Source organism: Aeromonas ichthyocola, assembly GCF_046087985.1.
Taxonomy (GTDB): domain Bacteria; phylum Pseudomonadota; class Gammaproteobacteria; order Enterobacterales; family Aeromonadaceae; genus Aeromonas; species Aeromonas rivipollensis.
Genome location: NZ_JBJSWH010000012.1, coordinates 1 through 57,199, shown reverse-complemented (window position 1 = coordinate 57,199; position 57,199 = coordinate 1). Strand labels below are relative to the sequence as shown.

General features: G+C 61.3%; 34 protein-coding genes and 10 pseudogenes. 15 read left to right on the top strand and 29 right to left on the bottom strand.

What is annotated here, in order from left to right; translation table 11 throughout:
- The 9 genes and pseudogenes from ACF2JD_RS22370 to ACF2JD_RS22330 all read right to left on the bottom strand — a co-directional run.
- On the bottom strand, positions 1-1,407 hold a 1,407-nt coding region (locus tag ACF2JD_RS22370), incomplete at its 3' end, for a retention module-containing protein (protein ID WP_440988176.1).
- A gap of 269 nt (positions 1,408-1,676) precedes the next feature.
- Positions 1,677-3,602 (bottom strand): EAL domain-containing protein, encoded by a 1,926-nt coding sequence (locus ACF2JD_RS22365; protein WP_139745156.1) that lies wholly within the window; start codon positions 3,600-3,602, stop codon positions 1,677-1,679.
- A gap of 3 nt (positions 3,603-3,605) precedes the next feature.
- Positions 3,606-4,376 (bottom strand): transglutaminase-like cysteine peptidase, encoded by a 771-nt coding sequence (locus ACF2JD_RS22360; RefSeq protein ID WP_440988175.1) that lies wholly within the window; start codon positions 4,374-4,376, stop codon positions 3,606-3,608.
- Between the two features lie 99 nt (positions 4,377-4,475).
- A complete protein-coding gene (locus ACF2JD_RS22355; protein WP_139745157.1) occupies positions 4,476-5,807 on the bottom strand; it encodes a TolC family outer membrane protein in 1,332 nt (443 codons plus the stop codon).
- Positions 5,808-5,842: 35 nt separating this feature from the next.
- Positions 5,843-6,688, bottom strand: a complete 846-nt coding sequence (locus tag ACF2JD_RS22350; protein WP_440988174.1) for an HlyD family type I secretion periplasmic adaptor subunit — start codon at positions 6,686-6,688, stop codon at positions 5,843-5,845.
- A 5-nt stretch (positions 6,689-6,693) separates the two neighbouring features.
- Positions 6,694-6,885 (bottom strand): hypothetical protein, encoded by a 192-nt coding sequence (locus ACF2JD_RS22345; protein WP_440988173.1) that lies wholly within the window; start codon positions 6,883-6,885, stop codon positions 6,694-6,696.
- A complete protein-coding gene (locus ACF2JD_RS22340; protein WP_440988172.1) occupies positions 6,873-7,169 on the bottom strand; it encodes a hypothetical protein in 297 nt (98 codons plus the stop codon). The genes ACF2JD_RS22345 and ACF2JD_RS22340 overlap by 13 nt, the downstream gene beginning before the upstream one ends.
- An 84-nt stretch (positions 7,170-7,253) precedes the next feature.
- Positions 7,254-9,398 carry a type I secretion system permease/ATPase gene (locus tag ACF2JD_RS22335; protein ID WP_106886467.1) on the bottom strand — a complete coding sequence of 715 codons (2,145 nt, stop codon included), beginning with the start codon at positions 9,396-9,398 and terminating at the stop codon, positions 7,254-7,256.
- Between the two features lie 371 nt (positions 9,399-9,769).
- Positions 9,770-10,691 (bottom strand): annotated as a pseudogene (locus tag ACF2JD_RS22330) (TIGR01212 family radical SAM protein).
- 600 nt (positions 10,692-11,291) lie between these two features.
- Between ACF2JD_RS22330 and gltB the strand changes: the two are divergent.
- Both gltB and ACF2JD_RS22320 read left to right on the top strand, forming a co-directional pair.
- Positions 11,292-15,749, top strand: a complete 4,458-nt coding sequence (gene gltB, locus ACF2JD_RS22325) for a glutamate synthase large subunit (RefSeq protein WP_440988171.1) — start codon at positions 11,292-11,294, stop codon at positions 15,747-15,749.
- A 12-nt stretch (positions 15,750-15,761) separates the two neighbouring features.
- Positions 15,762-17,178: pseudogene (locus tag ACF2JD_RS22320) on the top strand (FAD-dependent oxidoreductase).
- A gap of 80 nt (positions 17,179-17,258) precedes the next feature.
- Here the strand turns inward: ACF2JD_RS22320 and ACF2JD_RS22315 are convergent.
- Positions 17,259-17,837: pseudogene (locus ACF2JD_RS22315) on the bottom strand (O-methyltransferase).
- 56 nt (positions 17,838-17,893) lie between these two features.
- Positions 17,894-18,358, bottom strand: a complete 465-nt coding sequence (soxR, locus tag ACF2JD_RS22310; protein ID WP_440988170.1) for a redox-sensitive transcriptional activator SoxR — start codon at positions 18,356-18,358, stop codon at positions 17,894-17,896.
- A gap of 66 nt (positions 18,359-18,424) precedes the next feature.
- Between soxR and ACF2JD_RS22305 the strand changes: the two genes are divergently transcribed.
- Entirely contained in the window at positions 18,425-19,411 is a 987-nt protein-coding gene (locus ACF2JD_RS22305; protein ID WP_440988169.1) for a questin oxidase family protein, read from the top strand.
- A gap of 141 nt (positions 19,412-19,552) precedes the next feature.
- On the opposite strand, the gene ACF2JD_RS22300 is transcribed toward ACF2JD_RS22305, so the two are convergent.
- The 4 genes and pseudogenes from ACF2JD_RS22300 to ACF2JD_RS22285 form a co-directional block, all read right to left on the bottom strand.
- Positions 19,553-20,206, bottom strand: a complete 654-nt coding sequence (locus ACF2JD_RS22300) for a DUF2913 family protein (protein WP_440988168.1) — start codon at positions 20,204-20,206, stop codon at positions 19,553-19,555.
- Between the two features lie 91 nt (positions 20,207-20,297).
- Positions 20,298-21,593, bottom strand: coding sequence for a DEAD/DEAH box helicase (locus ACF2JD_RS22295; protein WP_162520135.1), 1,296 nt, complete (start codon positions 21,591-21,593; stop codon positions 20,298-20,300).
- Positions 21,594-21,874: 281 nt separating this feature from the next.
- Positions 21,875-22,404, bottom strand: a pseudogene (speG, locus tag ACF2JD_RS22290) (spermidine N1-acetyltransferase).
- A gap of 114 nt (positions 22,405-22,518) precedes the next feature.
- Positions 22,519-23,169, bottom strand: a complete 651-nt coding sequence (locus tag ACF2JD_RS22285) for a DedA family protein (RefSeq protein WP_021141126.1) — start codon at positions 23,167-23,169, stop codon at positions 22,519-22,521.
- Between the two features lie 333 nt (positions 23,170-23,502).
- On the opposite strand from ACF2JD_RS22285, the pseudogene ACF2JD_RS22280 reads away from it, so the two are divergent.
- Positions 23,503-24,461 (top strand): annotated as a pseudogene (locus ACF2JD_RS22280) (hypothetical protein).
- Positions 24,462-24,572: 111 nt separating this feature from the next.
- Positions 24,573-25,571 carry a DUF1176 domain-containing protein gene (locus ACF2JD_RS22275; protein WP_368169431.1) on the top strand — a complete coding sequence of 333 codons (999 nt, stop codon included), beginning with the start codon at positions 24,573-24,575 and terminating at the stop codon, positions 25,569-25,571.
- Positions 25,572-25,611: 40 nt separating this feature from the next.
- Here the strand turns inward: ACF2JD_RS22275 and ACF2JD_RS22270 are convergent, their stop codons facing one another.
- The 6 genes and pseudogenes from ACF2JD_RS22270 to dapB form a co-directional block, all read right to left on the bottom strand.
- Positions 25,612-26,781, bottom strand: a complete 1,170-nt coding sequence (locus ACF2JD_RS22270) for a DUF1615 domain-containing protein (RefSeq protein ID WP_440988167.1) — start codon at positions 26,779-26,781, stop codon at positions 25,612-25,614.
- Between the two features lie 142 nt (positions 26,782-26,923).
- The gene (locus tag ACF2JD_RS22265) at positions 26,924-27,733 is read right to left on the bottom strand and encodes a diguanylate cyclase (RefSeq protein WP_440988166.1); all 810 of its coding nucleotides are present in this window, start codon (positions 27,731-27,733) and stop codon (positions 26,924-26,926) included.
- 364 nt (positions 27,734-28,097) lie between these two features.
- A pseudogene (leuA, locus tag ACF2JD_RS22260) lies at positions 28,098-29,754 on the bottom strand (2-isopropylmalate synthase).
- Between the two features lie 525 nt (positions 29,755-30,279).
- Positions 30,280-33,504, bottom strand: coding sequence for a carbamoyl-phosphate synthase large subunit (carB, locus tag ACF2JD_RS22255; protein ID WP_440988165.1), 3,225 nt, complete (start codon positions 33,502-33,504; stop codon positions 30,280-30,282).
- A gap of 16 nt (positions 33,505-33,520) precedes the next feature.
- On the bottom strand, positions 33,521-34,657 hold the full coding sequence (carA, locus tag ACF2JD_RS22250; protein ID WP_106886451.1) for a glutamine-hydrolyzing carbamoyl-phosphate synthase small subunit: 1,137 nt from the start codon (positions 34,655-34,657) through the stop codon (positions 33,521-33,523).
- 668 nt (positions 34,658-35,325) lie between these two features.
- The gene (dapB, locus tag ACF2JD_RS22245; protein WP_440988164.1) at positions 35,326-36,138 is read right to left on the bottom strand and encodes a 4-hydroxy-tetrahydrodipicolinate reductase; all 813 of its coding nucleotides are present in this window, start codon (positions 36,136-36,138) and stop codon (positions 35,326-35,328) included.
- Between the two features lie 321 nt (positions 36,139-36,459).
- On the opposite strand from dapB, the pseudogene ACF2JD_RS22240 reads away from it, so the two are divergent.
- The 4 genes and pseudogenes from ACF2JD_RS22240 to serA form a co-directional block, all read left to right on the top strand.
- Positions 36,460-37,786 (top strand): annotated as a pseudogene (locus ACF2JD_RS22240) (Na+/H+ antiporter NhaC family protein); the annotation flags it as partial.
- 139 nt (positions 37,787-37,925) lie between these two features.
- Positions 37,926-38,523 (top strand): annotated as a pseudogene (locus tag ACF2JD_RS22235) (5-formyltetrahydrofolate cyclo-ligase).
- A 160-nt stretch (positions 38,524-38,683) separates the two neighbouring features.
- The gene (gene rpiA, locus ACF2JD_RS22230) at positions 38,684-39,337 is read left to right on the top strand and encodes a ribose-5-phosphate isomerase RpiA (protein WP_163153787.1); all 654 of its coding nucleotides are present in this window, start codon (positions 38,684-38,686) and stop codon (positions 39,335-39,337) included.
- Between the two features lie 207 nt (positions 39,338-39,544).
- Positions 39,545-40,777 carry a phosphoglycerate dehydrogenase gene (gene serA / locus ACF2JD_RS22225; RefSeq protein ID WP_025327397.1) on the top strand — a complete coding sequence of 411 codons (1,233 nt, stop codon included), beginning with the start codon at positions 39,545-39,547 and terminating at the stop codon, positions 40,775-40,777.
- An 84-nt stretch (positions 40,778-40,861) separates the two neighbouring features.
- On the opposite strand, the gene ACF2JD_RS22220 is transcribed toward serA, so the two are convergent.
- Positions 40,862-41,242: a diacylglycerol kinase gene (locus ACF2JD_RS22220; RefSeq protein WP_106886448.1), complete on the bottom strand. Its 381-nt coding sequence runs from the start codon at positions 41,240-41,242 to the stop codon at positions 40,862-40,864.
- A 141-nt stretch (positions 41,243-41,383) separates the two neighbouring features.
- Between ACF2JD_RS22220 and ACF2JD_RS22215 the strand changes: the two genes are divergently transcribed.
- Both ACF2JD_RS22215 and aac(6') read left to right on the top strand, forming a co-directional pair.
- Positions 41,384-42,448, top strand: coding sequence for a 3-deoxy-7-phosphoheptulonate synthase (locus ACF2JD_RS22215; protein ID WP_408779300.1), 1,065 nt, complete (start codon positions 41,384-41,386; stop codon positions 42,446-42,448).
- A gap of 6 nt (positions 42,449-42,454) precedes the next feature.
- A complete protein-coding gene (aac(6'), locus tag ACF2JD_RS22210; RefSeq protein ID WP_440988163.1) occupies positions 42,455-42,913 on the top strand; it encodes an aminoglycoside 6'-N-acetyltransferase in 459 nt (152 codons plus the stop codon).
- 21 nt (positions 42,914-42,934) lie between these two features.
- On the opposite strand, the pseudogene ACF2JD_RS22205 reads toward aac(6'), so the two are convergent.
- The 3 genes and pseudogenes from ACF2JD_RS22205 to ACF2JD_RS22195 form a co-directional block, all read right to left on the bottom strand.
- Positions 42,935-43,683: pseudogene (locus ACF2JD_RS22205) on the bottom strand (ATP-binding cassette domain-containing protein).
- Between the two features lie 33 nt (positions 43,684-43,716).
- A complete protein-coding gene (gene btuC, locus ACF2JD_RS22200; RefSeq protein ID WP_440988162.1) occupies positions 43,717-44,754 on the bottom strand; it encodes a vitamin B12 ABC transporter permease BtuC in 1,038 nt (345 codons plus the stop codon).
- 100 nt (positions 44,755-44,854) lie between these two features.
- A pseudogene (locus tag ACF2JD_RS22195) lies at positions 44,855-45,593 on the bottom strand (substrate-binding periplasmic protein).
- A 105-nt stretch (positions 45,594-45,698) separates the two neighbouring features.
- Between ACF2JD_RS22195 and ACF2JD_RS22190 the strand changes: the two are divergent.
- The 3 genes from ACF2JD_RS22190 (at position 45,699) to glgC (ending at position 48,808) form a co-directional block, all read left to right on the top strand.
- Positions 45,699-46,055 (top strand): DMT family protein, encoded by a 357-nt coding sequence (locus ACF2JD_RS22190; protein WP_033137992.1) that lies wholly within the window; start codon positions 45,699-45,701, stop codon positions 46,053-46,055.
- Positions 46,056-46,113: 58 nt separating this feature from the next.
- A complete protein-coding gene (tapW, locus tag ACF2JD_RS22185; protein ID WP_440988161.1) occupies positions 46,114-47,253 on the top strand; it encodes a type IVa pilus ATPase TapW in 1,140 nt (379 codons plus the stop codon).
- Between the two features lie 283 nt (positions 47,254-47,536).
- Positions 47,537-48,808 carry a glucose-1-phosphate adenylyltransferase gene (gene glgC, locus ACF2JD_RS22180; RefSeq protein WP_111912664.1) on the top strand — a complete coding sequence of 424 codons (1,272 nt, stop codon included), beginning with the start codon at positions 47,537-47,539 and terminating at the stop codon, positions 48,806-48,808.
- Positions 48,809-48,912: 104 nt separating this feature from the next.
- Here the strand turns inward: glgC and ACF2JD_RS22175 are convergent, their stop codons facing one another.
- From ACF2JD_RS22175 to ACF2JD_RS22165, 3 genes are read right to left on the bottom strand one after another with little or no spacing between them, the layout of a single operon-like run.
- Complete coding sequence (locus ACF2JD_RS22175; protein ID WP_163149245.1) at positions 48,913-49,155, bottom strand: FeoC-like transcriptional regulator; 243 nt, start codon at positions 49,153-49,155, stop codon at positions 48,913-48,915.
- Between the two features lie 43 nt (positions 49,156-49,198).
- Positions 49,199-51,469, bottom strand: coding sequence for a Fe(2+) transporter permease subunit FeoB (feoB, locus tag ACF2JD_RS22170; protein WP_440988160.1), 2,271 nt, complete (start codon positions 51,467-51,469; stop codon positions 49,199-49,201).
- Positions 51,470-51,507: 38 nt separating this feature from the next.
- A complete protein-coding gene (locus ACF2JD_RS22165; protein WP_025327407.1) occupies positions 51,508-51,735 on the bottom strand; it encodes a FeoA family protein in 228 nt (75 codons plus the stop codon).
- A 119-nt stretch (positions 51,736-51,854) separates the two neighbouring features.
- Here ACF2JD_RS22165 and ACF2JD_RS22160 point away from each other — a divergent pair, with 119 nt between their 5' ends.
- Complete coding sequence (locus ACF2JD_RS22160) at positions 51,855-52,184, top strand: translation initiation factor (RefSeq protein ID WP_163149208.1); 330 nt, start codon at positions 51,855-51,857, stop codon at positions 52,182-52,184.
- A gap of 244 nt (positions 52,185-52,428) precedes the next feature.
- Here the strand turns inward: ACF2JD_RS22160 and ACF2JD_RS22155 are convergent, their stop codons facing one another.
- A complete protein-coding gene (locus ACF2JD_RS22155; protein ID WP_440988177.1) occupies positions 52,429-57,156 on the bottom strand; it encodes a beta strand repeat-containing protein in 4,728 nt (1,575 codons plus the stop codon).
- Between the last annotated feature and the right edge of the window lie 43 nt (positions 57,157-57,199).

The following is a 57,199-nucleotide window of genomic DNA, read 5'->3' as shown; positions in this document are numbered from 1 at the left end:
TTGCACCGTAGCGGCAGCCAGGGTCGCGCTAACTATGCCATCGCTGTCTGCACCATCCAAGGCAGGCAAGCTCTCGTCCACGCTGACCACACCCAGCTCACCGGCCCCAGGGAGCAGGCGCACGCTGGGTACATCATCCAGTATCACCACATCCAGACTGGCGCTGGTGCTGTCACCGTCGCTGTCCGTCAGCACAACATTGAAGCTTTCGGTCAGAGCAGTGTCATTGGCAGGCTGGGTGTGAGCCTCGTTATCGCTCAGGGTGTAGCTGTAAGTCACAGTGCCGGCGCCTGTCACCGGGTTGTAGCTGATGCCTGTCACCAACAGTTGATTGCCCAGAGGGCTCGGGATCGCCTGCGGGAAACTGCTGATGACCTGACCGTTACTGATGAGTACCACGCCACCCAGAGCCAGGCTCTGGATGCCATCTGCCGCATTGAAGGTGAAGGCGCCGCTCTTGGTCAGGCCGGCAGCATCCGGGCTGCTGCCATCGGCCAGTGCCGCTTCATTCAGAACAAGCTCGCCCCCTTCGACCTGCAGCCCGCCCAAGGAGACTGTCTCATCCGTGGGGGTAATGGTAATGGTCAGAGTGGAGTTATTGGTATCGTCGCCATCTGTCACTATGTAGTTGGCTGGCGGCACAGGGCCTGTGTAATTGAGTGCCGGAGTGAAGGTGTAGGAGCCGTCGGCATTGATGATGAGGGTGCCTATCCCGTCCAATGAGCTCTCGACACCGGCCAGAATGCCGATGTTGCTGCCCCAGCTATAGGAAACAATCGATGTGTCTTGAGGGCCATCCGAGTTGCTGCTGTTGAGCAACAGGTTGCCACTGATAGCTTGGTCTTCCTGGGTGACTTCAGATTCATCCAGATCATCGAGCTCATTTTCTGGCAGAAGATCGTCTTCCTGCAGCACATTCTGATCGAGCAAGGCGTCATAGCTGGTATCGAATCCGGCCTCGGCTATGGTCGCATCACCGACACGATCGATGACGACAAAGCCGCCGTTGCCACTGGCCCCCGCGACCCCGCCGATGCCGCCACCCCCACCTGCGGCAGGCGCCCCGCCGGCTGCGGCGGCTTCAAAGTCCTTGGTCGGGTCGACCCCTTGCAGGATGGATTCTTGCAAGGCCGCAATTTCTGGAGGGAGGTTGCTGTTCTCGGCCGATGATGAGGGTTGCCCTTCGGCCGGTATATCTGTCTCGGCGGGGGCGGCTGCGGCCTGCCCGGGGTTGTCATCGTAGGGTGCCAACATCAATTTCGCATCGTCGGCAATATTGAGCTTGGCGCCCGGTTGCAATATCTCACCAGGCTGGAGAGGACGGCTGCTGCCATCGGCAAGCAGGATCTGAACATTGCCTTCCACGGAAGAGACGACGACGGTTTTGTCGATGATTTGGGTGCGCATATCCATTGCTCCAGGGTGACAGATCTTGATGCCTACACTCTAGATGCGCGCCCATCGAGCTTCAGTTGCAAAAATGTACAACATTGAATCTGTTTGGCTTCATCCGATGCAGCGAATCGAATGAATGTTTTTTACACAGACAAATCAATACACTAACAACTCGCCTTTCAGCCCTTCTGCATGTTCATCGCAGCAAAGCACCTTCATATATTCTAAATGGATATAAAAAAGGGCCCTCATTGGGGCCCTTTTCAATATGATTGCGTGATTCACGGCAGTGGGAATGCCGGATGAACGAAGCCTTGATAACCGTCTATATGCAGACTGGCCAGCACCTCGACCTGCTGCTGATCCTCCACTCGGGTGGCGATGGTCGTGACACCCGCATTGTGGGCTGCTCGGCAGACCGCAGCCAGGAAGGAGGTATCGGCTCCCGGCTCCATGACCTGACTGGTATAGCCGTGATCCACCTTGACGTAGGCAGGGGCCAGCTCCTCCAGATATCCGAGGGACTGGAAGTGGCGACCATAGTGATCGACCCCCCACAGGAAGCCCTGCTCTCGCAGCACCTCGACCAGGTTGGTCACATGCTGCTTGTGTTTCATGATGGCGGCCTCAGGGATCTCGAACAGCAGTCTCTCCTTCAACTCGCCATTCACGGCCAGATAGCCGCTCAGCCAGGTCAGGAACTCATCCGAACAGAGCGACCCTGCGGTGATGTTGACCGCGAGCACCAGCTCGGATTGCTGCTTGAACAGAGGCACGCAGGCTTCCAGAACGGCCTTGTCAAACTCGGCCCCCATCTGGAACTGCTCTATGGCGGGCAAGAACTGGCCTGCGAAATAGTCGGTCCCATCCCGCGAGATGGCAGCGAACAGCTCGGCATGCAGGCGCGTACCATCATCGAAGCGACAGGCAGGCTGCGCCTTGAAGCGCCACAGGTTTCGGGCCATTGCATCCTGTACCAGATCACGCCAGGCCAGGCGCCCCATCAACCCCTGATCCGAGCCCCCTTCCATGACGACGGCACCCCGCCGCTCGTTGCGCGCCTTGCCCAGCGCATTGTCCGCCTTGGTCAGCAGGGCAGAGAGGTCATCATCGCCATCACGGCCGGCGATCCCGACCACCGAGAGCGCACCGCTCTCACCCATGGGATTGACCACCAGATCGGCGATACGACTATTGATAAGCTCCGCCAGATCCTTGAGCTGTGACAGATCATCGGTAGGACAGAGCAGGGCGTATTCGGTGGCCGAGATCCGGGCCAGCGCCGCACCATCCCAGCCGTCCAGCAGCTCCCTGAGCACCTGGGCGATGGACTTGACCATGTTGTCCCGCGCCGCATAGCCTTCCTCACGATAGAGATCGTCCAGCATGTCGACGGCCACCAGCATGACGCCCCCCTGTCCCGCTTCGGCGATCCAGGCATTGACCTGCCCCACGAAGTAGGAGCGGTTACCAAGCCCGGAGACCGCATCCACATAGACCCGGGCGCGCAGATTCTCGGCTTCATCGGCCTGCTCCTTGAACTGCACCGCCAGCTTGCTCGAGAGGGTGTTGATGGCCTGCACCACCTGTTTCAACTCGCGGCTCTTGGGCTCGGGAATGGTGTGTCCGAAGTGGTGCAGCTCTATCTCGACCGCCTGCTCGCAGATGAGCTTGAGCGGTTTGAGCAGGTAGTTGAGTGCCCGCATCAGCAGAATGGTGGTGATCAGGAAGCCCACCAGGAACCAGGTCGCCAGCTCGCTCATCCCCTTCCAGAGCTCGTAGTAGGCCTGTCCCGGATGGCCCACTATCTTCAGCTTGCCCAGTTGCAACCAGCCCGAGGTCAGAATGGATTCGTTGGATACCTCAGGGAAGAGGCCCAGCTCGATGAACCACTGCGGCACTCCCTGTATGTTGCTGCTGTTTTCCAGTTCGATGACATCCTTGGAAGCCAGCAGATCGAGGCGGACCAGTCGATAGTAGCCGCCGTCGAACACGGCCTTCATGACGGATTCGGCACTCACCTTGTCCCCGTTCTCCAGATACGGCGTCAACGCCAGACCCAGGGCGGTGGAGGTGTTGATGACTGTGGTCTCCTGCTGTTGCGCCAGATAGTTGCGGGTCGAATTGAACTGTACCCAGTAGGTGGCGGCAAACAGCAATCCGAACAGTAACAGCATGGTTGCCAATAGTTGTCTGTAGAGCGTCATAGGTTAATCATCCAAATTCACCACAGGCCGAGCCAATCGCCCTGAAGTCATGCGATTGCGTAAGTCAGTCCATAATCCCAAGCGGGATGATTGCCCGGCCAGTTCCCCTTGACCACGCGCCTTCATCAACCACAAGTGACTACCGTTAAAGCTGTAAATTGGCACCAGATCCGCCCGCTGACTGGCCGGGCGAATGGCACCGACGAGATTGTCCAGAATGAGAGGCACTGATGCGGGCGTCTCATAATAGGCAACAACCATATGAAACTGGTTATAATCCAATGCCTTGACATATACCATCCGCATTTTTTCATCCGGGATGCCAAGCTCCAGCAGCGTAAAGTATTTGGAAATGCTGAAGTCTTCACAATCTCCGCCAGCCGCCCCCAAAAACTCCAGCGGGGTAGCCCAGTAATCCTTCTTGCGCCACAGCTTGATGTCATCGATAAACCGCATCTGATTGAAAAACTGGTTCACCTTCTCCAGCTTCTGCCGCTCCGTCAGACCCGCAGCCCGGTTCTGCATGGCCAGCGTGCGCCAGCTGGTGACCCGCTTGCCTGCACGAGGGCCATAGGTCTCCTCCGCCCGCTTGACCAGCTTCAGATCTTCCGACGACAAGGGCTGGCTGGCGCTGAGCAGCAGAGGGATAGACAGCAGCACCAGCCACAACAGCTGGAGCCGCCAACGCTGCACGGGGCTGATGAGCCATGCTGGCCAGAAGAGCCCGCGGCTCCCTGCCTTGCACCACGATGTCACATGTTTCCCCTGCGGCATGCCATTGCAATCTTCAGTTGAAAGCCAAATACATAAAAGAATGACTGCAGCAAGCTGCAGCCATTTCTTCTGACTGATATGGCATCAGCACGATGACCATCAGTTGTTGTTGGCCTGCCAATCAGCGGGCTGCTGTACATTCATGGCATTGAGCAGTCCCCCGGTGGCATTGAGGATACGGTAATCCGCCAGCAGGGAGTCATACTCGGCCGTGATGTAGCTGCGGCGAGCCTCGAACAGTTCGTTCTCCGTGTTCAGCACGTCCAGCAAGGTCCGTTGTCCCAGACCAAACTGCTTCTTGTACGCCTGTACGGTGTCGTAGCTGGCGTCCACGTGCTCTTTCAGGAAGACTTTCTGCTTGGCCAGCGACTCCTTGGCATTCCAGGCGAGGCGGGTCCCCTCTTCCACCTGACGGAAGGCATTCAGGTGAATGTCTTTTGCCTGGGAATAGAGTGCCGAGGTGGCCTTGCTTTCAGCCAGATCGGAGCCGCCACGGAACAGGTTGTAACGCATCCGGACCATGGCGGTGAGGTCGTCGTTGCGTCCTTTGACCGCATCGATGTCCTCGTTCCAGTTCTGATCCACCTCGAAGGCCACGTTCGGGTAGAACCCGGACTTGGATCCTTCATGCTGATACTTGGCCTCTTCGATGTCTTGCAGGGAGGACAGCAGGGTCGGGTGAACCTCGGTGGCCGTCTTCAGCGCGTCCTCCAGAGTGGCCGGGATCAACTGGCTGTTGGGAGCCGGCTGCACCAGATCCTTGGGCACCTCATTCACGACCCGGATGAACTCGCTCTCGGCATCCCGATAGTTGTTCTCTGCGGCCGCCTGGTTGGAATAGGCACGTGCCACACGACCATCTATCTGGGTCTGGTCCGCGGTCGAGCCCAGACCTGAGTCTGTCCGTTTCTGGATGTCGCTGCGGATCTGCTCGTGGGTTTCCAGGTTCTGCTTGGACAGCTCCAGGATCTCCTGCTGACGCAGCATGTTGAGGTACACCTCGGCCACACGCAGCGCCGTGTTCTCCGCTTCGGAGATCATGGCCAGACGCTGGGCCTGGGCTGCGGCATCGGTCCGGGCCACGTTGCTGCTGACATCGAAGCCGTCAAACAGCATCTGGCGCAGGCTGATCCCGGCCTCTTTACGAGTCATGGAATCATCGATCGTCTGCGAGTTGGCAGGTGCCGCACGGGTCGAGGGGCTGTCGGTCTTCTCGTAACCAACGCCGCCACGCAGATCTATGGTGGGATAGTAGCCGCCCTTGGCTCCATCATGCTGGTACAGTCGTGCCTGATAGAGATCAAAAGCTTCCTTGATTTTTGGATGGGTAGCCAGTGACTGTGCCACTGACTGTTCCAGTGTCTGTGCCTGGCTCAGGCCCGGGAACAGTATGGTGCCACTAACCAGCATGGCAACAATCGTCTTCTTCATGGTATCTCCAGTCATGTTGTTTTTAGATTGTTGGCTTATCGTTCTCTCAGTGCCGACTGCTTAGCCCGCAGGATGGGCTTGAGCAAGTAGTCTAGGACACTTTTTTTGCCAGTAATGATATCTGCACTGGCTAACATACCGGGGATGATGGGAAGTGCGTTAAGCTCATCGCCCAGATAACTCTTCTCGGTACGCACCCGAACCAGATAGAAGGAGTTGCCCTCCTCATCCTGGATCGAGTCGGCACTTATCTGTTCAACCTTGCCATGTAAACCTCCATAAACAGTGAAATCATAAGCGGTTATCTTGACCACGGCCTCCAGCCCGGGTCGCAGGAAGGCGATGTCCTTGGGTGATACCTTGGCTTCCACCAGCAGGGTATCCTCCAGCGGCACTATCTCCATCAGATCCATGCCAGGCTGCACGACCCCTCCCAGGGTATTGATCTTGAGCTTCTTGATGGTGCCCTTGAGCGGTGCTATCACGCTGGTACGATCGACCCTGTCCCGCAGACCGACCTGGCCTTCGGACAACTGGCTCAGCTTGCCCTGGCGTTCGTTGAGCTCGGTCTGGGAGTCTGCTCTGAACTTCAAGCGCAATATCATTACGCTTGGAGATGGTCTCACGCAGTACCGAATTGAGTTTTGGAATAAGCAGACGGTTGCTCTCCAGCTCCCCTGCATCTCGTTGACCTGCCGCTCCAGTTTGATTAGCTCCACTTGAGGCACTATACCCTCTTTCGCCAGCGGACGGCTGATATTCAGCTCTTGTCTGGCCAGTTCCACACTGCGGTTCACAGTGCGGATCTTGGCATTCAGTTCAATCAGCTCCTGCTCTTTCTGCTCGATTTGCTGACCAAGAATATAGAGCTGATTCTTCAAGTTATTTAGGCGATCTTTTTGTACAGAGCGCTCACGGTTGCGTATTCGGCAAAGACGGTTTCATAACCATCGGGAAACTGGATGGGCGCTTCGCCTACCACTACCTGCTCACGCCACCCGAGTGCCGGGTCGTTTTTCACCTCGACACTGGCCATCTCGGCGCGCAGACGGGCCACATCCCCCTTCAGGGTGACCACCTCCTGCTCACGTTCCCTAAAATCGGAGCGGAAACGGGTGTCATCGATACGCAGCAGCGGCTGCCCCTTTTCTCGACTATATCCCCCTCCTTGACGAAGATCTCCTTGACGATCCCCCCTTCCAGGTTCTGGATCACCTGCAGCTGGCGGGACGGAATGACCTTGCCCTGACCGACGGTGACCTCGTCAAGCTCGGCCCAGGCGGCCCAGACTATGGCACTCATGAAAAACAGGAAACAGCACCACAACAGGATGCGGGCTCCGGTCGGTGTGCTCAGCAGCACAGCTGCCGCGCGCCGTCATCGACAAACTCCAGATGCTCGGGTGCTGGCAACACTGTGTCTGGTGCCGTTTTCTTGAACCAATTGTTAGCCATTGGCCGTCTCCTGCACCCGCACCTTGCCTTCCTTCAGTTGTTGCAGCACCGTCTCCTTGGGGCCGTCAGCCACTATCTTCCCCTGTTCCACGACGATGACCCGGGAGGCCACGTCCAGCATGGAGGTCTTGTGGGTAATGAGGATCAGCGTGGTTTCAGGACCCAGCCTTGCCAGCTCCTGCTTCACATGCATCTCTGACTGGTTGTCCATGTTGGACGTCGGCTCATCCATCACCAGGATGGGGGGATCGTTGAGCAGGGCACGGGCCAGCAAAATGGCCTGTCGCTGACCACCTGAGAGCTGACGCCCCCCCTCGCCTATCTGCCGGTCCAGCCCATTGGGATCCCGATTGGTAAAGTTGGTGACGCCGGCCCGCTTGGCGGCGCGCACAACCCGGGCATCATCCACCAGCGGGTTGCCCAGCATGATGTTATCTCGCACCGAGCCAAAGAAGAGGGTCACGTCCTGCGGCACACAGCCGATGTTGCGACGGATGGCGGCCGGCGCCAGCTGATCCAGCTCGAAGCCATCGAGGCGCACCAGACCGTCCGTCGGTCGGTAGAGCCCCATCAGCAGCTTCTCAAGGGTGGTCTTGCCCGCCCCGATCCGCCCTATGATGGCCACCTTCTCCCCCGGCTCGATACGCAGATTGATGTTGTGCAGTGTGCTGCTTTCCATGCCCGGGTATTTGAAGGAGACGTTTTCGAACTCGATGCGGCCCTGGATGATGGGGTGGTGAATGTACTGCTTGCCCTCCTCCTGCTCGCCCGGCGTCATCATGATCTTCTCCAGGATCTCCAGGGCGGACTTGGCCTGGTTGTAGCGGGTCGACAGCACGGAGAGTTGTACCATGGGCGCAATGGCGCGGCTGGACAACATGACGGCGGCGATCATGCCACCCATGGTCACCAGCCCTTCGGAGATCTGGTAGACCCCGACGATGACCAGCCCCACGGTCACCACCTGCTGGATGTAACTCGCCAGAGAGGACATGGAGTTGGTGATGCGACGGGTCTGCACGCCCCAGGTCGAGATGTGGGACACAGCCTGCTCCCAGCGGTGCTGGAACATGCTCTCGGCGCCGAAGATCTTGACGGTCTCGAGGCCGGAGATGCTTTCGATCAGATTGGCGTTCTTCTGGGAGGCCAGGCGGGAGCCCTCCTCGATGGACTGCTTGAGCGGTGCCTGGATATAGAAGCTGTAGGCCACCAGGATCAGCATGGCGACGATGGGTACCACCACCATGACACCGGCAAACAGCCAGATGATGAAGAGGAAGAAGACCGCAAACGGCAGATCAATCAGGGTCGATACGGTGGCGGAGGTGAAGAACTCCCGTACCGATTCAAACTCCTGCAGATGCTTGGCGAACGCCCCCGTCGAGGCAGGACGGGACTCCATCTTCATCCCCATGACCTTGGCAAAGATCTTGGCCGACAGCAGCACATCCGATTTCTTGCCGGCAATGTCGATGAAGTAGCTGCGCAACTGGCGCATCACGAAGTCAAAGGTGAACACCACCATGGCCCCTACCGCCAGCACCCAGAGGGAGTCGAACGCCAGATTGGGCACTATCTTGTCGTAGACATTCATGGTGAACAGAGGGCTGGCCACCGCAAAGAGGTTGATGAGAATGGAGGCAATCAGCACATCGCGATAGATGCCGCGAGATTCAAACAGCGTGCTCCAGAACCAGTGACCATCCCGGGTCTCCAGCACCTTGGGGGAGCGTTCATCGAACTTGAACTGCTTCTTGACGAAGAACAGCCTGCCGTTGTACTCGTCGCCCAGCTGGGCTGTGCTGACCCACTGCGCCGCATCACCGGCCTGGGGGAAGATGACCTTGGCCTGGCTCCTGTCCTTGTTCCACTCCAGCAGGATGCAGGCGCCGCCCTGCCGCGTCTGCAAGACGCAGGGCAACAGCAGGGGAGAGATGTTTTCGAGTGGCTGGATCACCTCACGGGCGGACAAACCGCCACGCTCGGCAGCGCGACTGAAGAGCGCCGTACTCAGACGGCCCGAGACCAGTGGCAAGCCCGTGGTGAGGGCATCCTGACTATTGGGTACGCCATAAAAACGGGTCAAAAAGACCAGGCATTCCAATAGTTCATCTATATGGCTGGTTTCTGCTTGCATAGCATCCTGTCAAAACATGATTCAGACGGTTGTCGCAGGGAAATCATCACCCGGAACCTGGTGGCGACCTGTGAATGCAGAGCAGATCCCATCATCGCGAACCGACAACCCAATTAGCGCACTGGGCAATGACATCCAATGCCATCGCCAGACTCACACATCGTCAAGCCGGGAAGAGAGGAGCCACGCACGTCATCTGATGACGGCAAGGAGTGCGAGATATCCTGCCCGGTCCATTAATTACTAAAGAGTTATTGATAACAATATCTTTTTCAAGCCGACCATCTTATCAAGGCGACTTGAACGAAACTATACTGCAAAGACTGAATTTCATCTAATAACCCTCTGTTTTTTTAATGAAATTAGAGTCGTCACTCATTAAAAGGAGCGAGCGAGAAGGGTCGGCCCAGGGCAGCTCCCTGGGGGCCTGATCGAGTCAGTTCAGCGGCAATTTCTGCCATGGCGGTCCAGCGATTTTCACACCAGGCTGGGGCCAGCAGGGTCGGACGGCGTGCCGACGCCGAGATCCGGTGATAGACCACCTCGGGGGGCGTGTGCTGGATCATGGCCACAGCCGCCTCCACATAGTGTTCCAGCGTCAGCACCTCCAGCCGCCCTGCCTGCCACACCTTGCCAAGGGTACTGCCCTCAACTACATGTAGCGGATGCAACTTGATCCCCTCCACGCCAGTCGCAACGATGCGATGCAGGGTATCGAGGCTGTCCATGGGCACCTCGCCCGGCAGGCCAACGATCAGATGGGCACATACCTTGATACCGCGCTGATGGGCACGTCTTACCGCATCCTCATAAGCGGCATAACCGTGGCCGCGATTGATCCGTTGCAGTGTCTTGTCGCTTGCACTTTGCAGCCCCAGCTCCAGCCACACCTCGTAGCCACGGGCCTGATAGCCCGCCAGCAGATCCAGTACCGCATCCGGCACGCAATCGGGCCGGGTCCCGACACAGAGCCCCACCATGTCGCTGACCGACAACGCCTCCTCATACATGCGCTGCAGGTATTCCACCTCGGCATAGGTGCTCGTATAGGCCTGAAAGTAGGCGAGATAGCGCTTGGCACGGGTCACTTCGTCCCGGCGCGCCAGCAGTTGTTGCACCACTGAGAGCTGCTGGGTCGATTCGTCGGCGAAAGAGGAGACATTGCAGAAGGTGCAGCCGCCGCGGCCCAGGGTGCCGTCCCGGTTCGGGCAGGTGAAGGCGCCGTGGATGGAGAGTTTGTGGATCTTCTGGCCGTGACGCTGCTTGAGTATTGATGAGTTCGTGTAACTGCATGACACCTCCAATATGAGCTGTCATTGTACTGGCAGAGGCTCCCCGCCAGGCTGAGCTGGATCAAGCCGCCCCGCCCCCAAAAACCATATAAATATTCACATTGCGTGCGATAAATACCCACAGATGGGGTTTTAAGGTTACTTTTGGAAACCACAGACCTTCGACAAAAAGGGGAAAGTGGAACGATACCTCCCCTCTAACCGGCTGTTAGCACTGCAAAAATCTCGCCTAGCCCGCAACCGGATAAATGCAAGACGCAGGATCCTGAAATGTGATCCCCGCCCGCCCCCGACGGGATGAATTGGTAAAATTACTACAGTTCAGCGCCGCAAAGCAGTCAACCACCAAATCCATCATTATTAGTTCAATCAACTTTAAAAAATAAAGTTCATAGATTTTTGTATAGCAAAAACTGGATTGAGTCTCTGAAACCCGCATTTTGTTATGGCGGTGTAACATTGCAAACAAGCGGGATGTCCAATTGACCTTGCCCGAAAATCCCATTAGTTTGGAGATTCGCCACCTCAGGCGGACGGAACCACAAGAGCCAATCGCAATTTATGCAGTTTGCGGTGGAAGGCCGAGCAAGGGAGAAATGCAATGTCACTATATGATCCAAAGCTGGAGAGGGATAACTGTGGCTTCGGCCTGTTGGCCCACATGGAAGGGGAAGCCAGCCACAAGCTTGTCCGTCTCGCGATGTCAGCCTTGGCTCGCATGCAGCACCGCGGCGGCATCTCCGCCGACGGCAAGACCGGCGATGGCTGTGGTCTGCTGCTGCAAAAACCGGACAGCTTCTATCGCGCTGTCGCCGAAGAGAAGGGATGGCACCTGGGCCGCAACTATGCGGTCGGCATGCTGTTCCTGAACCCGGACCCCGTATTGGCCCAAGCCACCCGCGACATCATCGACGAGGAGCTGGAAAGAGAGACCCTGAGTCTGGTCGGTTGGCGCAAGGTGCCCATCGATACCAATGTGCTCGGTCCCATCGCCAAGGCGTCCCTGCCAAGCATTGAACAGGTCTTTGTCAACGCGCCGCCAGGCTGGGTCGACAAGGATCTCGAGCGGCGCCTTTATATAGTGCGCCGCCGCATCGAGAAGCGCATCAGCGACGACTACTTCTATGTGGTCAGCCTCTCCAACCTGGTCACCGTCTATAAAGGACTGTGCATGCCGGTGGATTTGCCGCGCTTCTATCTGGATCTCGCCGACATCCGCATGCAGGCCGCCATCTGCGTGTTCCACCAGCGCTTCTCCACCAACACCAGCCCGCGCTGGCCGCTGGCGCAACCCTTCCGTTATCTCGCCCACAACGGCGAGATCAACACCATCGCCGGCAACCGCCAGTGGGCCAAGGCGCGCAGCTACAAGTTCGCCACCCCGCTGATCCCTGACTTGCAAGAGGCGGCTCCCTTCGTCAACACCACGGGATCGGATTCCTCCAGCCTCGACAACATGCTGGATCTCTTCCTGGCCGGTGGCATGGACCTGTTCAGGGCCATGCGCCTGCTGATCCCGCCTGCATGGCAAAAACACCCGAACATGGATGACGACCTGCGCGCCTTCTATGACTTCAACTCCATGCACATGGAGCCCTGGGATGGCCCGGCCGGCATCGTCATGACCGATGGCCGCTACGCCACCTGCGCCCTGGACCGTAACGGCCTGCGCCCGGCCCGCTACGTCATCACCAAGGACAAGTTCATCACCCTCGCGTCTGAGGTCGGCACCTGGGACTACACCCCGGACGAGGTGCTGGAGAAGGGCCGAGTCGGCCCGGGCGAGCTGTTCGTGGTGGATACCAGCAACGGCAAGGTGTGGACCAGCTTCGAGATCGATGACGATCTCAAGAGCCGCCACACCTACAAGCAGTGGATGGACAAGCACTGCAAGCGACTGGTGCCGTTCGAGCAGATGGATGACGCCAGCACAGGCGCCCGCGAGCTCCCTGACGATCAGCTCAAGACCTATCAGAAACTGTTCGGCTACTCCTACGAGGAGCTGGATCAGATCATCCGCGTGCTCGGCGAGAACGGCCAGGAGGCGGTGGGCTCCATGGGGGATGACACCCCGATGGCGGTGCTCTCCTCCAGCCAGCGTACCCTGTACGACTACTTCCGCCAGATGTTCGCCCAGGTGACCAACCCGCCCATAGATCCGCTGCGGGAAAACCACGTCATGTCGCTGGCCACCTGTATCGGCCGCGAGCAGAACGTGTTCAACGAGACCTTCGGCCACGCCCACAGGGTGCTGTTCCAGTCGCCTATCCTGCTCTACTCCGACTTCCACCAACTGCTGGCACTGGAAGGGGAGCACTACCGTCATGCGGTGCTGAGCCTCAACTACCAGCCCGAAGAGGGGCTGCAGGCAGCGCTGGAGCGGCTCTGTGCCGACGCGGCCGACAAGGCGCGCAATGGCACCGTGCTGCTGGTGCTGTCTGACCGAGACATCAGTGCCGACACCTTGCCCATCCCGGCCGCCATGGCGGTGGGCGCGGTGCAACGCACCCTGGTGGACAACAACCTGCGCTGCGACGCCAACATACTGGTGGAGACCGCGAGCGTGCGCGACCCGCACCACTTCGCAGTGCTGCTGGGCTTTGGCGCCACCGCCATCTATCCCTATCTCGCCTACGAGACCCTGGCCAAACAGGTCGAGGAAGGGGTGCTGAAGATGAGCCTGCGCCAGGCCATGCTCAACTACCGCAACGGCATCAACAAGGGCCTCTACAAGGTGATGTCCAAGATGGGCATCAGCACTGTGGCAAGCTACCGCTGCTCCCAGCTGTTCGAAGCCGTGGGTCTGTCCAGCTCCGTGGTCGAGCTCTGCTTCCGCGGCGTATCCAGCCGCATTCAGGGGGCCGACTTTACCGACATCCAGCAGGATCAGGTCAATCTGGCACGCCAGGCCTGGCTCGGCCGCAAGCCACTGACCCAGGGCGGGCTGCTCAAGTTCGTCCACGGCGGCGAGTACCACACCTACAACCCGGACGTGGTGCAGACCCTGCAAGTGGCGGTGCGCTCCGGCAACTACGCCGATTACAAGGAGTACGCGCGTCTCGTGAACGAGCGCCCCGTCGCCACCTTGCGCGATCTGCTCGTCCTCAAGCAGGGAACGACGCCGGTTGCGCTGGAACAGGTCGAGCCCGCCGCCAAGCTGTTCCCCCGCTTCGACTCCGCCGCCATGTCCATAGGCGCGCTGGGCCCCGAGGCGCATGAGGCGCTGGCGGTGGCCATGAACCGCCTCGGCGGTCAGAGCAACTCTGGCGAAGGCGGTGAAGATCCCAAGCGCTTTGGTACCGAGAAGAATTCGCGCATCAAGCAGGTGGCCTCGGGGCGCTTCGGCGTCACTCCGCACTACCTGATGAACGCGGACGTGGTGCAGATAAAAGTGGCCCAGGGCGCCAAGCCCGGTGAAGGCGGCCAGCTGCCCGGTGACAAGGTGACGGCCCAGATTGCCAAGCTGCGTTATTCGGTGCCCGGCGTGACCCTGATCTCCCCGCCGCCGCACCACGACATCTACTCCATCGAGGACTTGGCCCAGCTCATCTTCGACATCAAGCAGATCAACCCGGACTGCCTAGTGTCAGTCAAGCTGGTGTCCGAGCCCGGCGTCGGCACCATCGCCTGCGGCGTAGCCAAGGCCTATGCCGACTTCATCACAGTCTCCGGTTATGACGGCGGCACAGGTGCCAGCCCGCTGAGTTCAGTCAAATATGCCGGCTCCCCCTGGGAGCTGGGGCTGGCCGAAACCCAGCAGGCCCTGGTGGCCAACGGTCTGCGCCACAAGGTGCGGCTGCAGGTGGATGGCGGTCTCAAAACCGGTCTGGACATCATCAAGGCGGCCATCCTCGGCGCCGAGAGCTTCGGTTTCGGCACCGGCCCCATGGTGGCGCTCGGCTGCAAATACCTGCGCATCTGCCACCTGAACAACTGCGCCACCGGCGTCGCCACCCAGGATGAGAAGCTGCGCCGCGAGCACTTCACCGGCCTGCCGGAGATGGTGATGAACTACTTCAAGTTCATCGCCGAAGAGACCCGGGAGCTGATGGCAGAGCTCGGCGTCACCCAGCTGACCGACCTCATCGGTCGTACCGACCTGCTGGAAGCCCTGCCCGGCCTCACCGCCCGTCAGGCCAAGCTGGACTTGTCCGGCATTCTGGCAAGCCCGGTGGCACCGGCAGGCTCCAGCCTGTTCAGCCAGCAGCACAACCCGACTTTCGACAAGGGCCCGCTCAACCTCAAGATGGTGGACGACCTGCTGGAGGCGGTGGAAAACATGAGCGGTGGCGAGTTCCGCTACGACATCCGCAACACGGATCGCTCGGTGGGTGCGCGCCTGTCCGGCGAGATAGTCAAACGTCACGGCAACCAGGGCATGGCCGCCGATCCGGTACGGGTGCACTTCAACGGTACCGCAGGCCAGAGCTTCGGCGTCTGGAACGCCGGCGGCCTCGAGATGATACTCACGGGTGACGCCAACGACTACGTGGGCAAGGGGATGACCGGTGGCAAGCTGGTGGTCAAACCCCATGTCGGTGTGGCCTTCAAGTCCCACGAGGCGGCCATCATAGGCAACACCTGCCTCTATGGCGCCACCGGCGGCAAGCTCTACGCCGCAGGCACCGCGGGCGAGCGCTTCGCGGTGCGCAACTCGGGGGCCCTGGCGGTGGTCGAGGGGATTGGCGACAACGGCTGTGAATACATGACAGGCGGCATCGTCACCATACTCGGCACCACGGGCGTCAACTTCGCGGCCGGCATGACAGGGGGCTTTGCCTACGTGCTGGACGAGTGCGGCAACTTTGCCAAGCGTACCAACCCCGAGCTGGTGGAACTGCTGGACGTGGCGGACCTTGCCATCCATCAGGAGCACCTGCGCGGCATCATCACGGCGCACCTCAATGAAACAGGCAGCTCGCGCGCCGAGGAGATACTGGCCAACTTCGACTCCTATGTGCCCAAGTTCAGGCTGATCAAGCCCAAGTCCAGCGACGTCAAGTCCCTGCTTGGCCACACCAGCCGCTCTAGTGCAGAACTCAGAATCCAGGCGCAATAAGGAGGGAACCCTATGAGCCAGAACGTATTCCAGTTTATCGATGTCCAGCGGGTCGACCCGCCCAAGAAGCCGCTCAAGATCCGCAAGATCCAGTTTGTGGAGATCTACGAGCCCTTCAACCAGGCCCAGGTCGGCATGCAGGCGGATCGCTGCCTCGACTGCGGCAACCCCTATTGCGAGTGGAAGTGCCCGGTGCACAACTACATCCCCAACTGGCTGAAACTGGCCAACGAGGGACGCATCCTGGAGGCGGTGGAGCTCTCCCACCAGACCAACAGCCTGCCGGAGGTGTGCGGCCGGGTCTGCCCGCAAGACAGACTCTGTGAGGGTGCCTGCACCCTCAACGACAGATTCGGCGCCGTGACCATAGGCAACATCGAAAAATACATCACCGACAAGGCGTTCGAGATGGGCTGGCGCCCGGATCTCTCCAAGGTGGTGAAGACCGACAAGCGGGTCGCCGTCATCGGCGCCGGCCCGGCCGGCCTCGCCTGTGCCGACGTGCTGGCGCGCAACGGCGTCACCCCAGTGGTGTTTGACAAGTACCCGGAGATCGGCGGCCTGCTGACCTTCGGCATCCCCTCCTTCAAGCTGGAAAAAGAGGTGATGCAGCGTCGTCGCGAGATCTTCGAGGGCATGGGGGTGGAGTTCCGTCTCGAGACCGAAGTGGGTCGTGACGTCACCTTCGCCGACCTCCTGGGCGAGTTCGATGCCGTCTTCCTCGGGGGTCGGCACCTACAAGTACATGAAGGGCGGCTTTGCCAACGAAGAGGCGCCGGGAGTCTACGACGCCCTGCCCTACCTCATCTCCAACGCCAACCGCTTGCTGGGCTTTGAGAAGGCACAGAGCGATTACATCGACTTCGCCGGCAAACAGGTGGTGGTGCTGGGCGGTGGCGATACCGCCATGGACTGCGTGCGCACCGCCATCCGTCAGGGTGCGGACAAGGTGATCTGCGCCTACCGTCGCGATGCCGAGAACATGCCGGGCTCCAAGCGGGAGGTGAAGAACGCCCAGGAGGAAGGGGTGGAATTCATGTTCAACCTCCAGCCGGTCGGCGTGGAGCTGGACGCCCAGGGCCGCACCTGCGGCATCAAGGTAGTGAGCACCGAGCTCAGTGCGCCCGATGCCAACGGTCGTCGCAATCCTGTGGTGATCGAGGGCTCCGAACAGGTGCTGGCAGCCGATGCGGTGGTGATGGCCTTTGGCTTCCAGCCCAACCCCCAGCCCTGGATGCGTGATCACGGTATCGAGCTCGACAGCCGGGATCGCATCAAGGCCCCCGAGAAGGCCGAACATGCCTTCCAGACCAGCAATCCCAAGGTGTTTGCCGGTGGCGATGCGGTGCGCGGTTCGGATCTGGTGGTGACTGCCATCTACGAGGGCCGCAAGGCCGCCGAAGGGATCATGGACTACCTGGCCGTGTAAGCTGCCATCCAAGCCTCCCCAAGCAAACAGCCCCGCCAACGCGGGGCTGTTTTTTTATGCCTGACTCTCGGTGATGCGCCCTAGCGTCTCACCACCAGAAACTCCCCCTTGCCCACCGGCACCAGCGAGGTCAGAAAATCGGGATCGCGCCTCACCTGCGCCATCCAGTCCCGCATCTCGCTCTCATGGGAGATGGCATTGTCCACCACCAGCAGGCCGCGAGGGGCAAGCAGGCGCCGTATTTCGGGCCACCATCCCTGATAGTGCTGGCGATCGGAGTCCAGGAAGATGAGCTGATAACCCGCCGTCGGCAGGCTGGGGAACAGGCTGCCCACCTCCCCCGCCAGCTGATCAATCCCGGGTTCGAGTCCGGCGTGCTCAAAGTTGAGGGCGGCCATGGCCCGTTTACTCTCGCCCAGCTCTATGGTGGTGACCCGGCCATCCAGTCTCTTCACCGCTTCCGCCAGCCAAAGGGTGGAGTAACCGTTTGAAGTACCTATCTCAAGCACCGCCTGCGCGCCCCTCGTCTGTACCAGCAGCGCCAGCAGTTCGCCGGTGTCACGGGTGATGTTGAGCATCTTGCGGCCCCGGGATGGCTGCGCCTCGTCATGCTGTTAGCCAAATCGCTCCAGCTCCCGTTTGAGTTGTTCCAGATCCATGTTTCCTCCTTGAAAGTCATCCAGGCTGCCCCGGCACTGCCCATGGCCTGCGCGGTTCAATCGGTGGCGGGGGGCAGATCCCCCAGCAAGTAACGAGGGCCGCACCCCTGGCCTGCGGCACTGTCCCCCGGGTTGTAGAGGGCGCAATGCTCGAGCGACAGACAGCCACAGCCGATGCAGGCGCTGAGCTTGCGCTTCATCAGTTGCAGGGCGGCGATGCGGCTGTCCAGTAGCGTTTGCCACTGACCGGCGATCCGCTCCCAGTCGTGGCGATCCGGCGTGCGACCATCGGGCAGCCCGCTGAGGGCCCCGGCTATCTCCTCGAGGCTTAAGCCCATCCCTTGCGCCACCCGGATAAAGGCGATACGACAAAGGACATCCTGCGGGTAGAGACGTCGGCCGCCTTCGCTGCGCAGGCTCTGGATCAGCCCCTTCTGCTCGTAGAAGCGCAGGGCGCTGGCGTTCACGCCGGCACGTTTGGCTATCTGGCCTATGGCCAGCCACTTACGATCCGATCTCATCCTTGATCTCAAGTTAACTTCAACTTGCATAATCCTGTCTCCCCTGACAAAAGGAGTCAAACGCTAATGGATCATCTCTACGCTCTGCTCGATGCCAACCAGGCCTTCGCCCTCAATGGTCGCGGCACCACCAACCACTGCCCCATGGCGCTGCACGCCCTGCACGAGATGGGGGCCAGCCCCCGGCAGTTGCAGCGCTTCTTTACCCACTGGCAGACCACTCAAGCCCTGCCAAGCGGGGTGGACAACCAGGGCGAAGAGGAGGAGGCCCTGTTCGTGGCACTGCGCCAGCAACTGCTGACCCGATTCGCCGAAGAGGGCTGGCTGCCATGCTTCGAAGAGCTGCTGGCGCAGCGCTTCTCCCCGGCAGGAGGCGCCTTCCATCCCCTCATTCGCTTCGCCTGTGCGCTGGAAAACGGCCACTTAGGGGAGCAGGCGGCGGCGCTGGCCGCCTGGCAATGCAAGGCCCTGATCCTGCCTGCCGGCACGGGGGCCCCTAGCCGGGACGTCACCCGCCTGCTGGCGGGGCTGTTGGCCCATTGGGAGGGGTCACGCTGGGAGGGAGACTGGATCACCGCCCGCCTGCGGCAGGTGGCGGCCAATCCCCGCTGGCCGGACGCGCTGCCGCAAAGCCTCGATAACGGGCAGGATGTGCTGGCACAGCTGGCCGAGGCCGCCCTGCCCCTCTACTGGCAGAGCGGCAACTTCACAGTCTTGCACCTGGTGACCGGCAGCCGGGCCGCCGCCATAGTCGCCCGTCACCTGCCGGATGAGCTGAAAGACGCCTGGCAGAGCCTGATGTGGCAGGCGGTGGCCGCTGCCTATGTCACAGTCGGGGCGCCGGCGCAGCACGCCCAGCACTGGCCGGATACAACCGGGCTGGCTTGGGCGCAGGTGTTGCCGCGGGCGATCGAGAGCCTGGACGACCACGTGATCAAGCTGGTGCACTGCTGCTGGCGGGATCAGGCCCGCTCGCCCCATTATCTGGCGATCGCCGCCCGCGCTGTGGGATTGCTCGGCGCGGCGTCTCCCCTCCCCCAGGGCGCGTCATAGCGCAGACGACAGGTCGCGGCGGATCCTGGATCAGAGTCAGCTCACCCTGCATCCATGGCCTGTACGACGATCAGCCATAAAAAACCCCGGCACAGGGCCGGGGTAGTGAGACTGGCATGAACGTCAGGGCGCCGATCAGGCTTAGCCCTCGGCCAGCAGCGCCAGGGCGGGCTGGGCATTGCCCGGCACCAGACGGTAGGCCTTGTGGTGCTTGACCAGGGTGGCCTTCTTGTCGCCCTGGCTCAGCAGCAGGCCCTGCTTGAAGGCCGCCTGTGCCAACTGTTTTTCATCCCCGCGCACATAGAGGGTAAGAGGCTTCACCAGCTCTCCCCCCTCGATATGGCCCTGATACTCGCTAGCCGAGATGACCAGGCTGGATTGACCCTGGCTCAGCAGCCGCTGTTTGGCGCTCAGCTCGCTGTCGGTAAACACCAGCCAACCCGCGCTCTCCAGCTCGGCGACCAGGGTGGCGAGCCTGGCGCCCAACTGCCCGGGCTCGACCATGGCCCGGCCGTACTGGCAGACGATGAGCGAAAGCAGCCCCTTGAGATCGGCTCCGGCTCCCAGGGTGCGGCCCAGCTGAACCCAGGCTTTCAAATCCTCCATCACCAGGCGGGAGAAGCGCTTCTCCTTGAGGGAGTCCGCCATCCAGGTGCAGAGGAAGTGGCTCTCTTGCGCCGGGGTGCGCTTGCCCGCCTTCTGCTCTGCGGTACGGGCCAGCTCGGCCAGGCTCTGGGTGGCCATGTCGAGCAGGGCCTGATTGTAATCTTGCGGGTTCTTGACTGGCGGGATCATCGCACGTCCTCTGGGTGATCGGTAAACAGCATCAAGGCGCCAACGGCGCCTTGAGTCGGGAGCCAAGGCTCCCCTGCATCATCTTGTCCGCTTACTTCGACTGGCGAGGCTTCTTGGCGGCCGCCAGACGCTTGAGACGCTGGCCCTGCAGCTTGGCCTCGGCCATTACCTGGGCGGCGGCGTTGTCTTCCCGCTGCGGGCGCTTGCCGAAACGGCGGCGCTCCTGCAACTGCTTGATCAGCTCGTCACGGCTGCTCACCTCGTAGCCCGGCACCATGATGCGGCGGATCTTCTGGCCGATCAGCGCCTCGATCTCCAGCAGGGTGCGCTCCTCTTCGCGGCTGACGAAGGAGACGGCCATGCCGCTCTTGCCGGCGCGGCCGGTACGGCCGATACGGTGGACGTAATCCTCCGCCAGGAAGGGCAGATCGTAGTTGACCACATACTGCAGATCCGGGATGTCCAGACCACGGGCGGCCACTTCGGTGGCGACCAGCACCCGTACCTTGCCTTCCATGAACTCGCGCAGGGCACGGCGACGGCTGCCCTGAGCCTTCTCGCCATGGACCACGGCGGACTTGATGCCGTCGAGGTTCAGCTCTTCCACCAGCACGTCACAGCTCTCGCGGGTACTGGCGAACACCAGCACCTGTTGCCAGTTCTGCTTGCCGATGAGCTCGGAGAGCAGCTCGCGCTTGCGCTTCTGCTCCACCGGATAGACGGTGTGGCTGACGGTATCGGCGGTGGAGTTCTGCTTGTTGACGCTGATGATCTGGGGTCTGTCCAGCATCAGGTTGGCCAGCTTCTTCACGGCGTCGGAGAAGGTGGCGGAGAAGAGCAGGTTCTGACGGGTCTTGTTCACAGCCTGCAGGATCTGCTGCACATCGGCACTGAAGCCCATGTCGAGGATGCGATCCGCTTCGTCCAGCACCAGGGTCTCGACACCGGAGAGGCTGAGGTTGCAGGCGGTCAGGTGCTCGAGCAGGCGGCCCGGGGTCGCCACTATGATGTGCGCACCGGCCTTGAGTTTGCGGGCCTGCACGTCCTGCTTGCCACCACCGACCAGGGTCAGCACGCTGATGTCCAGATATTTGGCGAAGTCGTTGATGTTGCTCGCCACCTGGGCGGCCAGCTCGCGGGTCGGGGTCAGGATCAGCACCCGGGCGTTGGAAGGCTGGGCCGGGGCCGGGTTATCCACCAGACGTTGCAGTATGGGCAGCGCAAAGGCCGCCGTCTTGCCGGTCCCGGTCTGGGCGCTGGCCAGCACATCGCTGCCACGGCGTATGGTCGGGATCGCCTGCTGCTGCACAGGGGTCATCTCCTGATAACCGCACTCTGAGACGGCACGCAAAATCTCGGGGGCAAAATCGAACGATTCAAATCTCATAATGGGTTCCTGTGTTCCAGCTGAGCTGTAGTTGGCTTAAGTGGCTTGGGCCGGCGTAGGCGAGGCGTCGGTGCAGACCACCGGTGGCTGCGTCCGACATCAAGTCAGAAAATGAGCCGGAAAATGGCGGGCGCGAAGTGTAACAGATAGGCATCACAAATTCTGCCTCAAATGGCCTGAGTTTTTATCCTGTACACGAGAAAGGTGCCGACAAAGAGAGCCGCATCACTGGCATCGGCCAGCGCAGCCCTGCCCCCATCGGCACCAGAATGTAGGAAACGTTAGACCCTGTTGGCAGCATTTGCCTGAAAATCACGCTGAAACAGACACATGCGAATGGCGGTGCGATATTTGCCATCGATGAAGAACTCCTCTTTCAGCTCCCCCTCCGGCGCGAACCCCAGCGACTGATAAACGTGTCGCGCCTTGGCATTGTCACTGTCGACGATGAAGATAACTTGTGCAGATTCAGCACGTTGAAGGCGACTCCATCGCCTTCAAGGTTGCTGTCTGGCATAGCCCAGCCCCTGATAGGCGGGGGCTATGATGATTGAAACTCGGCGCGGCGGTGGATGCTGCGAATATCCACCAGCTCCACCAGGCCAACATTGGTGCCCTCCACCTCCAGGATGAAACGGCGTTCTTGCTGATCGTGGATGTGCTTGTCATAGAGCTGGGCCAGCTCCACGTAAGCCTCGTAAGGCTCCTCGAACCAGTAACGCATTATGCTGGCGTTGTTGTTGAGCTGATGTACGAATTTCAAATCCTCTCGCTCGAGGGGACGAAGGCTCAGGGTGTCACGACATGGCATAAAGTACCTGCTTGATGGTTGATGGGGCGGCATTGGCGGCCCGCTTGGGCCCGGCCAATGCCATTGGTAAATAAATGGAGAACCGGGGCCAGCCTGCGCTCCCCCGGATATCACTCAGCGAATGCGATTGGTCGGGCGCTTGAACAGCCGGATGGCGATGGCCGCCATGGCGATAACGAACAGACCGAGGGAGGTCACCAGCAGGCACTTGGTCATCAATTCGTGATACTGGACGAACGCTGGCGCCGCCATCACGAACTTGCCCACCAGACTCAGCAGCAGGGCCCAGAGGAAGGCGCTGGCAAAACTGGCCATCACCACCCGGGGCAGATGCAGGCGGGAGACCCCCATCAGCATGGGCGTCAGCACCCTGACGAAGGGCACAAAGCGAGAGGAAAACAGGGCCCAGAAGCCGTAGTTGTGCAGCAGACGCGAGGCCCGTGGCAAACTGCCGTCCGGGATCATCCGCTCCACATGGCCCATAAAGGAGGTGCCGTGCAGCGCATGGCCCTGCAGATAGGCGATCAGGCTGCCGATCCCGGCGGCGAGCGGCATGTAGACAAGGGTCACTTCGGGGCCGAGCACTCCCATCCCCACCAGGCCACCGGCCAGCAGCACCAGACTGTCACCGGGCAGGGGTAAAAACACGAAGCTCGACTCGAGAAAGAGGATCACCACCAGGCAGGTGACGAGCAGGCCCGCCGCCTGCATCTGGATCAATTGGTCAAAATCCTGTTGCCATATGGCAAGCAGCATATCCTGCATCTGGTGACTCCCATCAACGTCAGTGAGCATCCATCCCGGGGGACCCGATGGCCCCGTTGCGGCTGACACTCCCTGTCGCCATCCCCTTTCTCTCCTTGAAGGGGCTCTCGTTATACACCCGCGCAAGTGAACAAAAAATTAATGTCTGGCACAAAGTCAGCAATCAATACAAAAAGCTGAATGGCAGGGCGAGGGTTGGACCAGCACCCCAGCTCGGCGATATGCTCGGCGATATATAAGCTTCAAACCGGCTCACCCTTGGGCTGCCAAGATGAGAAAAAGTCGCTACAGTCAAACGGCGCATCATCACAACCGGCTTCGGGGGAACAAGGCATGCCCACACACACAACCCTTCGCACTACCCTGCCCCTGCTGATCACCCCCTTGCTCAGCCATGGCGCCATGGCTGAAGAGTCGTCACTGATACAAAAACGTGCCAACGCGGTGGTGTCGCTGATGACCTTCACTGTGGTGCCGGACATCACAGCCAGCAACCTCGACATCGGCAGCAACACCAGCACAACGGCATCGTCGGCGCTCAACATGACCCAGATGGGGGGCGGCGCCACCATGAGCGAGAGCTGTCCCCATCTATCTGGAAGGGACCCTGGGCTTTAGCCGCTACGACCCCAAGTTCGTGGTGAGCAACGGCAGCGAGAGTCGCACCCTCCCCACCAAATGGAACAGCCTGACCGCCACCAGCGGCATCGGCTGGGACTCATCCTGCATCAGGACCGCACGGCGGCAACTGGGTATTGCGCCCCATCGGCAACGTCACGCTGGGCACCATGGCCAGCGATCTGCGGATCGGCAACTGGCTGCTGGGCAAGACACAGGCAAGAACCTCGACTTCTCGACGGCGGCAGGCTCAATGTGTACGGCCTGGGGGGCCTGATGCTCGACTATGAACTCTTCTCCAACACAGCAGGATATCGATGTTGAGCTGCGTTACTCCTATCAGCACCTGCAAAGCTTTGGCGGCACCTCGCACAGCGTAACGCGGTCAGGCCGAGGCGGAGAACCTCGGCCTCTACCTGCGTCGCCGGGCTCCACTCTTCACCTGGACCCTGCTGGATCGCCCGCTGCGCTATGTGCTGGAGGGGGCCAGAACCGAATACCTGGGAGAGCAACGAGGCCTGCTCGGCTTCAACAGCCTCAACTCCCTGGGCCTCGGGTTCGAGCTCGACAGCAGCAAGTACGACATCTTCATCACCCGCACCCGGCTGGTGGCCCGTTATATGTTCAGCCACAACACCAGCGGCTACTCCATCGGGCTGGCGATGAGTTTCTAGTCGGATCAAAGGGCTATGTCCCTCGGCTCAGTTAAGTTAGCCCACAACAAGATTCAATATGAGCCGTCCAGAATGCTATCCTGACCTTTCCCATGCTTCAGGAACCATTTCATGCTCATCACAACACTGCTGACCTCTGCACTCGGCTCATTTACTGAAGGGATCTCTTTTCAACACAAAGACTGGGAAGTGGCCTGCGACAACACGCGCACATGCCGAGCAGCTGGTTACAGCGCAAAATTGGGTGGACTATCGGTTCTACTCACCCGAGAGGCTGGCGCCAAGGGCACACTGCATGCCGAGCTTGCCATCGCAGAAGTTGATGAACAGACCCCGGAGGTCCCCGCTGATGGTTTGATCACACTGCGCATCAATGATGAGGTACTCGGCACCGTAAAAGAGCGGACTCCGTTCAGTCAGCTACAAACTGCAGCGCTAGTTCGAGCAATCAAAGGAACTGGCAAGGTGGTATTTGAATGGAGCAAGCACCAGGAACCGCTATCCGGTGCCGGTGCCTATGCCATTTTTCTCAAAATGGATGAGTTCCAAGGCCGTCTCAATACCAGTACAGCCCTGACCAAACAGGGCTCGCTACCCACAACATCCATTCCTCCTGCCTTGGCGGCCCCCGTGATCCACGCCAGCGCCGTAACCGCAGATAACTTCTCCCGCCCGCTCACCCAGCTGGAGCAACAGAGCATAGGTAAGTGGCTGAAACAGCAAGTCGATAAAGACACCTGTCCCATAACCTATGAAGATTCGGAAGGTGGCATGCTCTATCCCCTGAACCAAGAACGAGCCTTGGTCCAGCTACCCTGCTGGCTCGCCGCTTACAACGACGGTTCGGCATTCATTCTGATTGATACGAACCTTGATACCGGCAGTGCGACCCTCATCAACACTGACGCAAATGGTTATGGAATGGGTGAACTGAGTGCCTCACATAAAGGAAGAGGGATAGGAGATTGTTTTTCTTTCGAAAGCTGGGTCTGGGACGGCAAAACCTTCGTGCAGCGCGAGAAAAGCACCACAGGCAGCTGCCGCATGATAGCCCTGGGGGGAACCTGGCACCTACCAACCCTGACCAGCCAGGTGGTCAAAGCACAATGAACAAGGGCGGCCAATGGGCCGCCCTTGTTGTCTCTGACTGTCAGCGAATGGTCGCCATCTTCCTGACGCAGGCCTGCTCCCTGTCATCCACCCGTTTGGCGAACCAGGCGGTGGTAAGGTTGCGGGTGATCTTGGGGCTTTTCAGCTGGATGCCGGGCAGCACGGCGCGGGGTTGGCGCTTGCCCGCCTGCTTGTCGGCCAGGGTAAAGACCCTGTGATAGAGGTCGGTCTGGGCAAAGTCGCTGCTGTCTCCCTTGAGCAGGCTCTGATGGATAGCCTGCTTGCTCATGTTGACGCGGCTGGCGATGCTGTGCACCGCGAGCTCCGTCTTGCCGGGCAGGTCGGAGTCGTAGCGAACGAGATCCCCGTCCAGGGCCAGGGGCTTGCCGCTGACCCGGCTCACCGCGGCCTGGAAGGCGGCGTTGCGGCTGGCATACCAGCCCGCATTGAAGTCGGCGAAACGGTAGAGGGTGTCCGGGTAGTCGGCGGGATAACCGAAGATGTGCTTGGTGCCAAACCAGATGCCGCCCCGGCGAGTAAAGACTTCGTGGCGGATGGACTCCTTGACGGGATAGGGGTAGCCGCGGGCGTTGGCCTCGGCGAAGGCCACGCTCACCTGCATGGGGCCCCCGGTGCGTACCGGGTTGAGGTTGCCAAAGAGCTGCTTGCCCATGGGCACGGCCCCTATCATGTCCTCGAAGATCTCGCTCATCTCCCGCTCGGTGCGAAGGGCATCGATGCGCGCGGCGTAGGATTTGCCCGTGGGGGACTTGATGGAGAGGGCGGTGCGCACCACGAACTCGGGTATGAGCAGCTTGGCGGCCCGGGCGTTGATCTCCTTCCAGGCTATCTTGCCAAGGCCGGGCACCACGGGATCGGCCTGATAGGTGGCCTCCTGCTCCGCCACCGCCAGCACTGAGCAGACATTGTGATCGTTCACCGTCAGCCCCTGGGTGCTGAGCGCCGTCACCACGTCGTTAGCCCAGCCCGGCTTGTCTTGTACCTGGCGCGGCAGGAAGCGCACTATGCGGCTCTTCATGTCCGCAGGCTTGCGCGGCTGCATCGCCTTGGGTTGTTTGGCGATGGCGGCGGCCTCCTCGACAGTAGGAGTAGGGGGTGTCGGTTCACTGGCGCAGCCCGCCAGCACGGCGGCAGCCAGCAGTGCGCAGAGGCGCCAGGGGGAGAAAGACAAAGGGCGAGAGGGGATCATGAGGGCTTCCGATAAAGTGCGGGCCCATCATGTCGGATGACGGGCCCCGAATGCAAACAGGTGGCCATTGTAGTGGATGGTGCGGGCAATCTGAAGGCGGCAGAGCGGCCGGGGCCCAGAGCTGCGGCATCCCCTGGCGTCATCACGCCAGCTCGACCCGGTTGCGCCCCAGGTGTTTGGCCCGGTAGAGCGCGAGATCGGTGCGTTTGACCAGCGCCTCGACCGCCTCCCCCGCCTGGCCTATGCCGACGGCGATGCTCACGGTGAACCTTATCTCCTCGCAGGCGACCAGAGCCTCGGTGGCGGCTCTTATCTGCTCCGCCAGTGCCTGGGCCTTGTCGCTCAACATGCCGGGCAACCAGATGGCGAACTCCTCGCCCCCCAGGCGCGCCACCACCCCATCCGGCGGGCAGTGCTGACACAGCAAGGCGCTGAATTCCTGCAGCACATTGTCACCTATGCCGTGGCCGTAGCGATCGTTGATCTGCTTGAAGTGATCGAGATCCAGCAGCAGCAGCGGCGTCCCCTGATCCACATGGGCCTCCAGCACTGCGCGAAACGCGCGGCGATTGGAGAGACCCGTCAGTTCGTCAGACATGGCAAGCGAGGCCAGCCGGGTCTGGACGCCATACATCTGTTGCACCATCAGCAGCACGCCCCAGGCCGTGGCCAGCATGCCGAGGGTGCGCAGGCTGTCTTCCACCGTGGAGAGCCACCAGGGCTGGAAGTAGGCCTCGTCAACCAGATCTATGGTCCCCGACACCAGCCAGCTCCCCAGACCGGCGCAGAGAAACATGTAGGTCCGGTTCGAGATCTGGGCACACTGCACCACCCAGAACATGAACAGCAGGGTCAGCACATTGATGGCCTCGGCCAGGGCGCCGATGGTGTAGAGGTTATGTTCGGGCAGGCGCTCGAAGCTCGCGGCATCCAGGCCCCCTGTCAGCAGCAACAGGCAGCAGGCTCAGCAGGGCGAGACGGCGACCAGGGGAGAGCGAGAAGAACCTGACGGGGTGTACGGATAACCTGAGGGGAGTCTTCATCATCGTTATGGCTCCAAACCTGCATTGCCTCTATCCCTGGCGGCTGCACCCAGCCGCCAGCACCCAATGAACCGCAAGGCCAATCCTGGCCGCACGGCGCTCGTATTGTGAGCCGATTTTTCCATAAAAAACAATCCCCTCAGCACAGTGCTGAAGGGATCAAGGTACCATTTTCCATAGTGCGCCTCCCTGTTGCCGCCGGCTACCCCCTGGCACAGGCGGTGTGGAGGACGTCCTTCAAGGGGCTGGCCTTACCCTCGACACGCCCGCCCCTCATGCACTCTGGCGCAGGGCGCGGATCTGGGCGGCGCCATTGATCACCGCCTGCAAGGAGGCGTTGACCACATCGCGGCCTATGGCCACCCCGCACATGCGCACTCCGTCGACGCTCAGCAGCACATAGGCGGCGGCGCGTGACTCGGTGCCGGCGCAGAGGGCATGCTCGGAGTAGTCCAGCACGTCAATGTGCATGCCGGTCTGGCGCTCCCAGCCGTTGACCAGGGCGGTGATGGCTCCCTCCCCCTCACCACAGAGCTGCAAGCTGCCGTCCGGGGTCTGCAGCTCGAGGCGCAGTGTCTCCTGGCTGTCGTGACCGAGCTGGAAGCGACCGATGCGATAGCCGTGGGCGGGTTCGAGATAGTGGCGCTCGAACAGGGCGCGGATTTGCTCCGGGTCTACCTCGCTGCTGCTTGCCAGCCTCGGTCTGGACCCGGCGGCTGAAGTCGATCTGCAGCCAGCGCGGCAGTTGCAGGCCGAGGTCGCGCTCCAGCAGATAGGTGACGCCCCCCTTGCCGGACTGGCTGTTGATGCGGATCACCGCCTGGTAGCTGCGGCCAAGGTCTGCAGGGTCGATCGGCAAATAGGCCACATCCCAGTAGGCATCGGGCTTCTCGGCCGCCAGGGATTTGCGAATCGCATCCTGGTGGCTGCCGGAAAACGCCGTGTAGACCAGCTCGCCGGCATAGGGGTGGCGCGGGTGCAGGGCAATCTGGGTGCAGGCCCCCACGGTCGCCACTATGGCATCCATGTCAGCGAGATCCAGCTCGGGATCTATCCCCTGGCTGTAGAGGTTCATGGCCATGGTGACTATGTCCATGTTGCCGGTACGCTCGCCGTTGCCAAGCAGGGTGCCCTCGATGCGATCGGCCCCCGCCAGCACCGCCAACTCGGCGGCGGCCACCCCGCAGCCCCGATCGTTGTGGGTGTGGATGGAGATGCTCACCTCGGGGCGCGCCTTGAGGTGGCGGCAGAACCACTCCACCTGATCCGCGAACACGTTGGGGGTGCTCACCTCGACCGTGGCGGGGAGGTTCAGGATCATGGGGCGGGCAGCGATGCGCCACTCGTCGATGACGGCGTCGCACACCTCTACCGCGAACTCCACCTCTGTGCTGCTAAAACTCTCGGGGGAATACTGGAAACTCCACTCGGTGCCGGGGTTCCTGGCCGCGTATTCCCGCACCCAGCGCGCCCCCTGCACGGCGATGCCCTTGACCCCCTCGCGATCTGTGTTGAACACATAGTTGCGCTGGGTCGGGTTGACCGAGTTGTAGACATGAACGATGGCGCGTTTGGCCCCCTTGAGGGAGTCGAAGGTGCGGGCGATGAGATCTTCCCGGGCCTGCACCAGCACCTGTATGGTGACATCCTCCGGGATGAGATTGCGCTCGATGAGTTCCCGCACGAAGTCAAAGTCCGGCTGGGAGGCGGCGGGGAAGCCGACCTCGATGTGTTTGAAGCCGACATGGGTCATCAGGGCCCACATTTGCAGCTTCTGGGCCACCGTCATGGGCTCGACCAGCGCCTGATTGCCGTCCCGCAAGTCCACGGCGCACCAGAGCGGCGCCCGCGTCATCACCCGGTTGGGCCATTGACGGTCCGCCAGAGCGATGACGGGGGCCGGGCGGTATTTGCGATGATCGAAGCTCATATTCAGATTCCCTTGGCAGATATTGAGGCGCCAGGCGACCGGGCAGGTAACAGAGGGGGCAAGGAGGAGGAGCGGGCTGGCGCGATAACGCTGCCCTGACTGGCGGTGCGGCGGTTACCCCACAGCCGGTTTCCATTGGCCCCTATCGGTGGAAGGGGCCGGCCAGGCTGGCTGGATAAGCTGCTGGCCCTGATCCTCTCGCAACCCTCTGACACTGAATGCTTGCCGGTGCGGACGACCTTGTTTGCTCACGCATGTGATGAGAAACCAGTATAGGGAGGCGTTCGGGGTGAGTGATTGCGAAGATTGTTACCAATGGCACTTAATAGGCAATTTATGATTTCATTTAGTCTATTTAAGGGCGTTTATCACCCTTCATCCTCGCTATTTACGTCACCTCGTGCATGAAGGGCCCATGCGCTCGGGATCCGCCGCCCCCGCCAAAAGAAACACCCCGCCATCGCTGGCGGGGTGTTGGCAGGCTTGCATCCAGGGCCGGAAGAGCCGGCCCTGACTGCGTGCACCTTAGCGGTGCTTGACCTTGTGGTGCAGCTCTTGCACCGAGTTCACGTTGGCGGTGGCATCGACGCTGATGGCCATGCAGGTGGCGAAGGCCGCGTGCAGCGTGGTGGTGTAGGCCACCTTGTGCTGCAGGGCGCCGCGGCGCAGCTGCTTGGAATCCTGAATCGCCTGACGGCCCTCGGCGGTGTTGACTATGTAGGTGTACTCGCCATTCTTGATGCGATCCAGAATGTGCGGACGGCCTTCATGCACCTTGTTCACCAGACGGGGGTTGATGCTCGCCTCACCTAAGGTCACCGCGGTGCCGTGAGTGGCGTCGAGGTCATAACCCAGCTCCAGCAGCTTGGCGGCCAGGTTCACCACCCGCTCCTTGTCGCCGTGGCGCACCGAGAGCAGGGCGCGGCCTTCGCTCGGCACCTGGTGGCCAGCACCCAGCTGCGCCTTGGCATAGGCCTCGGCGAAGCTGCTGCCCACCCCCATCACCTCGCCGGTGGAGCGCATTTCCGGCCCCAGCAGCGGGTCGACACCCGGGAACTTGGCAAAGGGCAGCACCACCTCTTTGACCGAGTAGTAGGGCGGGATGATCTCGGTGGTGAAACCTTGATCCTGCAGGCTCTGACCGGCCATGACGCGGGCGGCAATCTTGGCCAGCGGCGCGCCGGTCGCCTTGGAGACGAAGGGCACTGTCCGGGCGGCACGGGGGTTCACCTCGATGAGGTAGATCTCGTTGTCTTTCACCGCGAACTGGACGTTCATCAAGCCCACCACGCCGAGCTCCAGCGCCAATTTCCGTACCTGCTCGCGCATCTCGTCCTGGATGGCCTTGGACAGGGTGTAGGGCGGCAGAGAGCAGGCGGAGTCACCGGAGTGGATACCGGCCTGCTCGATGTGCTCCATGATGCCACCGATGACCACGTCCACGCCGTCGCAGATGGCGTCCACGTCCACCTCGGTGGCGTCGTCCAGGAAGCGATCCAGCAGTACCGGTGACTCGTTGGAGACGCTCACCGCTTCGGCGAAGTAGCGGCGCAGATCCTGCTCGTCATAGACGATTTCCATGGCGCGACCACCCAGCACGTAGGAGGGGCGAACCACCAGCGGGTAGGTGATGCGGGCGGCTACCTGTACCGCCTGCTCCAGGGCAGTGACGGTGCCGTTTTCCGGCTGCTTGAGGCCGAGGCGCTCGACGGCGGACTGGAAACGCTCGCGGTCTTCGGCGCGGTCGATGGCATCCGGGCTGGTGCCGATGACAGGCACGCCGTTCGCTTCCAGGGCACGGGCAAGCTTGAGTGGGGTCTGGCCGCCATACTGGACGATGACGCCCTTGGGCTGCTCGACCCGCACGATTTCCAGCACATCTTCCAGGGTCACCGGCTCGAAGTAGAGACGGTCGGAGGTGTCGTAATCGGTGGAGACGGTTTCCGGGTTGCAGTTGACCATGATGGTCTCGTAACCGTCTTCGCGCAGGGCCAGGGCCGCGTGCACGCAGCAGTAGTCAAACTCGATGCCCTGACCGATGCGGTTCGGGCCGCCACCGATGATCATGATCTTGTCACGATTGGTTGGGGCCGCCTCGCACTCCTCGTCATAGCTGGAGTACATGTAGGCGGTGTTGGTGGCGAATTCGGCGGCGCAGGTATCGACCCGCTTGTAGACCGGGAAGATGTTGTGACGGGCACGGGCCTTGCGCACCTCGCCCTCGGCCACGCCGAGGATCTTGGCGAGACGTGCGTCGGCGAAGCCCTTGCGCTTCAGGGTGCGCAGGAAGTAGGCATCGAGCCCGGCCATGCCGCGCTCTTTCACCTGCTCTTCCAGCTTCACCAGCTCTTCAATCTGCACCAGGAACCAGGGGTCAATCTTGGTCAGCTTGAAGATGCCGTCCATGGAGAGGCCGGCGCGGAACGCATCGGCTATGTACCAGATACGGTCACAACCGGCATCCTGCAGCTCGTGGCGGATGCGGGTCAGGGAGTCGGGGGCATTGAGGTCCACCATGGGGTCGAAGCCGGTCTTGCCGGTCTCGAGGCTGCGCAGCGCCTTGTGCAGGGACTCCTGGAAGTTGCGGCCAATGGCCATCACTTCGCCCACTGACTTCATCTGGGTGGTGAGACGGTCGTTGGCACCGGCAAACTTCTCGAAGTTGAAGCGCGGGATCTTGGTGACCACGTAGTCAATCGCCGGCTCGAAAGAGGCCGGAGTACGACCGCCGGTGATGTCGTTCATCAGCTCGTCCAGGGTGTAACCTATGGCGAGCTTGGCGGCGATCTTGGCGATGGGGAAACCGGTCGCCTTGGAGGCCAGCGCGGAGGAGCGGGAGACCCGCGGGTTCATCTCGATGATGACCATGCGGCCATCTTTCGGGTTGATGCCGAACTGGACGTTGGAACCGCCGGTCTCGACACCGATCTCGCGCAGCACCGCCATGGAGGCGTTGCGCATCAGCTGGTACTCCTTGTCGGTCAGCGTCTGGGCTGGCGCGACAGTGATGGAGTCACCGGTGTGGATGCCCATGGGGTCGAAGTTTTCGATGGCGCAGACGATGATGCAGTTGTCGTTGCGATCCCGCACCACTTCCATCTCGTACTCTTTCCAGCCGATCAGGGACTCATCGATGAGCAGCTCCTTGGTCGGGGAGAGATCCAGGCCGCGCTCGCAGATCTCGACGAACTCTTCGGTGTTGTAGGCGATGCCGCCACCCGAGCCGCCCATGGTGAAGGAGGGACGGATGATGCAGGGGAAGCCGACCATCTGCTGCACCTTCCACGCCTCTTCCATGTTGTGGGCGATGCCGGCACGGGGGCACTCCAGGCCAATGCTCTTCATGGCGATGTCGAAGCGACGACGATCTTCCGCCTTGTCGATGGCATCGGCGGTGGCACCAATCATCTCCACACCGAACTCCGCCAGCACGCCGTGCTTCTCCAGATCCAGCGCACAGTTGAGCGCGGTCTGGCCGCCCATGGTGGGCAGCACGGCATCCGGACGCTCTTTCTTGATGATCTCGCGCACCACTTCCCAGGTGATGGGCTCGATGTAGGTGGCGTCCGCCATCTCGGGGTCGGTCATGATGGTGGCCGGGTTGGAGTTCACCAGGATGACGCGGTATCCCTCCTCGCGCAGGGCCTTGCAGGCCTGGGCGCCGGAGTAGTCGAATTCGCAGGCCTGACCGATGACGATGGGGCCGGCGCCGAGGATCAGGATGCTCTGTAGGTCGTTACGTTTTGGCATGGCTCTCTTTATCCTCTTAGGCGCGATACTGCTTAATCAATTCAATAAAGTGGTCGAACAGACCGGCACAATCGTGGGGGCCCGGGCTCGCTTCGGGGTGACCCTGGAAGCTGAAGGCCGGACGATCGGTGCGATGTATGCCTTGCAGGGAGCCGTCGAACAGGGAGACGTGAGTGGCACGCAGGCACTCCGGCAGGCTGTTCTCGTCCACCGCAAACCCGTGGTTCTGGGCGGTGATCATCACTGTGTTGTCGTCCAGGCTTTTCACCGGGTGGTTGGCACCGTGGTGGCCGAACTTCATCTTGACCGTCTTGGCGCCGGAGGCCAGACCCAGCAGCTGGTGACCCAGGCAGATGCCAAACACAGGGGTGTTGGTCCCAAGGAAGGTCTTGATGGCCTCGATGGCGTAGTCGCACGGCTCGGGGTCACCGGGGCCGTTGGAGAGGAAGATGCCATCGGGATTCATCGCCAGCACCTCGGCGGCCGGGGTCTTGGCCGGTACCACTGTCAGGCGGCAGCCGCGGTCCACCAGCATGCGCAAGATGTTGCGCTTGACGCCAAAGTCGTAGGCCACCACGTGGTACTTGAGCTCGTCGGCCGCCGGGGTAACGTGCCCCTTGCCGAGCTGCCAGCTGCCTTCGGTCCAGGCGTAGGCGTCAGACACAGTCACTTCCTTGGCCAGATCCATCCCCTTGAGGCCGGGGAAGGCGCGGGCCTGGCTCAGGGCGTGGGCTTCATCGAGCTGCTTGCCGGCCAGGATGCAACCGGCCTGGGCACCTTTTTCGCGCAGGATGCGGGTCAGTTTGCGGGTGTCGATGTCGGCGATGCCAACGATGTTGTGAGACTTGAGGTAATCGGAGAGGGATTGCTGATTGCGGAAATTGGAGGCAAGTATCGGAAGGTCCCGGATGATCAATCCCTGCGCGTGGATTTGACTGGACTCTTCATCTTCGCTGTTGGTGCCGGTGTTGCCTATATGGGGGTAAGTGAGGGTGACTATCTGACGGGAATAAGAGGGATCGGTGAGGATTTCCTGATAGCCCGTCATCGACGTATTGAAAACCACTTCACCAACGGAACATCCCTCGGCGCCTATCGACACGCCTTTGAACACAGTTCCATCTTCCAGCACTAGCAATGCAGTGTGATTCAAGACAACCTCCAGTTATTTAGCTTTAAATTCAGCAATTTACCTGGGTGTTGCGGGTCCGGACGCTGTTTGAAACAGGGCTCAAACCCGGCAGATTTCTGGCAAATTGGGCGCATTCTACTTAAAAACGATCGCATTTCAACGTCTTTTCTCGTTTAAAATGCATCTAAATTCAATAAACAAGCAACATTACCCATTATCTATGCACTAGTGCGCTTTGCAACCCCCTCCCCCAAAAGAAAAGCCAAAACCCGAAACAAAAGCACCCACCCATGCCACCCAACAGACAAAAATCGATATTTTATCGTTAATAAACAGATGAATATGAATTTAAAAAACAAACAACGAAAGCCAAAAAGCGCCGTTTGGCGATAGAAAACTGACCGAGAAAAATAGAAAACGTTTTTCTTTGATTGCATTTTTAGTCTGTTTCGATGGATGTGAAAAAAGCGGACTACAGGGGAGGTTGAGACCCAATCCCGTTACCCTCTGATGACATTTTTGTCGCAGGAGTGTGGCGAAGAAATGGGAAGGGGGAGATTTAGGCAGGTTCACCACAAAAGCGGTGCTTAACGCTTGTTTTTACAAAAACCATAAACAAAACCCCGGCGAGCCGGGGTTTGACAACCTGAACGTAGAGAGGAGAGCCCTGCTCGGGCTCCCGCTGTGTACTATTTGAGATCGAGCACGTCCTGCATGTCGTAGAGACCCGCCCCCTGCTGGCCGAGCCACTTGCCCGCCCGCACGGCGCCATTGGCAAAGGTCAGACGGCTCGAGGCCTTGTGGCTTATCTCCACCCGCTCGCCGATGTCGGCAAACATGACGGTGTGCTCCCCCACCAGATCCCCGGCGCGAATGGTGGCAAAGCCGATGGTGTTGCGATCCCGCTCGCCGGTGATCCCCTCGCGGCCATAGACGGCGCACTCTTTCAAGTCACGTCCGAGGGTCTTGGCCACCACTTCCCCCATGGAGAGCGCGGTGCCGGACGGTGCATCCACCTTGTGCCTGTGGTGCCCCTCGATGATCTCGATGTCGGTGTAATCCCCCATCACCTTGGCGGCCTGCTCCAGCAGCTTGAACACCAGGTTGACGCCGATCGAGTAGTTGGACGCGAAGACGATGCCGATCTGCTTGCCCGCCTCGTGCAGCGCGGCCTTGCCTGCCTCATCAAAGCCGGTGGTGCCTATCACCATCTGCTTGCCATGGGCCAGGGCGAAGGCCAGGTTGGCCAGGGTCACCTCGGGACGGGTGAAGTCGATGATGAGATCAAACTCATCTCGCACCTTGTCCAGGCTGTCGCTGATGATGACCCCAAGTCGGCCCAGGCCATTGAGTTCACCCGCATCCAGGCCTATCACGGCAGAGCCGGGTCGCTCCAGCGCCGCACCCACCACTATGCCCTCGGCGTTGGTGATGGCCTCCAGCAGCACCTTGCCCATACGACCATTACAGCCCATCACGGCCACACGGATCGGATTGTCCATCTCCACCCTCTCATCTCTTTATTATGGAAAGAGACCGTTTTACCAGCCCGCGCCGGCTTTGAAAAGCCTTCCGTGGCCGCTCGCACAGAGCCGCCATATCAACAACAAATAGTTATTAAATCCGAATAATTGACGGATTTAATCAGCACATCAGAATCGCAAGAGAAAAAGTCTTATCCATCTGGACGTCTATCTTGACCAGGTGCCCCCGACTCACTACTGTAAGCCCCCCATAGCGGCAGGATGCCTACCCTGTGTCCGAGCATACTCGGGCCAACACAGGCTGCGACAGGAGGTCATTGTTCAAGTTTCGAGGAACACATGATCCAGACCCAACCCAGTGCCAGAGCCCTGCTGCCCCTTCTGGTCTTTCTTGCTCTCTTCATCGGTACCGGCACCTGGCTGACCCTGCAGGGGGTCGAGTTCGCCTTCTACCAGTTACCCGCCCCCGTGGCCGCCCTGCCCGCCGTCATGCTGGCGCTGATGCTGGGCAAAGAGGGCTTCAACAAGAACCTTGAGACCTTCTTCAAGGGGGTGGGTGACAGCAACATCATGGCCATGTGCCTCATCTATCTGCTGGCGGGCGCCTTCGCCACCGTGGCCAAGGCCACCGGCGGGGTGGATGCCACCGTCGCCCTCGGCCTGTCGCTCATCCCGGGCTGGTTCCTGCTGCCGGGGCTCTTCCTCATCTCCGCCTTCATTGCCACCGCCATGGGCACCTCAATGGGCACCATAGGGGCCGTGGCCCCCGTGGCCCTCGGCGTCGCCCAGGCCACCGGCATAGATCCCGTGCTGATGGCGGGCACCATTCTCTCCGGCGCCATGTTCGGCGATAACCTCTCCATCATCTCGGACACCACCATAGCGGCGACCCGCAGCCAGGGCTGCGAGATGAAGGACAAGTTCCGCGAGAACGTCAAGATTGCCGCCCCCGCCGCCGTGCTGGTGATCCTGCTCTACCTGCTGCTGGGCCTCCACCGGTGAGGCCCCTGCCGCCAACGCCAGCGCGGACCTGCTCAAGGTGATGCCCTATCTGCTGATCCTGGTGCTGGCACTCGGTGGCATGAACGTCTTCGTGGTGCTCGGCCTTGGCATACTGGCCGCCGGTGGCGTAGGCATGATCGGAGGCTATCCCCTCGGCCAGTTCAGCAAGGACATCTACCAGGGCTTCACCAGCATGCAGGAGATCTTCCTGCTCTCCATGCTGATCGGCGGCCTCGGCGCCCTGATGGAGCGCCAGGGTGGGCTGGCCTGGATCAGCGCCCGCATCGCCGCCCTCATCGCGCGCTTCACCCGTCATCATGACGGCGAGCAGAACGAGAAGGCGGCCGAGCTCGGCATCGCCGGCGTGGTAGGGCTGACCAACCTCTGCACCGCCAACAATACGGTGGCCATCATAGTCGCCAGCAAGGTGGCCCGGGATCTGGCGGAGCATCACGGTGTCACCCCCCGCCGCGCCGCCTCCATGCTGGATATCTTCTCCTGCGTGGTGCAGGGCTTGATCCCTTGGGGCGCCCAGGCGCTGCTGCTGGGCTCCATCTTCGCCCTCTCCCCCCTGGCCGTGGTGAGCATGAGCTTCTACCCCATGGCCCTGGCCCTGGCCGCTCTCATCGCAGTGTTCGTGAAGCACCAGATGCGCAAAGCCGCAAGCAATAACATCAGACGCTGGCATGCCGACACATCAACAGGGGCTGCACCGCAGCCCCTGTCTCTTCCCCCTGTAACGTCCAGAGTGAATGTGCTAGAGCGTCAAGCCATCCGCAGCTATCATCAGAGGTTCCCCATGCATACCCAACCCAACCCATGAACGTCAATCCCTGCGCCAGCTCATTCGTCAACGCAGCAAAAATCTGAGTCCAGGCCGAGCAGCAGCAGGCAGCCCAACAGCTGCTGGCCCAGTTCAAGCAGCACCCCGAGATCCTCGCCGCCAAACGCATTGCCCTCTATCTGGCCAATGACGGCGAGCTCGATCCCCTGCCCGCCATTCACTGGCTCTGGAGCCAGCGCAAGGAGGTCTACCTGCCGGTGCTGCACCCCTTCACCCCGGGTCACCTGCTCTTCTTGCGCTACACCGCCACCAGCCCCATGACCCGCAACCGCTATGGCATCGCCGAGCCCGAGCTCGATGTGCAGCAGGTGCTGCCCCACAGCATGCTGGATCTTATCTGCACCCCGCTGGTGGCCTTCGATGCCGAGGGCAACCGGCTCGGCATGGGGGGAGGCTATTACGATCGCACCCTGGCCTGCTGGCACGAACACCAGCTCGGCCCAAGACCGCTGGGGCTCGCCCACGACTGCCAGCAGGTGGAGTCCGTACCCCAGGCGCAGTGGGACGTGCCGCTGCCCCAGATCATCACCCCCGCCCGTTGCTGGCGCTTCTCCTAGCAGTGCTTTGCCCTGCTGCCCCGGCTTTGTGCGCGCCACAGCGCAGAATAAACAGGCAAACGATTTACATCTTGCTTTTTGCCCCGGAACGTGACCGCCATGGTCGCTCTGGGCAGGATGCTTGGATATAATGCGCCCGCTTTTTCCATAAGGATCCATCATGACTCAAGATGAAATGAAGAAGGCGGCCGGTTGGGCTGCGCTCAAATACGTGGTACCCGGCACCATAGTCGGGGTGGGCACCGGCTCTACCGTCAATCACTTCATCGACGCACTGGCGACCATGAAGGACGAGATCAAGGGCGCGGTATCGAGCTCCATCGCCTCCACCGAGCGCCTCAAGGGTTTCGGCATCCCGGTGTTTGATCTCAACGACATCGATGCCCTCTCCGTCTACGTGGATGGTGCCGACGAGATCAACGGGACCCGCGACATGATCAAGGGCGGTGGCGCCGCCCTGACCCGCGAGAAGATAGTCGCCGCCGTGGCCGACCAGTTCATCTGCATCATCGACAACACCAAGACAGTCGAGGTGCTGGGCCAGTTCCCGCTGCCGGTCGAAGTGATCCCCATGGCCCGCGAATACGTGGCCCGCGAGATCCGCGCGCTTGGTGGCAACCCGGTGTGGCGTGAGGGGGTGGTGACCGACAACGGCAACATCATTCTGGACGTCAAGGGCATGGCCATCACAGACGCCAAAGGGCTGGAAGTGCAGCTCAACGCCATCGTCGGCGTGGTCACCAACGGCCTGTTCGCCCACCGCGGCGCCGACGTGGTACTGATCGGTACTCCGGATGGGGTTGTGACCCAATAATCACAGCCTGAATGGACAACGGCGCCTGATGGCGCCGTTTCTATTTATGGCTCAATGGGTTGCACCAGGCAGGCTGCAAAAAACGTTGATAACTTCAAAGAATTTGACTTTCGTCACAAATATTCCCTCTCCCAAACGTTTTTGCTACTTTACGGTTTTCTTCACACCGCAAGCCTGAACGCATTTTCAAACAATAGAGGGAACGTCATGACAGCCAAGTTTTCGCTGGACAAGGATAAGATCAAAGTACTGCTGCTGGAGGGAGTGCATCCCAACACGGTAGAGACCTTTCGGGCAGCCGGATACACCAATGTTGAGTATCTGAAGACCTCACTGTCGGAAGAGGAGCTGATCGAGCGCATTCGTGACGTGCATTTCGTGGGCCTGCGTTCACGCACCCAGATCACCGAGAAGGTGCTGGATGCCGCCGGCAAGCTGGTCGCCATCGGCTGCTTCTGCATCGGCACCAACCAGGTCTCTCTGGATGCCGCCCACGTGCGCGGCATTCCCGTCTTCAACGCCCCCTTCTCCAACACCCGCTCCGTGGCCGAACTGGTGCTGGGGGAGATACTGCTGCTGCTGCGCGGCATCCCCGAGAAGAACGCCAAGTGCCATCGCGGCGTCTGGGAGAAGCTGGCCAACCGCTCGGTGGAAGCCCGCGGCAAGAAGCTCGGCATCATAGGCTACGGCCACATCGGCACCCAGCTTGGCATCATCGCCGAGATGATCGGCATGAAGGTCTACTACTACGACATCGAGAACAAGCTGTCGCTGGGCAACGCCATCCAGGTGCCGAACCTGGTGGAGCTGCTCAACATGTCTGACGTCATCAGCCTGCACGTGCCGGAGACCGCCTCCACCAAGGATCTCATCGGCGCCGAGCAGCTGCGCATGATGAAACCGGGCGCCATCTTCATCAACGCCTCCCGCGGTACCGTAGTGGACATAGATGCCCTGGCCGACGTCATCAAGAGCGGTCACCTCTCCGGCGCCGCCATCGACGTCTTCCCGAGCGAGCCCAAGTCCAACGACGAGGAGTTCCTGACCCCGCTGCGCGGCCTGGACAACGTCATCCTGACCCCCCATATCGGCGGTTCCACCCAGGAAGCCCAGGAGAACATAGGTCTGGAAGTGGCCAACAAGCTGGTCAAATACTCAGACAACGGCTCCACCCTGTCCGCCGTCAACTTCCCGGAAGTCTCACTGCCGGGCCACAAGGGCTCCAGCCGTCTGCTGCACATCCACCGCAACCAGCCGGGCGTGATGAACCAGATCAACCAGATCTTCGCCGACGAGGGGATCAACATCGCCGGTCAGTACCTGCAAACCAGCAGCGAGATCGGCTATGTGGTGATCGACGTGGAGACCGAGCACAGCGAGAAGGCGCTCTCCCGTCTCAAGGAGATCAACGGCACCATACGTGCCCGGATCCTGCACTGATACCCTGAGCCGGTTGCTCGGCCAACAAAAAGCCCGTCTCGATGACGGGCTTTTTTATGTCAGGAGGAAGCTTGCTCTCGCAAGCTACCACCACCCCAGCAGATTGCGGCCAATCAAGGCGCCCCACACCAGGGCATTGAGGGCAAGGGCGATAAAGACGGCGGCGGAGCCGAGATCCTTGGCGCGCCCCGACAGCTCGTGATGCTCTGAGCCGATGCGATCCACCACCGCCTCTATGGCGGAGTTGAGCACCTCGACGATCACCACCAGCCAGCTGATGCAGATGAGCAGCAGGATCTCGTTGAGGGAGTCGCCGAGCCAGCCGGCCAGCGGCATCAGAGCCAAGACAAGCACCAGCTCCTGACGGAAGGCCGCCTCGTTAATCCAGGCCGATTTGAGACCCTTCATGCTGTAACCGGTTGCGTTGATGATGCGGGTGACCCCGGTCGCGCCTGGCTTTGCCACGATAACTACCTCATTTGAAATGGCTTTTAGGCTCACATCCTATCAGAGCCTCCCAAGGTTTCCATCGGGGGAGTTTTGCTTTATTTTATCCCCTTGCATTTTGGCATCCCGCCCCCCTTATTCACTCGAGAATAGAGTCGTATGTCCATTCACACCGATGAATTGCGCACCCGTCGCCTGGAGTCCCTGATCACTCCGAGCGAGCTGGCGCACGCCTTCCCGTTAAACGACACCGTCGCCCAGAATCTGCTGGATGCCCGCCACGATGTAGAAGCCATTCTGGCCGGTGAGGATCAGCGCCTGCTGGTCATCGTCGGCCCCTGCTCCATCCACGATCCGGCCGCCGCCCGCGAATACGCCCAGCGCCTCAACACCCTGCGCGAGCAATACAAGGAGAGCCTGTGCATAGTGATGCGCACCTACTTCGAGAAGCCGCGCACCATAGTCGGCTGGAAGGGGCTTATCAATGATCCGCGCCTCGACGGCAGTTTCGACGTGAATGAAGGGCTGAAGCTGGCCCGCCAGCTGCTGGTGGACATCAACGAGATGGGCATGCCCACCGCCACCGAATTCCTCGACATGGTGACCGGCCAGTACATCAGCGACCTCATCACCTGGGGCGCCATAGGGGCGCGCACCACAGAATCCCAGGTGCACCGCGAGATGGCCTCCGCCCTCTCCTGCCCGGTGGGCTTCAAAAACGGCACAGACGGCAACACCCGCATCGCCATCGATGCGGTGCGCGCCGCCCGCCACAGCCACATCTTCTATTCCCCGGACAAGGACGGCAAGATGACCATCTACCGCACCGCCGGCAACCCCTATGGCCACGTGATCCTCCGTGGCGGCCACAGGCCCAACTACGACACCGCCAGCATAGATGAGGCCTGTGAGGCACTGGCCGACGTGGGCCTGCCCGAGCGCCTGGTGGTGGATTTCAGCCACGGCAACAGCATGAAGGATCACCGTCGCCAACTGCTGGTGGCGCAGGATATCTGCGATCAGCTGCGCCGCGGCCGCACCGGCATCGCCGGCATCATGGCCGAGAGCTTCCTGGTGGAAGGGCGTCAGGACGTGGAGAACGGCTGCGCCGTCACCTTTGGTCAGAGCATCACGGATGCCTGCCTGTCGTGGGAAGACACCGAGACCCTGCTGGCCATGCTGGCCGAAGCGGCCCAGGTGCGGCTTGCCAAGCGGCAGGCCTGAGTGCTGATGACGAACGCCGACTGGCGGATAGTGCCCCTCGACGAGACGCTGCTGGCGCAGTGGGCAACCCTGCGCCAGCAGCTGTGGCCGCACCATGCACTCTCAGCCCATCTGCAGGACGGTGCCGAACTGCTGGCCAATGCCCATCTCAGCACCTTTCTGGTGCTGGATGAGCAGAGCCAGGCGGTGGCCTTTGCCGATGCGGCCCTGCGCCACGATTACGTGAACGGCTGCGAGAGCAGCCCGGTGGTCTATCTGGAAGGGATCTATGTGCAGCCGGCTTCACGCCGGCGCGGGTTGGCCCAGGCGTTGATTGCCCGGGTGGCGCAGTGGGGCCGCGAGCTGGGTTGTCGCGAACTGGCCTCCGATGCCGCCATCGACAACCTCGCCTCACAGCAGCTGCACCAGCGACTCGGCTTTGCCGAAACGGAGCGGGTCGTTTTCTTCAAAAAGGCCCTCGGCTGACGCCAGGGTCTTGTTTGTTTCTCACAGGCTCGGCATAAACCAGGTGCGGCCGGCCGCCTCGATGCGATCCGTCCTTATCTGGAACACCCGCTCCAGCAAGGCTTCGTCGATGACATCGACGCCCCCCTCGCTCACCACCCGCCCCCTTGCAGGCAGAGAATGCGGTCGGCCCAGTCGATGGCCAGATTGATATCGTGGATGGCGAGCACCACCAGCAACCCCTGCCCGGCCAGCTGCTTTTCAGCAGCCGCAGCAGCGCCAGCTGATGATGCAGGTCGAGCCCCGCCAGCGGCTCGTCCAGCAGCAGCACCTTGCCGGTCGGATTGAGGCTCGGCCACACCTGCAGCAGGGTGCGGGCAATCAGCACCCGCTGCTGCTCGCCCCCCGACAATCGGCTGAAGTCCCGGGCGCCAGCAAGCCTCCAGCTCCAGCGCCTCGCACAGCGCCTGATCGCCTCGTTCTGTCTGGCGGGCGCAACCCTCATCGAGCCCCAGGCTCAGTACCTGAAACACCGGAATATGAAACAGCTGGGGCTGGCGCTGGGGCAGCATGGCGCGCCGTTTGGCAAGCTCCGGCCAGCTCAGGTCAGCCAGCACTTCCCCCCCGAGCAGCACTGTGCCCTCGGCGGGCAAAATCCCCGCCAGCGCGCCGAGCAGGGTCGACTTGCCGCTGCCATTGGGGCCGAGCAGCGCCACCAGCTGGCCGCCATGCCAGCGGATATCGAGGGGAGAGAGCCGGTTGGCAATGGCGAGGGCGCGCGCCTCCAGCAACGGGGCGCAGCAGCACGAGCAACAGGCATGGGATCAGCGGGCATCTTGCCTCAACAACGGGTGCTGCGCGCCCCGATGGGCATCTTGCCTCAATAGCAGATAGATAAAGAGCGGCGCCCCGACCGAGGCGGTGATGACGCCAATGGGCAGCTCACCGGCACTAAGGGCCGAGCGCGCCACCAGATCGGCGCCCAGCAGCAGGGCTCCGCCCCCCAGCGCCGAAGCGGGCAGCAGGAAGCGCTGATCGCTGCCGCCGCACAGCCGCAGCAGGTGAGGCACCACCAGGCCGACGAAGCCGATGACACCGCACAGGGACACCGCGACCCCGGTGAGCAGGCAGACCGCCAGCACCAGCCGCACCCGCATCCTGTCCACGTTCATCCCCATCAGCCGAGCCTGGGTCTCCCCCAGCAGCAGCTGTTGCAGCGCCCTGCCCTGCCAGCAGAGCCAGCCGAGGGTCAGCGGCAGCACCAGCCACCACCAGGCGAGCTGCTGGCTGCCATAGGAGAGGCTGCCCATCATCCAGAACATGAATTCCCGCAGGGAGCCGTCGTCGGCAAAGTACATCAGCCAGGTCATGGCCGCATTGGTGAGGATGCCGATAGCCACCCCGAACAGCAGCAGCCGGGTATGGCCGAGCCTGGCCCGGCGCGCCAGGTGGATGAGCAGCATGGTCACCACCAGGGCGCCACCAAAGGCCGCGAGCGACAACCCCCAGCCCGGCAGGTAGACGCCGAGGGACTTGGCCACCGCCATCGCCACCATGGCGGCAAGGCCAGCCCCGCTCGAGACGCCGAGCAGGCCGGGTTCGGCCACAGGGTTGTGCAGCATCACCTGCAGCACGGCCCCGCCACAGGCGAGCGCCGCCCCCGCCAGCAGGGCAAGCAGGGCGCGCGGCAGCCGCAGCTCCAGCAGGATGCGCTGTTCGAGATCGCCAAGGGGCTGCCAGGGCAGCAGCACAAACTCGCCCCAGACGAGGGAGAAGAGAAACAGCAGCAGGGTCAGCAGCGTCAGGCCACAGAGCCAGCGCCGCTGCCAGCGCTGCTGGCGGGCGATAAGGGAGAGGTACAAGGATGATCCCCGACAATAACTAGGCTCCATCCCCAGGCCCTGTCGCAGCGCCGGGGGGAAGCAGGAAAAGGGCATGATAACAGTGGCTTGCCACCCAAGGTCAAGGCTGGTAACGCTTGGCCATCACGCTTATCTCGCCGCTGGCCACCAGATTTTGCAGCGCCACCAGCAAGGGCTGGCGCAGCGACTGGTGAGGTGAGTGCTTGCTCATCCCCAGATAGAGGGTCACCGGCGTGGCGGGGCGATAGTCCGCCTTGCCTATCCGGCTGGCATTTCCTGACTCAGGGCATAGTCCACCTGACAGTCGGTGCCGATCATCAGCGGCAGGTGGCCGCGCTGCACCATGCGCAGCAGCTGATCTTCGGTGGGTACCCCGTGCTTGTCGAGCTGGCCGTCACTGTCGAAGGGCTCAAAGTAGGCGGAGTTGAGCACATAGCCCACCTTCACCCCCTGCAGATCGCGGTATTGGTGGATCCGGCCACCGCCGCCGCTTGCCATAAAACGCGGGCCAGCACTGGTAGTAGGCAGGTTGCAGATAATCGATGAAGGCGCCCGCTCCGGCGGTATAGGCCAGCCCAATCATCAAGTCGACCTGACCGGTCTGCATCTGCTTGAGCGCCCTGCCCCACGGCATCCGCCGCACCTGCAGCAATGCCGCTCACCTGTTGCAACCGGCGCAGGATGTCCATATCCAGCCCCTGCAACCGGCCATCCGCTTGCAGCATGCGAAATGGCGGCCAGACATCGGTGGCCACCGTCAGCGTCGGCGTCGCACGCACCGGCATGGCAAATAACAGTAACAACACTATCCCGCTTGTAACTTGCCCATCCCGTCGCATACCTCGCACGTTGTCTTGATCCTGTGGGTTAAAAATACCCTCCCGCACCACGTATGAAAACCCGTGGTTCAGGGATAAAATGCGCCGGATTTTCAAGGAGAACCTATGAACCCGATTTTCGCCAGCATCGGTCTGCTGCTGTGCAGCAACGTCTTTATGACCTTCGCCTGGTACGCTCACCTCAAGAGCATGAACCATAAACCCTGGATCATTGCCGCGCTGGTGAGCTGGGGTATCGCCCTGTTCGAATATCTGTTACAAGTGCCCGCCAACCGCATCGGCCACACCGTGCTGAGCGTAGGCCAGCTGAAAATCCTGCAAGAGGTGATCACCCTCACCGTATTCGTCCCCTTCTCTATCTTCTATCTCAAAGAAGATCTGAAGTGGGATTACCTCTGGGCAGGGCTCTGCATTCTCGGTGCGGTCTTTTTTGTCTTTCGCGAGAAACTGACCGGCGCCTGAGGCTGTACACTCAATATCATCCCGCTTATGGCATCTCCTTGATCGACGAGGCAAAACAATGGAATTGCGAGACATGCTACAGATCCTGGCCCAGCAGGATGGCTCGGACCTTTATCTCTCAACCGGAGCCCCTCCCTGCGCCAAGTTCAACGGCGCCCTGCGCCCTCTGAACGAGGTGCCGCTCGAGCCTGGCGAGGTGGCCAGGATAGCCGCCGAGCTCATGGACTCGGAGCAGAAGCAGCAGTTCGAGAAGGAGCTGGAGATGAACCTCGCCATCTCCCTGCCCCAGATCGGCCGCTTTCGGGTCAACATCTTCAAGCAGCGCAACGAGGTCTCCCTGGTGGCGCGCAACATCAAGACAGAGATCCCCCGCTTCGAGGACTTGAAGCTTCCCCCGGTGCTGCTCGACACCATCATGGAGAAGCGCGGCCTGGTGCTCTTCGTCGGCGGCACCGGCTCGGGCAAGTCCACCTCGCTCGCGGCCCTCATCGACCATCGCAACCGCAACAGCGGCGGCCACATCATCACCATCGAGGATCCGGTGGAGTTCGTCCATCGCCACCGCAAGAGCATCATCAACCAGCGGGAGGTGGGGGTGGATACCCGCAGCTTCCACGCGGCCCTGAAGAACACCCTGCGCCAGGCGCCGGACGTCATCCTCATCGGTGAAATTCGCGACCGGGAGACCATGGAGCATGCGCTGGCCTTCTCCGAGACCGGGCATCTGGCCATCTCCACCCTGCACGCCAACAACGCCAACCAGGCGCTGGACCGCATCATCAACTTCTTCCCCGAGGAGCGCAGGCCCCAGCTGCTCAACGATCTTGGCAACAACCTCAAGGCCTTCGTCTCCCAGCGGCTGGTGAAGACCACAGACGGCGGCCGCCGGGCGGCGGTGGAGGTCATGCTCGGCACCCACACCATTCGCGATCTCATCAAACGCGGCGAGTTTGGCGGCCTCAAGGAGATCATGGAGAAATCCAGGGCGCTCGGCATGGTCACCTTCGACAGCACCCTGTTCGATCTGGTGGTGGAGGGGGTGATAGACGAAGAAGAGGCGGTCAAGAACGCAGATTCCCAGAACAACCTGCGCCTCAAGATCAAGCTGTGGAGGGAGAAGGGGCAGATAGGCAACAGTGCGGCGGCCAGCGGCTGGAGCCTGGAACCCACCAAGGATGATAACAACGATCTCTTCTAGTCAGACGCCCCCTCCCCCGCTCAGCACCCGGCCGCCCTCGCGGCCGGGTGTTCGATAAGAGCGCGGCAGCCCCCCCTTCGCTCTGCCCTCTGCCCTCTGCCCTCTGCCCTCTGCCCTCTGCCCATCATGCGACCACAAACCGAGCCATCTTCCTGATTGGCAATGGCGCTCGCTCACATAAATGACAAAAAAATCAATTTGAATCCCCTGCTGATTGAAAGCCCTTTCAAACGGGCCTCAAAAGAGGCACCATTGAGGAGGTATATCAATAAAGGGGTATTCAATGTTGTTACAACCAGCCAACACAGCAAGGTCCAGGCAGTTATTGAACGAGACCATGGCGTTGGTGTTAGCCGGGGGGCGAGGCAGTCGGCTCCAGCAGCTGACGGACAGCAGGGCAAAACCGGCCGTTCATTTTGGTGGCAAGTTCCGCATCATCGACTTCGTTCTCTCCAATTGCATCAACTCCGGGATCCGCCGGATCGGCGTGGTCACCCAGTACAAGTCCCACAGTCTGCTGCGTCACCTGCAGTCGGGCTGGTCCTTCCTGCGCTACCAGATGAACGAATTCATCGAGCTGCTGCCGGCCCAGCAGCGCATTGACGAGGTCAGCTGGTATCGCGGTACCGCCGATGCGGTCTACCAGAACATGGACATCATTCGCGAGCACGGCCCCAAATATGTGGTGGTGCTGGCGGGGGATCACATCTACAAGATGGATTACGCCGCCATGCTGCTCGATCACGTCAACCTGGGCAGCCGGGTGACGGTGGCCTGCATAGAGGTGCCGCGCCAGGAGGCCAGCGCCTTTGGCGTGATGGCGGTGGATGAGAGCCGCAAGATCAACGCCTTCGTCGAGAAGCCCGCCGACCCGCCCGCCATGCCGGGCAAACCCGACACAGCGCTGGCCTCCATGGGGGTCTACATCTTCGACGCCGACTACCTCTATCAGCTGCTGGAAGAGGATCTTGCCAACGAGCAGTCCCACCACGACTTTGGCATGGACGTGATCCCGCGGGTGGTCAAGGAGGGCACCGCCTATGCCCATCCGTTCAGCCTCTCCTGCGTCGGCTGCTGCCCGCAAAAGCGCCCCTACTGGCGCGATGTGGGCACTGTGGACTCCTTCTGGGAGGCGAACATGGATCTCGCCTCTGTGACGCCCGAGCTCGACATCTACGATCAGGACTGGCCCATCTGGACCAGCCAGAAGATGACGGCCCCCGCCAAGTTCGTGCAGGATCAGAACGGCCAGCACGGCATGACCATCAACTCCCTGTTCGCCGGCGGCACCATAGTCAGCGGCTCCTTCATCGTGAGCTCCGTGCTGTTCAACAACGTGCGGGTCGACTCCTTCTGCACCCTGGATCAGGCGGTGATCTTCCCCGGGGTCGAGATAGGGGCCGGATGCCGGTTGCGCCGGGTGGTGATCGACAAGGGCTGCCGGTTGCCGGAAGGGCTGGTGGTGGGGGAAAACGCCTGCGAGGATGCCCGCCGCTTCTACCGCTCCGAGCAGGGCATAGTGCTGGTCACCCAGGAGATGCTGGCCAGGCTGTGATGGCCACATCTGCCCGCCCCGCCTATCGGCAACAGACGCAAAGCAAGAGACCCGCCAATGGCGGGTCTCTTGTTGTCAGATGACGCTCTCAGGCGGCAGCGCGTTCAGCGCCGCTGTACCAGGCCGATCCGGCCTGGTTCGCACCACTCGAACATCACCTCCTCGCTCTTGCCGCAGCAACTGCCGCCGCACACCCGGGTCTCCCGCTTGGTGACGCGGCCCTTGCGCATCCAGACACCGAGCATGGCCTCCACCGCATCCTCCGAGGTGTGGAAGTGGCGGGCCAGATCCCGCCGGCTCACCCTCTGCTGCGCCGCCAGATAATCACCCAGCTCTCGCAATATCATGGCGTGACCTCCCCTCGATGGGTCCATTCCCTCTTTTGCGCCGTCACAGGGTCACCACCTTGCGGGCGACTATATCCCCGTGGCGACGACCGAACCACCACAGCAGCGCCAGGGAGAGCCCGTAGCTCAGGGTCCAGAGCAGGCTCTGCTCGGGGTGAGCGGCAAAGGTCGCCAGCTGGTAGAAGAGGGTGGCGCACATGAAGGCCATGTAGTTGCACCAGGCGGCGGTGAACAGGGCCCACTGGCGGCCTGTCTCCCGTACCAGGGCGCCCATGGCGGCGGCACAGGGCATGTAGAGCAGCACGAACAGCAGGTAGGCGAAGGCACCGGCCGCCCCGTCGAAGTGGGTCTGCATGTTGCCATAGGTGGAGGTGTCCACCTCCTGGGCCTCGGCGGCCGCCTGCTGATCTGCCAGCTCCCCGACCTTGAGCCCCATGGGATCGGCGGGATCTATGTCCGCCAGGTTGGCGGGAATGGTGGCCAGCGCCTCCTTCAGGCTCCCGAGCAGGGAGTATTCACTCTCCTCCTCGTCACCGGCGCTGCCGGCGTAGAGGCTGTTGAGGGTGGCCACTACCGCCTCCTTGGCGAAGATGCCGGTGAGGATGCCGACCGTGGCTTGCCAGTTCTCTTCCCGGATCCCGATGGGGTGCAGCACTGGGGTCACCGACTGGCTGATCTTGCTCAGCACAGAGTTTTCCTGATCCTGGTTGCCGAAGCTGCCGTCGGTGCCCAGCGAATTGAGCACGCTCAGCACGGCCACCATCAGCACTATGGTCTTGCCCGCGCCGAAGATGAAGGCCTTGAGTTTTTGCCAGGTGCGCAGCCCCACGTCCACCGGACGGGGCCACTCGTAGTCCGGCATCTCCATCACCATGGAATCGCTCTTGCCCGGCAGCAGGGTGCTGCGCAGAAAGAGCCCGGTGAGCACGGCCACCAGTATGCCGAGCAGGTAGAGGCCGAACACCAGGTTCTGGCCCGATTCGGGGAAGAAGGCCACCGCAAAGAGGGCATAGACAGGCAGCCGGGCGCCGCACGACATAAAGGGCGCCATGGCCGAGGTCATCAGCCTCTCGCGCTCCGACCCCAAAGTGCGGGTCGCCATCACCGCAGGCACTGTGCAGCCAAAGCCCATCAGCATGGGGACGAAGGCCTTGCCGGGCAGGCCGAGGCGGCGCATCAGGGCATCCACCACGAAGGCGGCGCGGGCCAGGTAGCCCGAGCTCTCCAGCACGGCGAGGAACAGGAAGAGGCAGCCCACCACGGGGATGAAGGTCGCCACCGTCTGCAGACCGGCGCCCACGCCGTCCGCCAGCACGGCCCCCAGCCAGTCGGGTGCCGACACCAGCCCCAGCAGGTGATGCACCCCGTCCACGAACAGGGCGCCCCCCAGGATATCGAAGAAGTCGATGAAGGCGCTGCCCACCTTGATGGCGAACATGAACATCAGGTACATCACCAGCAGGAAGAAGGGGATGCCCACCCAGCGGTTGAGCAGCATCCTGTCCAGCCGCTCGCTCTGGGCGACGGTGAGCTTGTCCTGATGGCGGCACGCCTGCTGGCACCAGTGGTGGATGTGGCCGTAGCGCAAGTCAGCCAGTTGCAGATCTATGTCCTGGGCGTGATGGGCGCGGCTCACCACGTTGTCGGCCGCCGCCTGCTGACCCGCCGCCAGGGTCTCCTGCATGACAACGTCCTCCTCCAGCAGACGCAGGGCACGGCCGCGGTCACTGAGGTGGTGGGGGGCGAGCAGGGTCTCAAGCTCGGCGATGTCGGCTTCCAGCGGCTGACCGTAATCGAGCACCAGGGCGGGCTGGGGCTGGCCGATGAACTGGTGGATCTGTTCCTTGAAGGCCGCCACCTGCTGGCGATTGTGGGCCGAGAGCGACACCACTGGGCAACCGAGCGCCTGACCGAGCAGCCCCTCGTCTATGGTGATGCGGCGCTTTTGCAGCAGATCCATCTTGTTGAGCACCACCACCATGGGCAGGCCCAGCTCCCGCAGTTGCAGGGTGAGATAGAGGGAGCGCTCCAGGTTGGCGGCGTCGATGACGTTGAGCAGCAAATCCGGCTGCTGGCCCTGCACGAAGCGGCTGGCGATCTGCTCGTCCAGGCTCGCCTCCTGATTGGCCAGGGAGTAGATACCGGGCAGGTCCACCAGGGTGTAATCCTGCCCCTTGGCGGAAAACTCGCCCATCTTCTTGTCGACGGTGACCCCGCTCCAGTTGCCCACCTGCTGGCGGGCACCGGTCAGGGCGTTGAACAGCGACGTCTTGCCGCTGTTGGGGTTGCCGACCGTTACCAATGCGTAATTCATAGCCGTGCTACCTCTATTGTCTGCTGAACCCGACGAATTCATACCGGCTCGACCTCGATCTGCTGGGCCAGGCTCTTTTGCATGGAGAGGCAGATGCCCTGGCACTGGATCTGGAGCGGGTCCCCCAGGGGAGCCGCCCGCAGATAGAGGATCTCGGTCTGGGGCAAGAGCCCCATCACCATCAGCTTGCGTCGCAAGGTACGGCCAAGATGGTTCATGTTCTTGATGCGAGCACGCTGCCCCGGCGACAACTCTGTGAGTACCATGACGGGCTCCTGAAGTTAAACAAGAATAATTCGCTTTTAGTGGGAGGATTATAAGCTGTGCCCTCAACATTTATTTGCGTAAAATCAAACTCCGCTTAGCTAACCGACAAAGTATTGCCATGAGTCACGACAACAACAGCCGCCTGGTCTACAGCACGGACGGCGGCATGATCAAGGAATCCGCCCCCACCCAGAGCGCCTCCCCCTTCCCCGCCGACGGGGTCGTGCGCATCCGCCGCGAGACCAAGGGACGCAAGGGCGCCGGTGTCATCACCATCCACGGCGTGCCGGCCGACCAGCAGAAAACCATCGCCACCCTGCTCAAGAAGAAGTGCGGTACCGGCGGCGGTCTCAAGGAGGGGATCATCGAGATCCAGGGGGACAAACGGGACCTTATCAAGGCCGAGCTGGAGAAAGCCGGCTTTCAAGTCAAGCTGGTGGGCGGGTGATCCCCTGTTGGCTGACTGACCCCTCCCTTGCCGGATCGATGGTTGAGGGGGCAGGGCGCTCGGCAAGACTTCGAAACCTGGCCAGTTGCTATGGTCGGGTCTATTGAGGTGTAGCCCGGGCCTTGGCACTCCCGGTGTTCCACCTCCCTGGCGAGCACGTCGCCCCCCCCTTTTATCGCCGGGCAATGGGGGAGATAAAAAAGCGGCGGAATGACCCGCCGCTTCCCTACCCGTCTCTTCCTGCTTACGTGTTATCGATATCAAGCCTGTGGTTGCTCAGCATGTAGTCGATCACCTGGGAGGCCGTGCTGCTTTCATCCCCCGTCAGGGAGCCGAAGGTGTGATTCATCAGCACTATATCCTGCGCCACCTGATGGGTGGTGGTGTCCTGCACCTGCAGATGGATCCCGTCCGTCTCCTGCACCATGGAGAGCAGGCTCTTCAGAGAGTCCATCGTCTGGCTGCCATCCTGATCCAGCAGATCACTCAAGTCCAGCCTGTCGCCCTCCCCCTGATTGAAGTCAGCCACATAGTCCAAGGTCACCTTGCCAGCCTCGAGGTCCCCCTGCAGCCAGGCGAACGTGTCGGCGCCACCGCTGCCGTGCAACAGGTCGCTCCCTGCCCTGCCCACCAGGATATCGTTGCCAGCCCCTCCCTGCAGATCGTCGTCCTCCATGGTGCCGATCAGGGTACCGCTGGCGGCGCCACCATAGCCGACCTTGACGCTGCCATCCGCCTCCCCGGCCAGCAGGAAGTCCCCCTCCGAGTAGTGGCCAAGCAGGCGGAGTGCGGCACTCTGGGTACCGTCGCTCACCGTCAGCAAGCCGCTGGTGCCATCGGCACTGGCGCTGTAGCTGAGCCGGGTGTCGGCGCCAAAGATCAGATCGCTCAGCAGCAGTCCGTCCTTCTGCTCCAGGCCGAGGATGGTGCCAAGCGACATGGCATCATCCGCCTCGACCGCCAGGGTGCCCGCCCCGTCACCGTGGAAGGCCACGCTGCCAAGCCGGGCCGCCCCGCCGAAGGCGAGGGTCGCATCGCCGTCGATGGTGGCACTGCCGCCGCCCGTCACATCCCCGAGCAGGCGCAGATCGCCACCGTTGGCCCACAGGTGTCCGCTGTTATCCAGCGCGCTGGTCACCGTCATGCCCCCCGCCCCCGTCGCTGCCAGGGTACCGCTGTTTTCGATGACGTTGTTGCCGCTATCCAGCAGCAGGGCATGCAGGCCGTTGGCCAGGATAAGGCCCGCATTCGCCAGCATCAGCTGCCCGCCACCCAGCTGGCCGGCGCCCGAGATGGTGTTGTTCTCGTTCACCAGGCGTGATTGCGGCGTGCTGCCGACGATCAGGTTGGTCGGGCTGTCGGACAGCACCACCTGACCACCGCCGCGCAGAGTGAGGTGCTCGACCAGCACCTCCAGGCGGGTGTCCCGTCCCTGTGAGTCGAGCACCAGGCTGCCGCTGTTGTCGAGGAAGCCCCCCAGCGGCAGCATGGCGCCATCGTGCAGTATCATGGTGCCGCTGTTGCTCATCTCGGGGGCCAGGTCGAACACGAAGTTCGCCGCCCCCAGCGCCCCGGCATCCACCCCGCGCAAGGTGATGCTGGAGTCCGGGCCCAGGGTGATGACGGCATTACCCTGACCATCGCCTGCGATCTGCAGGCTGGCGAAGTCCAGGCCTGCGCCGAATCCGATCAGATCCAGCCGGTCGGCCGCCACATCGAAGCCATAGACCTGGTTGTGGGCTATGGGCTGGGCGAACACAAAGGTATCGGCACCGGACGAGCCGCTGAGGTTGTCATCCTGGGACAACGCAAAGATCGGCGAGCCGGGGGCGTAGGCCTCCACGTTGTCTCGTACCAGCATGCTACCCGTTGAGCCGTCGACGTTGATCCACGTCATCGCCACCGGTAGCACTATTGCGCCGCTGAAGTCGGTTGCTGTGGTCACAGTCAAGCGACTCGGGTCGTCGGTGACTACCGTCCAGGTGCCATCGCCGTTATCGCTACCCTCACTTAAGCTCCAGCCCACTGGCATGCCGGCAACCGTTACGGTGACAGTGCCGATGTAGTCGGCCAGGTCGGTCAGGGCAAGATTAATAGGCTCCCCAGCAATACCGGCAGGTGCAGCGGCGCTGGCATCGTTCGTGAAGTTTCCCGCCCCTAAGTTGCCAAACCCGACACCATTGAGCGTCATGATGTGCTCAACAACCATATCGCTGGTATCCGCGTTGGGAGCTGTGTTGTCGAGAATGTTCACCGTATAGATGCCGGCATTGGCGGTGCCGGTGAGATCCGAATAAATGATAAATGTGTAGTTCCCGGTTGCGGGGAAGTTAGCGGTTGCTGCCGCGATGATAGTTGCGATAGTTCCGCTGCTTCCATCGCCAGTAAGTGTTGCGGTAACCCGTGCCGCGTTGTTAATCGCTATTTCGATAACCTCGGTACCCGCTGCAATGACAGGATTCTCCGCTGTAATGGTCTGGAATGATCCATTAGCAATATTGGTACCACTGACTACCACTGCAACTTGGTCATGGGCCACATTGAAGTTGGAAACAGTGGCTACTGTGTTGTGGCTATTGGATATCGACGCATGGTTGAAGACCATCTTGTCGGCAACAGAGTCGCTCCCCAGATTCACCGTCCAGCTACGCGCTGTGGTTCCCGCGTTGATGGTGACCGAGTCGCTGCCCAGCCCCACATTGATGGTGTCGCCTGCACTGCTGGAGGTGACCTGATCGCTATTCACGGAGCCCGTCAGGGTAACGGCCGTGCTGCTGCTGTTGCTCAGACTCCAACCATTCGGACCCGATGCACTGGCAACACTGACATTGAAGCCGCTGGCATTGATCGAGGCCGTACCGGCGTTGCTGGTCGAGGCACTGGCCGTGAAGGCAGCCGCCGCCGTCGCGGTCGCAGTGGCTCCCGACGACACGCTCAGGACATCGGCTCCGCCATTGCCAAGATCGCTGATGCTGTCGCTGCCGGCAGCAACGTTGAATGTATCCATGCCTCCACCGCCGGTAAGGGCATCGTTGCCAGCGCCTCCCGTGAGGTTGTCGGCGCCGGCCGAGCCGGTGATGACGAAACCTTCGCTCTGGTTGCTGAGGTCCAGCGTCGCGCCCCCGGCGACCGTGATCGTCACACTCTCGACATTGACGATCTGCGCATCGCTGCTGCTGGTGAAGTTGGCTGCGACCTGCAGGGTGTCAGTGTCACCGCCACCATCGATCAGGAAATCGCTTTGATCAGCTGCGATTGTATTCGTCCCGGATCCGCCGATGATGAAATCACGGCCCGCGCCACCGTTCAGGGCCACCCCGTCGTCACCACGGGTTTCGATCAAAATATCGTCCCCACCGGTGCCGGTAAGCACGGCATTGTTGCTGCTGCGTGTGACGGTAACCGTTGTAGCACCTGACTGTAGCGAACCATCACTGGTGGTATAAGTGAAGGAACCGCTCCCACCGCTGCCAAGACCGGAAGTGAATACGACTGTGGTGCCCGCAGTGGATGTGACATCCATGCTTGTACCATCTGTGGCCGTTGCGACATTTAGCGCGGCACCTTCAGGATCGCTGTCGTTGGCAACCAGCCACGCGTCTTGCAAGGTGACACCTACATCCGACGGCCCGTTGATGATCACCTTGTCCGCAACGCCTGCCGGAGCATCATTTACCGCAGCGACATTAACCGTAACGCTGCCACTGGATAGTAGCGCCCCACCGATGCCCTGCCCCCCCGCATTGCCATCGCTGAACGAGTAATTGATTGTCGCCGTGGCCGGTGGCGCATCACTGCTGTTCACATAGGCAATGTTCTGCAGCACGCTGTCGGCGCGCGCACTGGTGGCGTTGCCATTGAAGGTGATGACGAGTGTGCCGCTCACTTGCGTGTAGGTACCGACAGTGGTGCCGCTGTATACCACGTTGCCGCCACTTAGCGAAAGCAGGCCGCTACCGCTGAATACATCCTCCGCGTTCGCACCGCCGTTGCGCGCCAGCGTGAGCGTCGCCCCCGCGTAGTTGTTGGCAGCATCAAGCTCGCCGTCGCTGACCTCGGCACTGGGATTGAGCACGACGGCGGCGCTGCCCTCGATGTAGGTCGGATTCGGTGTACTGAATGCGATATTGACGTCATCGACTCTGAAGAAATCATCAGTACCTGTGGTATCCCAATCACCTTCAGTCCGGAAACGGATTTGTGAGTGCGCACCGATCTGCGAGGCGCTCAGTGCCTGTGTAAAGCTGCCGGCGCCGTCTGCCATCACACCTGAAATTGTGCCAAGCACGTCCCATGCACTTCCGTTCCAAGCCTCAACAACAACATTTTCGCCGCTGTCCATCCCTTCTGAATAACTGAAGGTCAGCGTGGCCGACGACGCACCTGTCAGGTCGGCGGCACGAGTAAGTGTCTCACCGTTATCGATGTCACCATCAAAGTCCAGGAGTCCGCCAGTGATCTGAATTTCGCCACTGTTGGCGTTTCCGTCATCGCCGCTCTCGACCCAGTTGCCGCTCCAACTCGCAGTGCCGTCGTTATTGCCGTAGTTCGCGGAACCGAACTCGTCACGAACATTGGCAGCAGTGGGTGCTTGGGCTGGGAGTGTCAACACTGGAGCGTCGTTGACCGCGACCAACGCACTGTCGCTGGTGACCAGCAACTCATAGTTGCCGCCGGTGGTACTACTGACGCTAACGGCATTATCGGTAAGCGCAGCAAACGAGCTGGAAACACCACTCGAGGCCCCCACTGCGATAGTGATAGTGGCGCTGTTGGATAGGGTGATGACCAGATCGCTGCCAGTCACAGCATGATTCACATGAGCAGTAATGGTGGCAGTACCTGGAGTACCACCAGCGATTGCATCATCGAGGGTCACCGTGGTGGTGTCCGTGGTGTCGGCGATCTGCGCCGTGGCGCTGGCAGTGCCGATCACCAGGCTCTCGAAGTTGCCGCCGCTGGCGCCGGTGATGGTGGCGCTCAGGCTGTCGGCGTCCAGGTAGACGTCGCTGTCC

Coding starts and splice junctions, on each gene's coding strand:
- ACF2JD_RS22365 (WP_139745156.1), bottom strand. CDS start 3,602: ATGACGCTCTACAGACAACTATTGGCAACCATGCTGTTACTGTTCGGA.
- ACF2JD_RS22360 (WP_440988175.1), bottom strand. CDS start 4,376: ATGCCGCAGGGGAAACATGTGACATCGTGGTGCAAGGCAGGGAGCCGC.
- ACF2JD_RS22355 (WP_139745157.1), bottom strand. CDS start 5,807: ATGAAGAAGACGATTGTTGCCATGCTGGTTAGTGGCACCATACTGTTC.
- ACF2JD_RS22335 (WP_106886467.1), bottom strand. CDS start 9,398: ATGCAAGCAGAAACCAGCCATATAGATGAACTATTGGAATGCCTGGTC.
- gltB (WP_440988171.1), top strand. CDS start 11,292: ATGTCACTATATGATCCAAAGCTGGAGAGGGATAACTGTGGCTTCGGC.
- soxR (WP_440988170.1), bottom strand. CDS start 18,358: ATGAGATCGGATCGTAAGTGGCTGGCCATAGGCCAGATAGCCAAACGT.
- ACF2JD_RS22305 (WP_440988169.1), top strand. CDS start 18,425: ATGGATCATCTCTACGCTCTGCTCGATGCCAACCAGGCCTTCGCCCTC.
- ACF2JD_RS22300 (WP_440988168.1), bottom strand. CDS start 20,206: ATGATCCCGCCAGTCAAGAACCCGCAAGATTACAATCAGGCCCTGCTC.
- ACF2JD_RS22295 (WP_162520135.1), bottom strand. CDS start 21,593: ATGAGATTTGAATCGTTCGATTTTGCCCCCGAGATTTTGCGTGCCGTC.
- ACF2JD_RS22285 (WP_021141126.1), bottom strand. CDS start 23,169: ATGCAGGATATGCTGCTTGCCATATGGCAACAGGATTTTGACCAATTG.
- ACF2JD_RS22275 (WP_368169431.1), top strand. CDS start 24,573: ATGCTCATCACAACACTGCTGACCTCTGCACTCGGCTCATTTACTGAA.
- ACF2JD_RS22270 (WP_440988167.1), bottom strand. CDS start 26,781: ATGATCCCCTCTCGCCCTTTGTCTTTCTCCCCCTGGCGCCTCTGCGCA.
- carB (WP_440988165.1), bottom strand. CDS start 33,504: ATGCCAAAACGTAACGACCTACAGAGCATCCTGATCCTCGGCGCCGGC.
- dapB (WP_440988164.1), bottom strand. CDS start 36,138: ATGGACAATCCGATCCGTGTGGCCGTGATGGGCTGTAATGGTCGTATG.
- rpiA (WP_163153787.1), top strand. CDS start 38,684: ATGACTCAAGATGAAATGAAGAAGGCGGCCGGTTGGGCTGCGCTCAAA.
- serA (WP_025327397.1), top strand. CDS start 39,545: ATGACAGCCAAGTTTTCGCTGGACAAGGATAAGATCAAAGTACTGCTG.
- ACF2JD_RS22215 (WP_408779300.1), top strand. CDS start 41,384: ATGTCCATTCACACCGATGAATTGCGCACCCGTCGCCTGGAGTCCCTG.
- ACF2JD_RS22190 (WP_033137992.1), top strand. CDS start 45,699: ATGAACCCGATTTTCGCCAGCATCGGTCTGCTGCTGTGCAGCAACGTC.
- tapW (WP_440988161.1), top strand. CDS start 46,114: ATGGAATTGCGAGACATGCTACAGATCCTGGCCCAGCAGGATGGCTCG.
- glgC (WP_111912664.1), top strand. CDS start 47,537: ATGTTGTTACAACCAGCCAACACAGCAAGGTCCAGGCAGTTATTGAAC.
- ACF2JD_RS22175 (WP_163149245.1), bottom strand. CDS start 49,155: ATGATATTGCGAGAGCTGGGTGATTATCTGGCGGCGCAGCAGAGGGTG.
- feoB (WP_440988160.1), bottom strand. CDS start 51,469: ATGAATTACGCATTGGTAACGGTCGGCAACCCCAACAGCGGCAAGACG.
- ACF2JD_RS22165 (WP_025327407.1), bottom strand. CDS start 51,735: ATGGTACTCACAGAGTTGTCGCCGGGGCAGCGTGCTCGCATCAAGAAC.
- ACF2JD_RS22160 (WP_163149208.1), top strand. CDS start 51,855: ATGAGTCACGACAACAACAGCCGCCTGGTCTACAGCACGGACGGCGGC.